30 protein-coding genes are annotated in these 46,314 nt (G+C 57.5%); 19 read left to right on the forward strand and 11 right to left on the reverse strand.

The features are described from left to right. Nucleotides 1–319 precede the first annotated feature (319 nt). From EGD98_RS19155 to EGD98_RS21355, 3 genes are all read left to right on the forward strand, one after another. Nucleotides 320–925 (forward strand): YIP1 family protein, encoded by a 606-nt coding sequence (locus EGD98_RS19155; RefSeq protein WP_220589957.1) that lies wholly within the window; start codon nucleotides 320–322, stop codon nucleotides 923–925. 200 nt (nucleotides 926–1,125) lie between these two features. Beyond that, nucleotides 1,126–1,398, forward strand: coding sequence for a DUF433 domain-containing protein (locus EGD98_RS21350; RefSeq protein WP_220589958.1), 273 nt, complete (start codon nucleotides 1,126–1,128; stop codon nucleotides 1,396–1,398). Then, the gene (locus EGD98_RS21355; RefSeq protein ID WP_220589959.1) at nucleotides 1,399–1,725 is read left to right on the forward strand and encodes a DUF5615 family PIN-like protein; all 327 of its coding nucleotides are present in this window, start codon (nucleotides 1,399–1,401) and stop codon (nucleotides 1,723–1,725) included. Between the two features lie 6 nt (nucleotides 1,726–1,731). Here EGD98_RS21355 and EGD98_RS19170 read toward each other — a convergent pair whose 3' ends face one another. Continuing rightward, nucleotides 1,732–8,556 carry an Ig-like domain-containing protein gene (locus tag EGD98_RS19170; RefSeq protein ID WP_220589960.1) on the reverse strand — a complete coding sequence of 2,275 codons (6,825 nt, stop codon included), beginning with the start codon at nucleotides 8,554–8,556 and terminating at the stop codon, nucleotides 1,732–1,734. Between the two features lie 169 nt (nucleotides 8,557–8,725). Next, a complete protein-coding gene (locus tag EGD98_RS19175) occupies nucleotides 8,726–11,059 on the reverse strand; it encodes a PAS domain S-box protein (protein ID WP_220589961.1) in 2,334 nt (777 codons plus the stop codon). 502 nt (nucleotides 11,060–11,561) lie between these two features. Here EGD98_RS19175 and EGD98_RS19180 point away from each other — a divergent pair. Then, nucleotides 11,562–15,617, forward strand: coding sequence for an ATP-binding protein (locus EGD98_RS19180; protein ID WP_220589962.1), 4,056 nt, complete (start codon nucleotides 11,562–11,564; stop codon nucleotides 15,615–15,617). A gap of 407 nt (nucleotides 15,618–16,024) precedes the next feature. Here the strand turns inward: EGD98_RS19180 and EGD98_RS19185 are convergent, their stop codons facing one another. The 3 genes from EGD98_RS19185 to EGD98_RS19195 all read right to left on the reverse strand — a co-directional run bounded on the left by EGD98_RS19185 (nucleotide 16,025) and on the right by EGD98_RS19195 (nucleotide 20,352). Beyond that, nucleotides 16,025–18,214: a hypothetical protein gene (locus EGD98_RS19185; RefSeq protein WP_220589963.1), complete on the reverse strand. Its 2,190-nt coding sequence runs from the start codon at nucleotides 18,212–18,214 to the stop codon at nucleotides 16,025–16,027. Between the two features lie 732 nt (nucleotides 18,215–18,946). Then, nucleotides 18,947–19,723 (reverse strand): hypothetical protein, encoded by a 777-nt coding sequence (locus EGD98_RS19190; protein ID WP_220589964.1) that lies wholly within the window; start codon nucleotides 19,721–19,723, stop codon nucleotides 18,947–18,949. A 92-nt stretch (nucleotides 19,724–19,815) separates the two neighbouring features. Further along, complete coding sequence (locus EGD98_RS19195) at nucleotides 19,816–20,352, reverse strand: HNH endonuclease (RefSeq protein WP_220589965.1); 537 nt, start codon at nucleotides 20,350–20,352, stop codon at nucleotides 19,816–19,818. A 16-nt stretch (nucleotides 20,353–20,368) separates the two neighbouring features. Here EGD98_RS19195 and EGD98_RS19200 point away from each other — a divergent pair, with 16 nt between their 5' ends. The 6 genes from EGD98_RS19200 (at nucleotide 20,369) to EGD98_RS19225 (ending at nucleotide 33,216) form a co-directional block, all read left to right on the forward strand. After that, a complete protein-coding gene (locus EGD98_RS19200; protein WP_220589966.1) occupies nucleotides 20,369–21,544 on the forward strand; it encodes a PD-(D/E)XK nuclease family protein in 1,176 nt (391 codons plus the stop codon). Between the two features lie 384 nt (nucleotides 21,545–21,928). Continuing rightward, on the forward strand, nucleotides 21,929–25,225 hold the full coding sequence (locus tag EGD98_RS19205; RefSeq protein ID WP_220589967.1) for an ATP-binding protein: 3,297 nt from the start codon (nucleotides 21,929–21,931) through the stop codon (nucleotides 25,223–25,225). Then, the gene (locus EGD98_RS19210; protein ID WP_220589968.1) at nucleotides 25,222–25,839 is read left to right on the forward strand and encodes a DUF7680 family protein; all 618 of its coding nucleotides are present in this window, start codon (nucleotides 25,222–25,224) and stop codon (nucleotides 25,837–25,839) included. The genes EGD98_RS19205 and EGD98_RS19210 overlap by 4 nt, the downstream gene beginning before the upstream one ends. A 7-nt stretch (nucleotides 25,840–25,846) precedes the next feature. After that, on the forward strand, nucleotides 25,847–28,702 hold the full coding sequence (locus tag EGD98_RS19215; protein ID WP_220589969.1) for a DUF1156 domain-containing protein: 2,856 nt from the start codon (nucleotides 25,847–25,849) through the stop codon (nucleotides 28,700–28,702). Then, nucleotides 28,702–32,340 carry a helicase-related protein gene (locus EGD98_RS19220; RefSeq protein ID WP_220589970.1) on the forward strand — a complete coding sequence of 1,213 codons (3,639 nt, stop codon included), beginning with the start codon at nucleotides 28,702–28,704 and terminating at the stop codon, nucleotides 32,338–32,340. Before EGD98_RS19215 ends, EGD98_RS19220 begins: the two co-directional genes overlap by 1 nt. A gap of 69 nt (nucleotides 32,341–32,409) precedes the next feature. After that, on the forward strand, nucleotides 32,410–33,216 hold the full coding sequence (locus tag EGD98_RS19225) for a recombinase family protein (protein WP_220589971.1): 807 nt from the start codon (nucleotides 32,410–32,412) through the stop codon (nucleotides 33,214–33,216). A 140-nt stretch (nucleotides 33,217–33,356) separates the two neighbouring features. On the opposite strand, the gene EGD98_RS19230 is transcribed toward EGD98_RS19225, so the two are convergent. After that, nucleotides 33,357–33,788: a helix-turn-helix domain-containing protein gene (locus tag EGD98_RS19230; protein ID WP_220589972.1), complete on the reverse strand. Its 432-nt coding sequence runs from the start codon at nucleotides 33,786–33,788 to the stop codon at nucleotides 33,357–33,359. 132 nt (nucleotides 33,789–33,920) lie between these two features. On the opposite strand from EGD98_RS19230, the gene EGD98_RS19235 reads away from it, so the two are divergent. Next, complete coding sequence (locus tag EGD98_RS19235) at nucleotides 33,921–34,496, forward strand: DUF8170 family protein (RefSeq protein WP_220589973.1); 576 nt, start codon at nucleotides 33,921–33,923, stop codon at nucleotides 34,494–34,496. 39 nt (nucleotides 34,497–34,535) lie between these two features. Here EGD98_RS19235 and EGD98_RS19240 read toward each other — a convergent pair whose 3' ends face one another. The 4 genes from EGD98_RS19240 to EGD98_RS19255 all read right to left on the reverse strand — a co-directional run bounded on the left by EGD98_RS19240 (nucleotide 34,536) and on the right by EGD98_RS19255 (nucleotide 38,794). Continuing rightward, nucleotides 34,536–35,216: a class I SAM-dependent methyltransferase gene (locus tag EGD98_RS19240; protein ID WP_220589974.1), complete on the reverse strand. Its 681-nt coding sequence runs from the start codon at nucleotides 35,214–35,216 to the stop codon at nucleotides 34,536–34,538. Further along, a complete protein-coding gene (locus EGD98_RS19245) occupies nucleotides 35,213–37,159 on the reverse strand; it encodes a copper-translocating P-type ATPase (protein ID WP_417936059.1) in 1,947 nt (648 codons plus the stop codon). The genes EGD98_RS19240 and EGD98_RS19245 overlap by 4 nt, the downstream gene beginning before the upstream one ends. Before the next feature lie 479 nt (nucleotides 37,160–37,638). Continuing rightward, nucleotides 37,639–37,836 carry a heavy-metal-associated domain-containing protein gene (locus EGD98_RS19250; RefSeq protein ID WP_220589975.1) on the reverse strand — a complete coding sequence of 66 codons (198 nt, stop codon included), beginning with the start codon at nucleotides 37,834–37,836 and terminating at the stop codon, nucleotides 37,639–37,641. 190 nt (nucleotides 37,837–38,026) lie between these two features. Continuing rightward, nucleotides 38,027–38,794: a FixH family protein gene (locus EGD98_RS19255; RefSeq protein WP_220589976.1), complete on the reverse strand. Its 768-nt coding sequence runs from the start codon at nucleotides 38,792–38,794 to the stop codon at nucleotides 38,027–38,029. 202 nt (nucleotides 38,795–38,996) lie between these two features. Here EGD98_RS19255 and EGD98_RS19260 point away from each other — a divergent pair, with 202 nt between their 5' ends. From EGD98_RS19260 to EGD98_RS19270, 3 genes are all read left to right on the forward strand, one after another. Next, nucleotides 38,997–40,397 (forward strand): permease, encoded by a 1,401-nt coding sequence (locus EGD98_RS19260; RefSeq protein ID WP_220589977.1) that lies wholly within the window; start codon nucleotides 38,997–38,999, stop codon nucleotides 40,395–40,397. Between the two features lie 128 nt (nucleotides 40,398–40,525). Beyond that, nucleotides 40,526–41,992: an amidohydrolase family protein gene (locus EGD98_RS19265; protein WP_220589978.1), complete on the forward strand. Its 1,467-nt coding sequence runs from the start codon at nucleotides 40,526–40,528 to the stop codon at nucleotides 41,990–41,992. Nucleotides 41,993–42,065: 73 nt separating this feature from the next. Continuing rightward, nucleotides 42,066–42,659, forward strand: coding sequence for a helix-turn-helix transcriptional regulator (locus tag EGD98_RS19270; RefSeq protein WP_220589979.1), 594 nt, complete (start codon nucleotides 42,066–42,068; stop codon nucleotides 42,657–42,659). An 867-nt stretch (nucleotides 42,660–43,526) separates the two neighbouring features. On the opposite strand, the gene EGD98_RS19275 is transcribed toward EGD98_RS19270, so the two are convergent. Then, nucleotides 43,527–43,748, reverse strand: coding sequence for a hypothetical protein (locus EGD98_RS19275; RefSeq protein ID WP_220589980.1), 222 nt, complete (start codon nucleotides 43,746–43,748; stop codon nucleotides 43,527–43,529). Between the two features lie 316 nt (nucleotides 43,749–44,064). On the opposite strand from EGD98_RS19275, the gene EGD98_RS19280 reads away from it, so the two are divergent. From EGD98_RS19280 to EGD98_RS19300, 5 genes are all read left to right on the forward strand, one after another. Beyond that, complete coding sequence (locus EGD98_RS19280) at nucleotides 44,065–44,427, forward strand: hypothetical protein (RefSeq protein WP_220589981.1); 363 nt, start codon at nucleotides 44,065–44,067, stop codon at nucleotides 44,425–44,427. A 336-nt stretch (nucleotides 44,428–44,763) separates the two neighbouring features. Continuing rightward, nucleotides 44,764–44,919: an SHOCT domain-containing protein gene (locus EGD98_RS20920; RefSeq protein WP_236039668.1), complete on the forward strand. Its 156-nt coding sequence runs from the start codon at nucleotides 44,764–44,766 to the stop codon at nucleotides 44,917–44,919. Between the two features lie 25 nt (nucleotides 44,920–44,944). Further along, nucleotides 44,945–45,346: a DUF302 domain-containing protein gene (locus EGD98_RS19290; RefSeq protein ID WP_220589983.1), complete on the forward strand. Its 402-nt coding sequence runs from the start codon at nucleotides 44,945–44,947 to the stop codon at nucleotides 45,344–45,346. 4 nt (nucleotides 45,347–45,350) lie between these two features. Beyond that, a complete protein-coding gene (locus tag EGD98_RS19295; RefSeq protein ID WP_220589984.1) occupies nucleotides 45,351–45,719 on the forward strand; it encodes an SHOCT domain-containing protein in 369 nt (122 codons plus the stop codon). Nucleotides 45,720–46,085: 366 nt separating this feature from the next. Then, nucleotides 46,086–46,314: hypothetical protein (locus tag EGD98_RS19300; RefSeq protein WP_220589985.1), on the forward strand; the 229-nt coding region annotated here is incomplete at its 3' end.

Genomic DNA, 46,314 nt, shown 5'->3' on the forward strand with positions numbered 1-46,314 from the left:
TTTGACAGACGCTGTTGGTACTACTCCAACGAAAAGGTAGAGCAGTACCGAATTGACCTCTGTATTGAGCGGTTCTTAGCCTTTACTGACCGCTAGACAGCTCGGTTAGGCATGCTGGGAGAAGCACGACCACCTCTTCAAACAAGCCGGTACTGGAAATCCCTCTTCGTTTCAGCGTCTGGTGAGCGAATATGTTGCTCACTGCGGATGCGCACGCCTCAGTCATCCTTTCGAAGGCCGAAGACGTCTAGTTTCGCCCTCTCAGCGATTCTGTCTCTGATCAGTAAACTTATTCTCGAGTCGAAATACGCGATAACCAATGCCCTCCACACCGCTATTCGCTCCCGATGAGTTTTTCTCTTCGGATGAGTTTTCCGCTCAACGGTCTCCGTCACTGGCCGGTGCCGCGATCATCTTAATCTTGACAAATGTCGTCGCCGTTGCGAGTGGGGTGCCGTACGCAGACCAATTTCCGTCCGAGTTCACGCCCGAAGGACTTGTGTTCGTGTTTCTCATTGCCGGTTTAATCGGCGGTGCTGCTCTCTGGACCGTATTGACAGTTGCCGTGTATCTCCTGACCGCGATCGTCGGTGGGACTGGCTCGATCGCCCGGACTGCGGCAAACATCGGATGGGCATCGCTTCCGCTCTTGTTGCGGCACACGATCCTGGCACTCACTATCTGGGTCCTCACGCTTACCGGAGACGCTCCGCCGATAGCGATGACTCAGATGCAGCCTCCGTCTCCGTTGTTCCTATTTAATCTCCTCACCGGCGTCATCGCCTACGTTTGGCTCGGGTATCTTTTCACGTACGCCATCCGGGATGCTCGAAATCTGGATATTCGACGCTCGGCTGGCGTCGCAGGAATTGTCATTATGATCCCGCTGCTTAACACTGCTTTGAGCCTCTTTGGAGTGTTTTAGCAGTAGTTTCGATTCTGATGATCTGCTGAAACCCTCCAGAACTGAGCGGAAATGGTTGTTGGGTACAGAGGATGCACTGATCGTTGAACGGCTTGGTCGAACATTTGGCGATAATCACGACCAGTTCTGCTTCGGAAACTCTTGATGGAGATACACTGGTCCGAACACTCTTGATGCCCCAGGCGGTAGATGACACTAACATGAGTTCAACGGTCCAGATTGTGAAAACGCCAGATACTCTCCACGGAAAGCCCCGTCTCGAGGGAACACGGGTTGGCGTCCTCCAAGTTGGAGAACTAGTCCGACAGCGTCAGTGGAGCATCTCTGAGGTCGCCGACCAGCTGGGGCTTGATGATGCACAAGTCCGTGCTGCGACTGAGTACTACGATGAGCATCCGGAGTTGATGGACACGCTTCGTGCCCAGAAAGAAGCACGGAAGCGTTCGGTCACACAGCAGAGCCAAGCCGAATAAATGCGGATTCTTTGCGATCAGAACGTACCCACGAAATATATTGAAGCGTTCGACAACGCTGACAACATTACTGTCACGACAGTCGATAGCGTTCTTCAACATGACGCCGCGGATAAAGACATCGTCGCCTACGCTGAACGTCACGACTGGGTCATATTTACGAATGATGACGATTTCTTCGTGGTCGGTGGCGACCACGGTCTCCTTCTGTATGACCAACTGGATGACCCGGTGCCAGGCGATGTTGTCACCGCCATCCAGCGTATTGCAGAAGCGTACCACACTCGATCCGAAATCACCGAATCAGTCCCTGGAAACTGGATTTAGTTCCAGTTAGGATCGCTTTCGGGCCGCGAGGAGAGCGGCTCCCAGCAGTGCCACCAGCGCGAGTACGATACCGAAGCCTGCCCCATCGCCACTGGTCGTCGTGGTTGGGTCCGTCGTAGGCGTCTGCGAGGGAGTGTCACCGCCGGTCGGCCCGGCATCGGTTTCGTTCTCGACGACGACTGTCGTCGTTACGGTGGCCGTCTGTCCGGCAGCGTTCGTCACGCTGAGTTCGACGGTGTATTCGCCGGCTTCCTCGAACGCCAGCGTCGTCGTCTCGCCCGACCGTTCTCGACCGTCGATCGACCACTCGTAGCTGGCGATCTCCTCGTCCGATAGTCGTGCCTCACTGACGTTGAGTCTGCGTTCCTCACCGACCGCCAGACGAATCGTCTCGTCGTCGAATGCTGGCGATGTACTCCACTCGACTGTCTCCGACAGCATCATGATGGTCACCGTCGCGGTGTCGTCGCCTCCCTCGCTGTCGCGGACCTCGTAGCTGAACGAATCGGTCCCAGCGAAGCCTGGCTCGGGCGTGTACTCGAACGATCCGTTCTCGGCGAGTGCCAGTGTGCCGTTGGTGGGACCGCTCTCGACAGTCACCGAGAGCGCGTCGCCGTCGGGGTCGGTGTCGTCGTCGAGCACTCCGCCGTCGGCAGCAACGGTCAGCGTCGTGTTCTCGACGGCCGTGTACGCGTCGTCGGTCGCGTTCGGCGGGTCATTCGGCTCTGCGCCACCGCCGCCACCGCCACCGCCGCTGCCCGAGGTCCCGTCGTCGTCATCGGCTTCCTCGACGGAGACCGAGCGCGTCGCGGTGTCGTTAGCCGTTCGAACGGTAATTGTGCCCGAGTCGGCGTCACCCTCGCTAGTTTCCCACGCCAGCGTAACGTTCGTCTCATTGCCAGCTGCGAGGGTCAGCGACCGGGTATCGACTTCGTCTCCGTTGAACGCTTCGAGCGTGACCGGCTGGCTGTCGGCGAGCTCACCGACGTTGGTCACGGACGCCGTCACCGAGAGCTTCTCCCCTTCGGTCACGGGCGCATTCGTTCCGGTAATCGTGACGGTGAGATTTGCCGGTCGGGCCGCTTCGGTCACGGTAATCGTCACCGTGGCGGTGTCGGTCCCACCGCTGCCGTCGCTGACCTGGTAGGTGAACGAGTCCTCACCGGTGAACCCATCGTCGGGTGTATACTCGAAGCTCCCGTCGGCATCCAGTGCGACGCGCCCGTTGGACGGCCCAGCGACCGGTGTCGTCGTCACGGTCAACGCGTCGCCGTCCGGGTCATCGTCGTTCGTCAGGAGGCCACCGGACTCTACGGCGAGTGTCTCGTCGCCGGCTACTGTGTAGCTATCATCGGCGGCTGCCGGTGCCGCGTTAGCCGCTGGCTGCCACGACAGTACCGGGTAGCCCTCCTCTCGGGTCGCCCACGTGGTCCCGAATTCGAATGCGGTCAGGTTACCGGGCGCGTCCGGCCCGGTCATCTCGTCGGCGCGTCCCTGGCCGTCACCGGTCTCGAAGCCCTCGTTGTCCTCGACGACCGTCTCGAACGACGAGAATCCGACTGCGGCGGACTGGTCCGTCGCTCGCTCGTCGAAGTACGATTCGCGGAGGTCGGCGGTGGCCCCGCTGAACGTGCCGGCCATCCCGCCGACGATGCCTCCGACGTTCGTGTTCCCGGTCACGACACCCGCGGCGTACGACCGTTCGACGACGCTGCCACTGGTTTCGACCGTCCGCACGTCGCCCACGAGGCCGCCCACGTAGGCGTCGCCGGTCGCGTTGCCGGTGGCGTAGGACTCGTTGACCGTCCCCGCGCTGGACAGGCCCACGAGTCCACCGACCGAGGACGCGTCCGGGCTGCCGACGTCACCGGTCGCGTACGACTCCGTCACGGTGCCGCCGACGTTGCCGCCGACGAGCCCACCGACGCTCCCGCCCGAACTCCCGACTGTCGCTGAGGCGCTCGAGCGTGCGACAGTGCCGGCGTTCCGGCCGACGAGGCCGCCGACGTCGTTCTCGCCGGTCACGGTCCCGGTGACACCCACCGACCGTACCCGTCCGCCGCTATTGTTCCCGACGGCTATACCGACCTGGTTCTGGCCGGTGACGTCGGCGTCGGTCAGCGTGACGTTCCCCACGGTGGCGCCGTCGCCCACAACCCCGAAGAGGCCGGTGTCGTTCTGTGTGGCTCTCGTAACCGTCAGCCCGGCTATCGCCCGATCTTCGCCGTCGAACGACCCGGTAAACGGCGTGGTGTCGTCACCGACTGGGTCGAACCCGGCCCCGTCATTCCACGTCTCGGTCGCGCTCGCGTCGATATCGTTCCCGAGCGTGTAGCTCGCGTCGAGGTCCACATTCATCGCCTGGAGCTGCGTGGCGTTCGTGACCACGTAGGGGTCCTCGGCCGTCCCGGAGCCGAACATCCCCGCGGGACCGGAGCCACTCGATGGCTGCTCGACGGCAACCGTTGCCTCGTCGCTCGCTGTCGGGCTGGCGACGGTGACGGTCACCGCCGGCGGGTCGTCGGCGGTTGTCGCGTAGGTGAACGTCGTCGTCGTTTCGTCGCCGGCCGGCACTGACACCGACCGGGACGCTACCTCGGTGCCGTTGGTACCGAGTGTCACCGGTTGCGTGGCAGCGACTGCACCACCGTTTGAGACGTTCGCTCGGACGGCGATGGTATCGCCGGCAGTCACCGTCACGTTCACGTCCGTAATGTCCACGGCGAAGGCCGGCTCCTCGGCGACCGACAGCGTCACCGTCGCTGTGTCCGTGTCCGTTCCGTCGCTGACTTCGTAGGTGAACGAGTCGGTGCCGACGAAGCCCTCATCCGGCGTGTACTGGAAGCTCCCGTCGGACTCCAGCGCGAGGCTCCCGTTCGACGGCCCGGCGACCGGCGTCGTCGTCACAGTCAACGCGTCGCCGTCGGGGTCCGTGTCGTTCGCGAGGACCCCCTCGCTCGCGCCGACGGCGAGCGTCCCGTTCTCCACGGTCGTGTAGCTATCGGCCGTCGCCGTCGGAACGCGGTTCACCGACACGTCACGCGTCGCGATGTCGTCGTCGGTCGTGACCCCGACCGTCACAGTGGGAGCGTCCGACGCGGACGCAGTGTACGTGAACGTCCCCGTCGTGGATTCGCCGTCCAACAGCGTCACCGTCTCGGAGCCGACCTGCTCGCCGTCGACGGTGAACCCAATCGTCTGTTCCGCGCCGCTCGCCCCGTCGTTGGTGACCTCGTAGTCCACCTGCACCGTCTCACCGGCGGTCACCGTGTCGTTGGCGTCTGTGATGATCGCATTGAAGTTCGCGCCCGACTGCCCGACGGTCACGGGCGCCGTCTCGTTCGTCCCGGGACTTACCAGGGTCACGTCGCCGGACTGTGCCGTCTCTGGGGTCCAGGTCAACGTGATGTCCGTCTCGCCGCCGCCCAGCAGCGTCACGTCCGTATTGTCGACCTGTGCCGCATCAATGCCGAGCAGTTCCAGGCGGTCGGTGGCGGTGAACTCCCCGAGATTCTCGACGCGGACATCGACGGTCAGCGTCTCGCCGGTCAGGACCGGTGCGTTGGTGTCTGTGATGGTGGTCCTGAATGGTATCGGCAACTCGCCGTCGTACCGCTCGGCAAGCACCGGGTAGCTCTCGGTCAGTGCCCACCCCGTCTCGAAGTCGAATGCGGTCATATTCGACACGGCGGCAACGTCGGTCATCTCCGCGGTCGTCAGCCCCCTGCCGCCGGCCGAGTCGTCCTGCCCGGTGACGACTGTGTCCCAGTAGACCCCGGTCACCGTCCCGCTATTGGTCCCGACTGCGCCGCCGGCGTCGCTGTCCCCGATGACGCTCGCCACCGTGTAGGCCTGTTTGACGGTGCCAGTGTTTTCACCGACGAGGCCGGCCACGGCGCTGTCACCCTCGACGGAGCCGTCGGCGGTCACGTTCGCCACGTAGTCGGTGTTCCGACCGACCGCGCCACCGACGGACTCGTTGCCAGTCACCGTCGCCGTGACGGAAGCAACAGCGAGTTGCTGGATGTTTTCTCCCACGACGCCGCCGACCGCAGTGTCGCCGTCGACTGAAGCGTTGGTCGTCACGTCGATAACCACGCCATCGTTTGCTCCCGCGACGCCGCCGACCGCACTGTCACCATCGACGGTGCCATTGACGTTCACACGGGTCACATATTGTCTGTTACTCCCGACGGCGCCCCCGATCGAGCGCGAGCCCGTAACGATCACGCCGCTAGCGCTAGTGTTCTGCAGCTGTTCCCCGTTGAGGAAGCCCACGACGCCACCGGTCCGGTTCGTGCCGGTGACTGTCGCGTTGTCGACTGAGATATTGGTCAGGGGCTGACCGAAGTATCTGATGGTCGTATCGTAGCTGCCGACGGTGCCGCCGGTCCGGTTCGCCCCGGTGACCGTCGTATCGGTGACCGAGATGTTCCCGACGGTGCCGCCGGTCATGTTGCCGACGACGCCGCCGGTCCGATTGCCACCAGTCACGACCACGCTGTCGAGGGTTACGTTCGTAACGTCGCCACCGATGGCACGGCCGACGAGGCCGCCGGTCCCGTCCGCGCCGGTGACCGTCGCGTCGGCGAGCGTCAGATTATGGACCGCCCCGCCGTCGAGGACACCGAAGAACCCGACTGAGTCGTTCCCCGGCCGGTCGAGGGTCAGGTTCGAGACGGTGTGGTCCGCCCCGTCAAACGAGCCGGTGAACGCGACGGTGTCGTTCCCGAGCGGGTCGAAGCCGTCGCCGGTGTTCAGCGGCCGGCTGCTCGCGTCGATGTCGTCGGTGAGCCGGTAGGCGGCGCTGCGGTTGCGCCCGACGGCGGAGAGGTCGTACGGGTTCGACACCTCGAACGGTGCGCTCGCAGTCCCGTCTTCGTCGGGCACCTGGGCGACGAGACGTGGATACCCCGTCTCGTTTGCCAGCCAGTCGTCGTAAAACTCCAGTCCCGCCATCGTCACCGTCGCGTTCGGCCCCGTCATCTCGCCGGTCGTCAGGTTCGTCGTCCCGTCGACGTTCGCGGCGGCCTGCCCGGCCGTCTCCTCGTTCCAGTAGGTGTCTCGAACCACTCCGTTCCACCCGTCGCTGCCAGAGTAAAAGACGGTTACTCCACCCACGACCGGCCCGACAGGAGTTTGTCCGTCGTCACCTGCTGCCCCGCTGACAGTCCCAGTCACGTACGTGTCGTTTATCCTCGAGGTGCCTTCGAGGTTTGCGACGACGCCCCCTCCTACGGTATCTGTGGAATTGCGATTTATATCGGCTCCCGACGCCACGTCGGTAATTACGCCGTCTCCGCGGTGCTCGCCAACGACCCCACCGACCAGTCCGTCGAACTCTCCAAAGCTGTATCCGAGGTTCGTCACCTCACCGTCGACCGTTGCCTCTCGAATCACACCGTCGTTCCTGGAAGCCAATCCACCGGCTAGGAAGGGGGATGTCACGTCAGCGTCGACCGTTACATTTCGAATTACACCCCTGTTGTCGTCGACCAGACCGCCAGCACCGATAATGGTTAATCGCTCGGGAGTAGACCTGAGGGTTACAGTGGCGTTCGCTGAAACGTTCTGTATGACACCGGACCGGGAATTGAGACCTGCTACGCCGCCGACATCTCTGAAGACCAATTCATAACCGCCCACTTCGAATGTCCCTTCGTTCGGTACGACCCGTCCCTCGACGTTGCTGGCAGCGATAGTGCCATGATTTTCCCGTGCGATGATACCCGCGTTCGTGCGAAGGTCGCCTGGCAGTGTCTGATCCGCAGGTGGTGTGACGTTCGCATCCGTAACGTGAACGTTCCGGACGACACCCGGTTCACCGATAGCGGCGAACAGCCCGTAGTCGGTGGACAGGTTCGATATCGTGTGTCCGTCCCCGTCGAACGTACCGTTGAAGCGCACTGGCTCGGACTCACGGAAGTATTTACCGACCGGAACGAACCCGCGATACAAAATGTCGTTCCGACTCCTCGTGAGGACCGCTCGCCACTGGGCGGTCCGCGAGGCGTCGATGTCCGCGGTGAGCGTGTAGTTCGCGTCCAGGCTGTCGTTCATCGCCTGTAGCTCCCGCACGGTCGAAATCTCGTAGGGGTCGTCGGCCGACCCGTCACCGGGCAGGTCCGCGGGCGTCGGCCGGTCGAATGCGATGTCCCGGGTCGTGTCGCCCGAGACGCTCACCGTCGGCGTCACCGTGGCGTTCGTCCCGCCGACGAACTCGTGATAGACGGTCAGGTCCACCGAGGATTCCGTGACCGTCACCGCGTACGTCCCGTCGGCGTCGGTGGTCGTCGCCGTGTCGGTGCCGTTGACGACGACGGTGGCGTTCTCGACGCCCGCCCCGAAGTCGGTAACCGTCCCCGAGAGCGTCGCCGGGGTGCCCGTCCCCGACAGCGACACGTCCGAGGTGGTGCCGTCGCCGTAGGATACGGTCAGCGTCGCGCTGTCGTCGGCCGTATCGCCCGGCGAGTACTCGACGGTCGCGGTCAGGCTATCGCCCGCCGCGAGCGTGGCGCCGCTGGCACCCGAGGTGACGGTGTAGTCGTCCCCGTCGGCCCCGGCCACCTCGACGCCGGTCACCTCGATTTCGCTCCCGCCGTCGTTCGTGACCGTCACGTCCTGGCTTGCCGTGTTTCCGACGCTCTGTTGCCCGAAATCGACGGCCGACGGCGAGATGCTCGCGTTGCCGGCCGCCTGGGCCGCCGCGGGCGACACTCCGACGGTGGCAATCGAGAAGACCATCAGGACCGACAGCACGACTGCACGGAGTTTCACCGCGACCACCCCACCGTAGCCGTCCGCGTCAGGACGTATTCTGGTGCCACCCACCACCACGAGCGCACCCGAGTCGACAGAGCGTCGGTCGTCCCCGGAGCAATCTGCGTCGCTGTTCCCCCATCCCCTGGCGCTACTGCGCTGCTCATTCGCCAGAAGGTGAGAGGTGGACCACAGAGTAACCGGTCCCTACACGCGTAGGGACGACACGACCTGTCAGGGATTACTCCTCGTCGAACACGGTCTCCAGCAGGTTCCGCTGGGCCGCCCGGAGCACCTCGTCGAACGTGGGCCGGGCGACGTCGAGGTGGTCGGCGACCTCGCCGGCGTTCTGTGTCCGCGGTTTCTCGAAGTAGCCGCCCCGGTAGGCGACCGCCAGCACCTCGCGCTGGCGGTCGGTCAGGCCCGAGAGCGGGTCGTCGCGGTCGGGCGCTGTCGGGGCCGTCGTGAACTCGCCGATGGTCACGTCGTCGAACCGGTCGGTCAGCGCGCCCAGGACCGGGTCGAACGAGGCGGCCTCGGGGAGCCGAACTGTCAGCCGGGTCGTCTCCGGACCGACGTCGGCCCCGTCCAGACGTGCGCCGCGGCCGACGACGACCGCGCTGGGCGTCGAACCGGTCACGACGACCTGTAGCTGCGGGCCGTCACCGACGCGCTCGACCTGTGCGATACCGTCGGTATCACCCGCAGCGTCCACAAACGCCGCCGGGTCGCCTTCGACGGTGAGGTGACAGAGGACCGCGCCGTCCTGTCGGGGTACGGCGCCGTCGACCGTTACCCACGTCCCGGCGGCCGCGACGGCCCGCGACAGCGGCGTCTCGTCCGTCTGGACGGTCGCCGTCAACTCGACCCACTCGTCGGCGGCCAGCGCCCGCCGGCGCTCGTCACTGGCCATCGCGTAGCCCAGCACGTCCGCGGACTCCCCGAGGAGGTCCGATACCCGCCCGTCCGACAGCGTGCGATCGGATGCCAGATGCACGACGAGCACGCCGCGAGTGACACCGTCGTGGACTATCGGGACCACGACGCCGGTCCCCGAGTCGGTGCCGGCGGTGAGCGGGAACCGGGTGGGGTCGGCGTCGCGCTCGGCGATGGCCGTGGTGACGCCGGGCCGGTCACCGTCCGGCACTGCGAGGCTATCGCAGGAGCCGTCGGGGCCGTCCGCCGCGAGCAACTCGATGTCGTCTGTCGCGGTCACCCTGCCGACCTGGGCGACGGTGACCGCATCCATGGCGACCAGCTCCGCACACACCGCGCCCGCGAACGCCTCGACCGACGTGGCGTCTGCCAGTTCCCGCTGGAGCGTGCTGCGTGCGTCCCGCTCGGCCCTGAGCGCCTGCTCGTTCTGTTTGCGCTCGACGATGTCCCGTATCGTGACCATCACACCACCGATGAGTGGGTCGTCGAGGTAGTTGCCGCCGCGGGCCTCGACCCAGCGGTACGAGCCCCCTTTCGTGCGGACGCGGTACTCAACGTTTACGTCCATCTCGGGGTCGGCCAGCATCTCCTCGAAGACGCTCCGGATGTGGTCGCGGTCCTCGGGATGGACGTGTTCGAAGGCGTCCGTCCCCTCTAGTTCGTCTGGTTCGTACCCCAGCGTCGTCTCGATACCCGGTGACGCGTAGTCGATATCGCCGGCTTCGTCGCAGACGAGGACGTAGTCCGACGACCGGTCCAGAATCCGCCGGTACCGCTCTTTCGCCGACGCCAGCTCTTCCTCGCGGCGTTTCTGTTCGGTGATATCTGTCGCGGTGGTAAACACCAGTGAGTAGTCGTCGGCGTGGGCCTCGGGGACGTACACCTCCATCAGCTCGTACCGAATTTCGTCCCCGTCCAGTGGCCGGAACTTACACTCCGTACAGAAATACCGCTGGCCGTCGACGACCGCCTTCCACATCGCCGTCAGCCCCTCGCGGGTATCTTGGACCATCATCTCGTCGAAGTTTGCCACGAGTTCGGCCTTCGAGTCGACGCCGTAGAAATCGAGCGCGGCGTCGTTGACCATGTGGACCTCCATCCGCGCCAGAATTTCCAACAGCTCCTCGGGATGGGCGTCTAAGTAGGTGCCGAGTTCCTCGCCCGTATCGGCCAGTTCCATGGCATAGGCTCGGGCCTCGGCGAAGTCCTGTTCCCAGAGCACGAGGTCGTCGTTGTCGAACAACGTCCGGTATCGATCCCGGCCTCGTTCGAGCGGGGGCTCCGCGGCCGTCCGTTGTGGTTGCTCTCGGAGCGTGAGGACGGCTATTTCCTGCCCTTTACGGGTCGTCGTCGTGAGTCGTGACTCGACCAACAGAGCCGTCCCGTGTCCGGTCTGTGCCCGCCACTGGAGTGTGACTGGGCCGTCTGCACGTGCCTTGTCTACCGCTTCAGCTCCGATGGGTGAACTTCCGTCAGTGGCTACCTCGGACAGGGGCAACCCGACCAGTGTCGACTCCTCGCGATGCAACATCGTACAGCACGTGTCGTTGACCGACTGTATCGTCCCCCTGGTAACATCGACTGCGAGAACTCCGTCGGGAATATCGTCGAGAAGCGACTCTGACTCCCGGAGTGCCATACATACACCTTTGATTCGCCCTGTAATAATCTACTGGCAGAGTCACGTGACCGAACGTACGACTATCCAGAACGAGATCTCTTACAGCATCACGGCTGCTGTGCTGACTCCAAGCTCTTCCTCTCACACGGACGGCAGACAAGCTTCGGACGGTTAAGATCCCCTGCAGATCGGTGATTCTATATGTATCGTCGACCGTCTCGGTCGGGCATGCGGCGATAATCACGACCAGAATGTGACTTACTCTGTTGTACCCGACTACAAGAGAGTGAAAGTCTAGGCCAGAATTTGAACGGGTTCTCGTACCGGTCAAGATAACAGACGTGAAAGCCTAAACCTAGGTGCTGGTTATATGAGTAGAACTGAGTTTGATATTACTCTAGAAGTCGAAGTTGTTCTTCACTTTGTATTGAATCCGTCTATAAGGATGACAGGTTCCATCCCGCGGGTTTTCAGATAGCGAAGATTGAAAATTCCTCGCTAGAAACGCATACACAACCCAATGACCGAGAACACTGCCTCCGCTCCCCAATCAATACCACGACCTGAGTCGGAGGTGGTATCGGACTATATCGAAGAAGGGGAATCCCACATCCATATCTCAGGTGGGCCGGGAATCGGTAAGACGACCACCCTCCAGCAGATTACAGCAGATATCGGCACGGACTACGAGACTGACATCCGTGAGATACGACCAAACCATAGCTGTGAGGACTTTGTACGGGAAGTATGCCACTCTCTGTTCGACCATCTCCCCGGCGATAAAACAGAGGAAGGCAAGCGGGTTACCGGCATCAGTATCAGCGCGGTAGGAGGTCTCTCATGGGATGATGAAGGCCCAGACGCAACCAGAGCTCATTTCGGATACAGGGACGCCCTCATTGAGCTGTCTGAACGATTCACCGAAGATCAACCACTCCTGATATGTGTCGATGATATCCACAAGCTAGGTGACAACGACAAAGCAATCAGGGGCGTAATAGAGGAAACATGCGATACCCTCCCATCGAATGTCACGCTCCTCACCGCGGGCCGTCTCCCGTTCCGTGACTTGGAAACCTTCGTCTCACTCGATACCTTTACTGAGGAACAAACAGCGACACTGCTCCGTCAAGCGTTTCCAGAGATAGAGGACGAACAAATAGAGATCGTTCATGAGGAGGTCGACGGCCATCCACTCTATCTCGGTTTGCTCATCGAATCGAACGATGACGCTGCAGCGCTCAAACTCCCAGACGACGAAGTCTACACGGCCATCGAAGAACGGTATCTCCAGTTCCTCTCCCCCGACGAACGCCGCATCCTCCGAGCGACCGCTCCCCTGCGTGAACTCCACGAAGCAGTCTGTACATACGTTCTGCCCGACTCCTACGACCTAGATCGGGTCGCTGTTGCTGAAATTCTAGAATCACTAAGCACACGTACTGTTGTCCAACTGATCGGACGCACCCATACAGGTCTTGCTACGTTCAAAGTTCACGATGTCTTCCGGGAGTTCCTTGCAGAACGGTGGGGCCGTACTGAGGAAACCCAACAACGAGCGTTCCAGTACTACGCGGAAACCAGCATTGAACTGGCCGACGAAAACACAGAACTTGAAACAGAGGTCCACTACATCACCTACTGCCTTGAATTCCTCTCCGACGCCGTCATCCGGGATCAGACCGAGACCGTGTCCGACCTGATTGCGCACGTAGTGGCGGACGACGGCTTCAGCTTCTATCCGGCCTCCCTGCTCGTCACCGCGTTCAAAACCCGCGATGCGGAACAAATCCCGGATTCCATCATTGAAGCGGTCTTCGCAGCCATCGATGCCCGGAACGAGATTGCGAACGACTTCTACGACGCACGACTCAACCGCACCTGGGCAGAGCGACAGCTCGAACAGGGCGCATTCGAAACCCCATCAAACATCTTGCTCACCTATCTCGCCAGGATAACCGATAACGATCCATCTTTCGTGCAGCGAACCATTGACGCGACACGGCCGACCGATGAACGGACGAAATGGTCTCTGATCTCACTCGGTACCGATCTTCCTGCATCCGGTGCGAGAACGGTAGGCGAGAAAGCAATACCATGGATCCAGGAGACCGATGCATACCATGACCTCGCCTACCGTAGCCTGGAACTACATGAGCATCTCTGTAGTCTCAATGAGTACGATACGGCCCTTGATCTCCTAGATGTGATTCTCACCCCACGACAGGTCGACGGCAACGACCAATTAGACGGAAATCAGGGGATGACGAGATACAGTCTTATCCAAGCACTCGAAGAGACGTTTCCCGACCTCTGTGAGGAACGACCCGACGACCTTCTTGAGGTGCTTTACACGAATCTTGAAGACGCACTCCGCATCGAAGGGGTGGACGGTGTGGAATACGAGGTACTCGTCAAGCAGAACCCGGTTACAGAACTCGACTACGTCGACGAGAACCGCGGGAAGCTGAAACACATCCTCCTAGAGTACTTTATCCGTGCCGTCACGACATGGATCGACCAGGAGCCAACTGCCGCCGACAGACGCGAGTTCATTGAGGAGTTGCTCAGCGGCCCTGTCATGTTCCAGCGCGTCGGCTTCACACTGCTCGCGGCGCACCCCGAACACCAAGTCGACCTCATCGAGACGGCGCTACTGGATGAAGAGAACTACCGGGACCGCCCCGCCACATTCGAGTTTTACCACCTCCTTGCAACAGCATTCGATCATCTAGAGGAAGACGTCCAAGCGCAGGTCTGCGAGAATATCAATAATGGCCCATATATCGATGTAGAGGAGAAGGCTGAACAGCTCGCTCAACGACGAGATGAATCCGCACAGTCTCTCGAACAAAGACTACAGGAAACATGGCGTCGAGACCGGTTCTGTCTCATTCAGGACACGTTGCCCGAACCCTATGTAGCACAGCTGGAAGGACTGCTGGAGAAGCATGGCGAACCAGATCGGGTTCCCTCTGAGCCACACCAGTCCGCTGTAACTGGTGGCTGGGGAGCCGTGAATGAACGAGGACCAGAGGAGACAGAGGAGCTACGGGACAGCCCGGCCGAAGAGGTGCTCACCACCGCAGTCGAATGGGAACCCCCGGAAACAGAACGATGGGAACCCGATGAAGACGGAAAGCTTGAGGAGTGGACCCACGTCGGGTTTTCTCGGCAAATCCGGGATCTAATCGAAGAGCAACCGGAACGGTATGCCCGCGAAATATCGATTCTAAAAGACGCCAATCCCAGGTATGCCGAGGCGGCATTTCGCGCATTCCGGGAACTGCTCGACGAGGGACAAACATTCCCTTGGAGCTCGATCATCGCGCTTGGTACGGTCATCGCCGACGACCCAGTTGCATGGAGTACCGGCAGCCGTACCCGCCTTGCCATGCTCCTCAACAAGGGTATGGCCGTTGATGAAACACCGTTCCCCGAGGCTCACGCGGACGAGGTCCGTGACATCTTGTTGGTGCTAGTTACTGATACCGATCCTGATCAGGAACAAGACCAACCCGCGGAGGGCGTGGCCGGCCACGGAGACCCAGTCCGAGTCGCGATCAACTCCGTGCGCCCGATGGCACTCAACGCGCTCATCACCTACGCGTGGTGGGACACCGACCAAGGCGACAATGATCTGGAGCCCGTGCTTCGTGACGCTATCGAGAAACGTATCACAGAGGATCAGTCGCTTGCCGTCCGCACAGTGATCGGGCGGCGGTTCGGAACACTCTGGGAACTAGACCGAAACTTGGTAGAACAACACTTGGATACAATCTTCCCTCGTGGAGAGTCGATCACAGAACAGCGCCGATTCATCGCCGCATGGAACTCCTTCACCAGCCATAACGTCATGTGGGGATACGACGTCCTTCGCTCCTACTACAGCCACGCCATAGAACTGCTCGACTATGGTGAAGACGATGCGTATGAGATCAATGTTGGATCCACTGCTACCCACGTCGTGTCGTCCTACTTGTTCGGGGAGGACTCGCTTTCCGATGATGAGAGCCTTATCGCACGGTATTACCGGGTTCTATCTCCTGAAGAAGCAACGGAGGTTGCTAGGACGCTTGCAAACGCGATTGGAAAGCCCGAGGTAGAGGAGCAGTGGGACTCTATCAGGACACTCTGGGACTGGCGGTTAGATCAGTTAGTCAACGCCGAGGAGACAGAACAACGGGATCATGCGGACGAGATGCGTCGGTTCTTAGACTGTGTCCGTGAATCCTCGGCAACCGATATTGCGCAAGAACATGATCGTGTACGCCGATCCCTTTCCCATGTTTCCACATGGGATCCGCACTGGCGTCGAATAGAGGAATGGATCGCGGGTCAGTCAAATACATATCCGGAGATTTCTATGGAATTGTATGGTGTCCTGGTTGAAGCGGCAGTACAGGGGGACTGGTCCTCCGCGGCTCGAACTAGTCAAGAATCCCACCGAAAACAGATCTATGAGCATGCGGCCGACGCCAGCGAAGAGGCCTTACAATCCGCTCGCAGTATAGCGAATCATTTTGCGGCCGAACGTTGTGAGATGGATCGTGAATTTCTGAACGAGACCCTGTAGGTCTCACGCCAACCGGTAGTACTGTCGGGCTGGTTATGACAGATTAGGATGATTTGCTAGATATCTGATTGTATGAAGCGCTCAGCAATAGATAACAATTCTTGGACCTCTACCTTTTCTAACTGTGCTTCTTGCGAGTGGACAGATCGGTTCTGGATCTCTCGAAGACGTTCTAATATCTCAATTTCTTCCTCCGAGAGTATGTCCTCATCCTGCAATGAGATAAGCAAACTTCCGATGGGTCATTCAGTATCTCGGTCGGGAATGCTGAGATAATCACGAACAGTCTCAAGACAACCTGTCTCTCTCGGCCTGTATCTTTCTCCGTCACGACTTGGTGTTCGTCCCATGGCCTCTCCGGTATCGACTGGTCGACTATTGAGAGAACCGTGCTTTTACAGCTATGATTAGAAATATCGGTATCTATCTTCAGGCATATAATCAGAATCGTCGATTGTACGTCTTATTTTAGCAATATATTTCTCCTCGTTTTCAGTTAAATCTTCACAATCTTCGGAGAATTGGCTTTCATCGATCATCGACTGAATGTGCGAAAGGATTTCCCCGTTTGCCTTAGAGTTGCTCGAGATGATATTGGTGTTTTCAGAGAAAATGTCGTATAAATTGGAGATGGCCTCTACGCTGATAAAGTGGAATGAGAAATCCGTATCTCTCTCAATCCGCTCACGAGCATCCTTATTTAGGCTTCCGGACTCTGTATTTGAAAAGAGGAGTTCTTTTGAGACGACGAAGACCATCTGGTCGCTTTCTGTAAATACACTACTGCCAGAATCTTCCAAATCTTGTTTTGATTTTGTCAGTTGCGTCTGAGGGATGCTCTTGCTCTGCTTAGAGTCAACAAGATAATGACTGCCATTTAATTTTAATCTTCCATCTGCCTCGTTTTTCCCACCTCCAGGAAGGTAATCCCGAAATAGGTATCTCAGTACCACATTTACGTGATCCTCTATATCATATCCAGCCTGCTGTTTGCTGTCATGGGATTCGCGGAATTGCTCAGGTTCCGAATAATAATCCTGTAGTATCTTTACCGATCTGCGTGCTTCCTTCTCAACAAGCATTTCTTGTTGGAATCTGAGTTTTCTCCGGGTAGCTCTGACAATATATCGAACTACATCAGTATGCGATTCAGAAATTAGAATCCGGTGATAATTAACTTGAGTGAGGATAATATTGTATATTTTCTCAAATTTATCTGGGCGCGCTCTGAACGGAATAATAACCCTATAAAATCTTCTATGACTATCCTCAGCGTCATCAGAATATGACTTCACGGTGAGTTGTATCCGGCTCTCTTCTGGCTCCTCAATATCTGCTATCCGATGCTGTCTCCCACCAATTTCAATGTCCTCCCCAGTTGCGTCACTCAAAACGCTATGTATCTCCTTCATCAGCGATTCTTTGTTCAACGGAATATCCTCCTCTTTAGAATCCGGATTTATAATGCCTTTATCGACTAACTTGTTCATTCCTGTATCCGAATCTATATTTTCCAAAGAATTATAGTACTTATCCCTGTAATTCTTGTGGGTTGTCAGTAGCTTATTAAAATAGTACGATGGTGGTTTGTGGTATGGTTCATAAACATCAATGCCATACCTCTCAAGTATATCTTCGATAGTGTCTCTTAGTTCTTGTTCAGTTTCAGATATTTCAAGTGAAATCTTGATAAACTCTCGATTATCGCTCGTTCGCGAGAAAGTCTGGAAATTCAGCTCGAATTCAACGTCTTCTTCTTCAGTCACATATACAAATTTACACTTGTCTACCGCCAGTAAATCCTGTTTATCTTGTATTAGAAGATCGTAATCAACGAATTCTTGTACCTCAATAACCCCTTCTCCGGAGGAGACAGAAAGGGAAATATTCGAGTTTCCTCCTGAGATACGAATATCTCGCAGAAAAACATCGTGAGACTTCAGTTTTTGTACGAAGAGTGGATCAATGTCCAAGTCATCATATGAGTCGGGCTCCTCGTCTTGAAGAACAATATTGTCGTAGTCGTGCGTCGCATAAACAAATCCGTTTCTCTGTGTCTTATTTCCTGAAAGCCTTATTTCGTCTTCCGCCTCGTTTATTTCCAGTAGTAATGGTGGATAGTACTCTTCTTCAGTCGGTCGGAGGGGTTCAACATACTCTCTTGAACTCTTTTCCCCGACATAGATTATCCGCGGGTCAGAATCATTACTGTTTAGTACAATATTATCTTCTTTGTCGACCTCGGATAGAAAATCATCAATAGCTGTACCTTCGTCCAGCTTCCTTATGTCATTCACTCGGAATTCTTTATCAAATCTTGCATCAAGTAATTCTCTCACAAATTCCTCAAATTCAACTTCAGAAAACTCCGAGAATGAAACGTCGTATGCGTCCGAGATTACGTCAGCAACACTTTCCCAAAAAACATCGTCTGTTTTATCTGTTGAGTCATATTGCTGTTGCAGTTCCCTTACTGTCGTACCATGGCTTTTCAACGCATTCCTGGCTGATCGGAAGATAGTAGCACTTTTTCTATTAAAAAGCAGAGGTAGAATCCTTTCTTTTAAAAACGTCTTCTCAAGGTGATCTCCTCTCATGTATCCCTCTGTATCTTACTGTGACATAGATTAGAAAGAAAGCGATTAGCCATTTTGCCGTTCAACATATATGACCACTATACTAATAGAGTATTAAAGGTTATTCAATAGTTAATTACCAATTACAAAAATATCGTCTTTTGACCCCCCCAAAGATGGCGGTAAGGGTTTAATCGTCATCCCAAAGTCACTGCGTCAGAAACACTCTTCGAGCGACACATAGCACAGACAGTCAGATTGTTACCCGTACATGAAAAATACTAGATTATTATCGTACTTCGGGCTACCATTACCAAAGGAACAATTTCTCCAAACGCTGTTTGGCAAGACACGACGTAACAGCTGTTCAGTCTCGTGTTTCAACGCGATACAGCCGCCCCTGGTTCGGTAGACTCCCATTCAGGGCCGCAATCGCCTGCTGCCACGCCTCAACGCTAGCGAACCCGCTTAGTTGTTGATATGGCGCCAGCGCACTCGCCTCAGTCGGGTCAACCACCCCGATCTCCTCGACGGTGACGTCACCCTCTTTCGTGCCCAGTCGGGATTTGCGCCACCACGTCTCCCCGGTGGTCCGGGCTGATTTCCGGAAGGTCACCACTTCACCATGTTCACGTAGTTGGCTGCGTGCAGTGTCATTAGCGAAGATAATCGGGCCGACTGTCCCACCAGGTGATGATTGAGGCATCGGTCTCTGTATGGCGTTTTGACACCCCTCTCTCTAGAATCTTCTGTTTAATCCCAACGAGAGAGGGCGCCCTGTCCCTGAGGTGTCACACCCGCATCGAGCATATCCTCGTCTGAGAAGCGAAGGACACTGATGATGATATACGCCTCTCGTTCGTGATTGAGATTCCCGACGAAAAAGTAGTGATTCATATTGTCGTCGTTGAATCCCAGCGCGTCAATAACACCATTGACATCGTCATGCTTGTCCCAATAGCGATAAACACCCCACTCAATTGTATGCTGGTCGTGATACGTTTTTGCAGCGCAGCCTTCACAGCGGTATTTGATATAGAGATCTTGTGGGTAGTCCGATTTCCCCTTTCGCTCGTTCATTTCGAGGTCCATTTGAACAGTGCTGTCCGGGTTCTCGTCGATATAGACATCCATAATCTCGGCCGGTTCAACCAGTCCGAGACTTACTCGTTGCTCGTTCAGTCGAATCGTGCAGTCGCCAGCTAACTGGTCAACCAGCTGAATCTGCTCTGATTTTGAAACCGTGTCGACGTGTCTGATTTTCTTGTGTAGGTCTCCCCAGTCTTCTTTCGAGCCAGCGATTTTGTAACTCTCGTCTCTATTGTCTTGTGCTGGCTCCTCTACTGGCACCGAAACGACGTTCCACCGCTTGCAATTGTCCATCCACAGTTGCGTGGGATACAAGCGAATGTAGCCATGGGTGTCGGAGTAGCCGCCCAGACACACTGTGTGCCGACCGTCACGAATTGGTTCTGGCGCTGCCCGGCCGAGAATAATCAAATCACGAATCCTGTCAACCTCTTGTGACACGGGTGTTCCGATATAGAACTCATCACTGTATATAAAACTCATGGTGGTTGACAGAGGGGGTCGGCGCCAGCGATTCCGAAAGCGACAGACGGTTATTGAAACTCAGTCAAATCGACCTGCGCTCCACCAAGGTCAAAATCATGGTCCAAGAACTCTTTCGACTCATGGGCTGAGACTGTCTTTGTGTTCAGAATTTCGGGGCCGATATCGTCTAACCGTTCGTTGAGCCGTTCTCGTTCTTGTTCGGTAAGCAGCAGGTCCGCTTGCGTCTCAATCTGAAGTTTTCTGAGTTGCCCCTCGATTGTCTTTGCTTCCATCTCAGCATGACACGACCGACAGAGTGTGACAAGATTTACCGGCAGATGTGCATCAAGCCCTTCGGGAACTTTTGTGTCTGGCACAAGGTGGTGCACACTCAACCGTTCATCTCCTTCTGGTTGCTCGCATCGCTGGCAGCGGCCAGCATCCCGATTCCGGACTGCTAAGGCGATTTGCTCAAAACGATCTCCTCTATCTTGGCCGTTGTGATTTGGCATTGTAATAAACAGTGTCTGGTTACGGACTTGAAGTTGTTCCACGAGGGAGGTTTCTACGGTATGGGATGTAGCACCACTATTTTCACCACTCATCGCACAATACCGGTCCGTGAACAAATCTAGCATCGAGCACCAATTAGCGGACATTCGGCGACAACTAAGCGAAACCGAATCGCTGCCTCTCCCAACGTTGGAGATTATCGGGCAGTCACAGCAGGAGCGTTACTGGCAGTCATTGCTCGTGTACTTTCTTGACCCCGACAGCCCCCATGGGTTCGGGTCGGATGTCCTAACAGCATTCTTGGAGGCGATTTCGTCTCATCCAAACATAGCATTCGATACGCCTGTGCACGACGCGACACGGGTCACCATCCAATCGGAAGTACCCACAGGGAGCGGTCCTGTTGATTTGTTACTAGCACTCGATGACGAGTGGTTCCTCTGTATCGAACTCAAAGTCGCCTCGCCGGAGACAGGCGACCAGACGGTTCGCTACGCATCGGCGCCAACCATTGGTGACATCGTGGTGAGTGAGCATGCTGGTACGGCCGAGTATGTGTATCTCGCACCTGAAACCGCTCAAGCACCTTCCTCCGAGGAGTTCGTCGATGTCTCTTGGCGACACGTCGTCGATCAGCTTGAGGACGTACTCCACGACGGACAGGGGCAGTATCCAGCGAAGAGTAGCGCACAACTCGCCGATTACCTCGATACGATCAAACGAACACTGAACATGACTAACTTAGACGGCATCTCCACGGAGACGGCATTGTACACCGAACACTTTGAACTGATTGACCAGCTCACAGAGGCCTATGAAGCTGACAAACAACGACTCTTCCAGGCACTTGAGGAGGCGTTTTTCGCTGCGACGGATGTTGACCCAGCAGACTGGACGGTCAACAACCGCGGGACAAACTATATCAATTTTTACAAAAACGCTTGGCAGAACTTGGATACAGGTACGTCTATCGAGTACGAACCACACGTACACCTGAAGCGCGACCAGCCACGGATTTGGCTCCGACTCGACATTGAGCACGGTAATAAACAGACTATCCGTGAGGAGTTTCGTGCGTTGCTGAGCGACGAGGAGCTGGCAACACTGGAAGCGAATGGGTGGGACATCGTCGATGGTACCTATGCTTATTTCGCCAAGTCAGTGCCTATCGATTTCGAGTCTCCAAACGAGTCGGTTCAACGGGCCACGCAGGAACTGCACCAACTCGGTACTGTCGTTGAGCCACACATTGACGAGGTCGCGGCGGCTCACCGGCACGAGTGAGCTTCCACTTCGGGTTACTCAACAAGGCTACTGAGGCCCGGCCTATTGAGGTATCACCCAAATCATAGAATAATAATTGCAGAGAATAACCGGAATTATAAAAACATCAAAGCGCAGTGTGGCGTTCCAATAAGCACATATAATGCAAAATTACTTACCAAAAAGTTAAGTTTACTATTTGTTTACACTCAGATAACGCCCTGATTATGAATGCCATCAGCAAAGAACCTCTCACGTTCACGAGACCATGCCCATGATTCGAGTTAAAGACTGGACAAAAGAACAGCTCGAAGACATCAAAGATGAAGAAGACCACACTTCCCTCGATTCAGTGGTCAAATCACTTCTCAAAGAACGCCAACCTGGGTCTAATTCTGCCGACGAATGAGTGACACTACCCCCACCACGACAGAGGATCATAGCCTTCCCAGTATTTTCGACAGCTGTGACCCGCGGCAGGACGTCCTCACTGGCGAACTCGCTGAGGACCAATTCGCAGCTAGCCTTGCCGACGTCGCCCATAGCACCGACGCTCCTGACGTCTACGCTGACCCACGCCTCTTCTTCGAGAAAACCTATCCCACCAGCGGTCTGCAGGAACTACTCACGCGTCTCGCGACTCGTTTCGTTGGGGCACACAATGATGACTACACAGGTACCAACGGTATCCTTCGTCTGGACACCAGCTTCGGTGGCGGAAAAACACACAATCAGATAGCTGCATACCATCTCGCAGAATCGCCCACTGCTGTCCCAGATCTGTCCAACTTCATCACTGACCAGGATATCGCAGATGAATACACTGACGCTGCCGCACTCGGTCTCGATGTCAATTCTGCTGTCTTCGTTGGGACCCATGTTGATGCTGAAGACGCTCGCTCGAACTACGATGATCCCGACGCCCCCGCAACGAACACGATGTGGGGCGAGATGGCGTACCAACTCTTCGGGCGTGAGGGCTACGAGTTCCTGCGTGAGAACGACGAAAATCGCACTCCACCAGGAACCACCAAGCTTGAACGGCTCTTCGAGCGCAACGACAATCCCTCGCTCATTCTCCTCGACGAGATCGCAGCCTATCTCGAACAGGCTGCTGCCGTGGAGATTGGCGACTCCACGCTCGCAAAACAAACGAATACCTTCCTGATGTCGCTGCTGTCCGCGACACAGAACAATGACAACGTCACTGTTGTCCTCAGTATTGCGGATACGGCCTTTGCCGACCAAGCTGAGGACGTTCGCGGTCTCGTCTCCGAGACGATTTCGGAGTTCAACAGCATCAGCGACCGCGTCGAAGGGTCCATCACTCCGACCGAAGACAACGAAATCGCTGCAGTCCTTCGACACCGCTTGTTCGAGAGCGTCGACGGAACCGGTCGCGATGCGACTGTAGACACCTACGCTTCCTTCTATACTGGGGATCGCGACTCCTTCCCCGACAGCACAACGAGTCCAGAGCATCGAGAACGGCTCGAAGATAGCTATCCGATTCATCCAACGGTAATCGATACGCTCACAGAGGAACTCGACTCACTTCCGTCGTTTCAGCGAACTCGGGGTGCGCTTAAGCTCCTCTCTCGCGCGGTATACCGACTCTGGCAGCACCAGAACGACAACCAGGAACGCCACTTCGTTCGCTTGTTCGATCTGCACCCCTCCGATGGTGACGTCCGCTCAACGCTCCTTCGACTGTTCGGCTCGGTTGATATGGACTTCGAGGCCGCAATCAAAGCGGACATCTTCTCCGAAGACGGGACTGCGAACGGGGAGGAAGAAGACCGGAACTGGGTCACAAATGGACATCCACCACTTGGCACACAGCTCACGACGACGATTCTCTGGAAGAGCATCGTCAAGGGTGCCGATGGTAGGGGTACCACACGCCGCCCACTTCGACATGCTATCGCTAATCCCGAAGTTGAGTTGGCCCACTACGATGATGCACTGAATAACCTCCTCGGCGAAGGTCGGCTGTCTGCGTGTTTCTACCTGCATGGAGACAACGGGGAGAAAATCCAGTTCAAATCGGAACCGAACCTGACGAAACTCGTCGACTCCGTCGTTGAACATCTGCAAGATGGGCTTGCCCGCCGGCACCTCGAAGAGGCCCTTGATGAGGCGCTCGGTCAGGGCAGTCTCAATGTGATCGTCGGACCTGAAGAGCCACACGAGATTCCGGATACAGCTGATGAGGCTCATCTGTGCGTGATGGACTTCGATACGGTCACGATTACTGACTATGAGACTGTTCCGGAGACCATCACCACCCTGTTCAAGAACACGGCATCGTCGAGTGGTGGACAGAAGACCCCGCGAGTGTACAAGAACAACGTCGTCTTCCTCGCGGCCAGTGCGAACGACGTCACCGATGCAAAGCGGACCGCAGAACGTGTCGCCGCTATCAAACACATCCAGAACAATCTCGGCGACCAGTACGAACTCAACACCGAACAGCAGGACAAACTCGGTGAACGTCTCGATAGTGCGAAGGGCACGCTTGATCAGGACATCAAGAAGGCGTACACACATCTCTACTTCCCGACTGGGAACGGGCTTGCCCATCGGAACGTCACGACCGATAGCACCATCCATCAGAGTGTTATCGAGAAACTCGACGAGGCCGGCGCAATCATCCCCGAAGGTGAGGACGCCTACGGTGTCGATTGGTTCGAGGCGACGATCTGGAACGTCGGTGCGAACTCGATGACGACACGGGCCCTGGAAGAACAGTTCGGGAAGCGCCAGGATGCGGAGATTCTCTTGTCGCCGATTCCCCTGCGGAAGACGATTGCTCGTCTTGTCCGTGACGACGGGTACGCGTACTGGGATGGGGACCAGCAGACTGGACACTACAAATCCGGCACAGAACTCTCCACAGACGACCACGAGCTTGAGGACGCGATAAATCTCCATACCGATCTCCGCTACCAGGACGTCAAGCTCTCACAATCACACACGCTGTACACCTCTCTTGACGAGTTGATCGACGACGTTGGGAGTGAAATCGAGTGGGAGGAACCCGATGATGAAGAAACGGAGGACGAGACAACCGATGGCGATGATGACGAGACCATCGGCGGTGGCGATGGTGGTTCGAGTGGTGGCGGTGGTGACGAACCTGAACCGTTCAGTAAACTCATCGAGGTTCGCACCTCCGAACCGGCACACGTCTCCCGTGCACTGCAGGAGATGCGGGCCGATATCGCCGATGAGCTCACCAGCGCTCGCGAGGAATACGATGGGCATCCTGACGAACTGACACCGATTGTGGAAGGCGTGTGGATCCGCATCGACGGCGCTGATGCGTGGAAAGGTGCCTGGTTCACTGCGAATAAACTCAGCAATGATGAGGATTTTGCGGAGGACACCATCATGAACTTCGACTACGAGGCCAACGACGGGGCTGCCTCGAAATCGGAGTTCGAAGTTGACTTCGATGGCCGCCCGGACGTCTTCGCGAGTCATCTCCGGTTCAGTATGGAGCCGGAGGATCTCGCAGCCCCTGACGGCGGTCGTACCGCAGAGGCCGAGTTCGCCATCGAGTTCAACGATGCCAATGACCGTCTCTACGGTGATACGTTCGATGCGCTTGACGAACTCCTCGCGGTCGACAATGCGTTCACCGTTACAATGCACGCACAGATTCGCGTTGTCGAGTCCAGTGAGGTGGCGCAATCATGAGCCACGGGATAGCAGAGGGCAATTCGTTCGCCTTCACCACCGGTGCATACGGGAATCGGCCCACGTTCGTCTTGACGCGGAACCGGGTTGACGACCAGCACGAAATATCGCTGTATGAGCTGGCTCCCCATGATATCGCGACCGCTCGCCGGGACCGGTTCGAGAGGACCGGCAAATCTGTGACCATCTCAGTGTGCGAGCTAGACGAGGCTATCGTCGGTGATAGCTCTCCGTCTGAACTCCCTGGAAGCGACGATACGGCATACGACTGGGATGACTGGTGTGCGATTCGTATTGCCACGCTGCGTAGTGGAGCGTTCAGTGAGGTGAGTTACCTCATTGAAGCCACTTTCCGCGATCTGGATCTCGATCCCGAGACAGTCTGTACAGGAGACCCAGCAAGCGTGAGTCTTCCCGAAGCGGCCGGGGTTCGGCTTTCGATTGCGTTCCGTGCCATGAAGCCGATGCGCCGCCGGGACCGTCTCCGAGAAGTGGCGAAAGGCATCGACCAGATGAGCCTGGGTGAGTGCTACTACTGGCACGCCAAAGCTCGCTCACCCTCCTCTCCCAGTGGTACGAAAGCGCTCCGCGTCCTGCTCGCCGATCATATCTAATAAACCAATGTCTGAGCAATCATTCACCGACGAAGAGGGTGTACCAGATAACGTCGCCATCGAGTCGAAGCTACCCTTGAATGCAATCGACATCGAGAGCCAGAAAGACATGGAGTCGGGGCGCTACCACTCCCTCCGGAGCCTCCACAAGTGGTTTGCCGCCCGGCCGACGCCGGCAGTCCGGCTCGCCGTTCTCGCATCGGTGTATCCGGGTGAGATCGACTCCGACGAACTCCTCCGGCTGATGAAGATCGGGCCGAAGGAACTCGACAGCGGTCTCGCAGAGTTCGTCGAGAACAAGTTCACCGAGGAGAAGGGGAGCGGCACCCTCGACGACCACTACGGCTATCCGAACCCCAACACGCAGTCGCCGACAAAGGCGGAGATCGAGAAGCTGCAGGGAACGCTCCGGGAGGCGTGGGGCGGGGACCTGCCGACGATCCTCGATCCGACTGCTGGCCGAGGCATCATCCCCTTCGAGGCGATCCGCTATGGCCTCCCGGCGAAGGCCAACGAACTGAACCCCGTCCCGTCGCTCATCCTGAAAGCGGGGCTGGAGTATGCGCCGAAGGTCGGGTCACTCGACCCAGATATTCGGGAGTGGCGAGACAAGATCCACGAGACAGCCAAGGAGAACATCGAGCCATACTACCCGACGGAGGAGCCGGACCGGCAGATCCTGAACTCCGCCCTCACATACATCATCCAGTGTGATTCCTGTGGAGGGGAGATTCCACTCGTCTCGAAGTGGTGGCTGAACAAGGACTCCGACGGTGGAGATGTTACAGTACCAGTATACGAAGATGGAGCAGTTCGCTATACGTATTCTCGGGTAGAGAGTTCTCCAGACGGATTTGATCCTGATGAAGGTCCTCTTCGAGGAGAAAGTGCCGAGTGTCCTCACTGTGGGGTCATCAACCAACAGGAAAGCGTACAGCAGAAGATCAAAAGTGAAGACTTCGAATTCAGCATATACGGAGTAAACTACGAAACAGCCACAGGAGAGCGCAAATATAGAGCAGGGAACGAACTTGATGAACAGGGGATGGCAAAGGCAGCCGAGAGAGTCGAATCTGACTTTGACCTTCTAACCTTCCTGAGTGAGCCGGTTGACGTGAGTAGCCGGATCAGTGATCCCAGTAGTTATGGAATGGAAGAATGGCGAGACATATTCACCCCTCGGCAACTCGTAGTCCAGTACGAATTTTATAAATCATTCGAGCAGTTCAAACCAGAGATTCGTAGTGAGTACGATGATGAGACGGCAAATGCCCTCCTAACAGTACTCACTCTGTCTGCGAGCAGGTCTATGAACTACAACACTCGACTGAACCAGTGGCGAGACCTATTCGGCTACGGTAGCCACCTCTTCACCGATAATAACCTCATTCTGAAGAAAATGTCTGTGGACAACAACTTGTCTGCGCCACGGCGAGGATATCGGAAGCACTCCGACCATGTTATCGATTCTTATGAGACCCTCGTTTCTTACGTGACTGACATGGAGCCGGCTGATGTGCTCTCTTCGGATGCTGCCGATCTGACCTCTCACTGGGAGCCGGGAAGCGTAGATGCAGCAATCGTGGATCCGCCGTACTACAGCAGTATCATGTACGCGGAACTCTCGGACGTGTTCTATGTTATCCAGAAGGAGTATCTGGAAGACGTCCACCCCGAGATTTACGGGTCGAATCTCACCGACAAAGACAACGAGGCGGTGGCGAACCCGTATCGGTTTGAGGAGATCGCCGACGACGAGCAGTCGAAGGATGATCTCGCAGACGAACACTACGAGAGCAAGATGGAGGAGATCTTCGCAGAGGTGCAGGAACTCCTCAGCCCCGGCGGCGTGATGACCGTCATGTTCACCCACCGGGAGATGGACGCGTGGGACACCCTCACCTCCGCGCTCATCAGTGCGGGGTTCACCATCACGGCCACTCACCCCATCAAGACGGAGATGTCCGACCGGATCGGCGTCCAGGGGAAAGCCAGCGCCGACAGTTCCATCTTCCTCGTCGCTCGGAAAGAGGAGGCCCAATCCCCTTCACGGACGCTCTGGGAGGAGGTTCAGGACGACATCCGACAGGCGGCCCGGGACCAAGCCGAGGAAATCCTCGATTCAGGGTACAACATCTCGAAGACGGACACGGCCATCGCCGCCTACGGCCCGACGCTCCAGAAGTACGCCGAGGAGTATCCCGTTGTGAACAAGAAGGGCGAGGAGATCCGGCCCCGGGAGGCGCTGAGTCAGGCCCGAGAGGCGGTCACTGGCGTCCTCGCAGAGCGGTTCCTCAAGACGGACGGTATTGAACAGATTGACTCGCTTTCGCGCTGGTACATCCTCTCCTGGCTTATATACGAGAACGACACAATCCCCTACGATGAGGCGCGACAGTTGGGCGTGGCTGCCAACGTCGATATTGACAACATCAAGCGTTCAACAAAAATCTGGGGTAAGAGCGGCAAAGACATCCAGCTAAAGGACCACACTGATCGTGTCCAAGATATCGTCATGCTGAAGAGCGACAGCGCAGATAACCCGTCCTCTCGGAAGTACCCGGTAAACCCGACTGACACACGGTTTACTTACAACATTGATGCTGTCCACTCAGCCATCCACGTCTACGAGCGGGAGGGAGCGCGCGCAGCTTGGCAGTGGCTCTCGGATCGAAACCTCAAGTCCAATCGGGAGTTTGAGGTGACAGTTACCGCGCTACTGGAAGTACTCCCCGCTGAATCTGATATGCGTGAAACTCTTGTTAATCTCGTCTCTGGTGAGACCGGCGATTACCTTGACATCAACCTCAGTCATATCGATATGACGAAAGAGGGGCAGACCGAGCTCAGCGATCACCAATAATGACCCTCAGGGACGTCTCGTGGGAGCCGGTGTACGAGAGCGAGTTCCGGACCAACCGGACGCTCATGGAGACGTTCTACCGGCCATTCCTCAACGAGGTCATCCGCTACGACCGGCTCGCCGGCTATCTGAGTCTGCGTAGTCTGGCGCACGCTCTCGAAGGGGTTGACTCCCTCCTCGAGACTGATGGAACAGTACGTGTCATCGCTGGAGCCGACCTCCAGAAGCGCGAGAAGGGAGCGATGTTCCCTGACGCAGATGAACCCCTCGAACCGTGGGTTGAGTCCCAACTCACCATCATCGCGACCCTCCTCGACCGCGGCGACCTCCAAATCAAGGTCGGCGACCCCAAAGGCGGTGACGGGCTCTTTCACCCGAAGCTCGGCATCGGTGTGGACCGCGAGGGCAATAAGATCAGCTTCGAGGGGAGCATCAACGAGACGCTCAGTGCGTGGCAGTACAACTACGAGCGCTTCAAAGTGCATCGCTCCTGGAGTCGCGGCGAAGCGAAGTACGTTGAGGAAGATGTCTCGACGTTCAACGCGCTCTGGAACGGCTTCCATCCCTCCGTCGATGTCTTCGAGCTCGACGAAGCTGCACGCCAGGACCTCATCGACTGGAAGGACACCGATGGAACGCTCGACGAACACGTCGAACGCGTCAAGAATCACGACCCCCAGAAGACCGTTCCGGAAGACGATACCGCCGGCGTTGTCTCAATCGCTGGGCGCACGCCGGGAGGAATCCATCTCGCAGAGGAGATTTCTACTGTTACGCCCTGGCCACATCAGCGGACGATTTCCGATACAGCAGTCAGTATCTATCCGAATAACCTCTTGTTCTGTGACGAGGTGGGGCTCGGCAAAACCATCGAGGCAGGCCTGACCCTCTCACGGCTGATGCAGGTGGGTGAGGTAGAGACCGCTCTATTTCTAGTGCCCGCAGGCTTGGTCCAGCAGTGGCAGAACGAACTTCTGGACCGGTTCAACATTCACGCCTACTACCACGAGCGGTCCTACGACGGTGACCATATGATTGGGCCTCTCGGGGACGCAGAGAATCACCGCATTACGACGTCCGGAACCACCGACGCCGACACGTGGGAAAACACACCGATTGGATCGTTTGTTACTGAGAGAGATGGGCCGACCGTTGTGATTGAGTCGTGGCATACCGCCCGCCGCGAAAACAATCAGACGCATGTCGCACCACGGACCGACGATGACGTGTGGGATCTGACGGTCGTAGACGAGGCACACAGCGCCCGCGAAGAGACGAAGCTCTACGACCTTCTTGGCCAGGTCGAAGACGCTTCGCGGTGTCTCTATGCGCTTACAGCGACGCCCATGCAGCTGAACGTCGGCGAGCTCTACGACCTCCTCCGGCTGTGTGATCTACCCCAAGGCTGGGATGACAAGGAGCGATTCGTCGAGTTCTTCGAGACCCGACAGGCACTGGGGGATAGCCTCGACACTGTCGGCTCTCGCTATCAGAGTATCACGGATGGCCAGCAGCAAGTCCTCCAGCAGTTCCAAAAGGAACTAGACCTCGAAGAGGGTGAGGGACGACCCAAGATCGAGCGCATCGGGCAGCTCATCCACGAACACCTCACGTCAAATCCGGGCTATGACAAGCAAGCCAACGCGCTGGTCGATTCGACAACGACAGAATCGATCCAACAGCGCAAAGCCCTTGAGAAACTCGTCGGTGTCCGAGAGACTTCGTCTCGGTTCGACGATCCGCGCTCGCTCATATTCGACTGTGGCCCGACAGAGTGGAGTGCGTTAGTTGAGGCATCCCAGTGGGCGACACCAGTGCAGTCCCGTATTTTCCGGAACACACGTGCGGTTCTGGAGCAGTGTCAGGAGATTGGGTTGCTCGACGATACGGTCCCGACACGGGATGTCGAGACGAAGCGGATTGAATTGGGAGATGCAGCGCCGCTCTACGATCAAGTAGAGCAGTATATTGATGAAACGTACAAGCAGTCACAGAAGGTGCTGACCGGGAAGGAGAAACTGGCGCTGGGCTTCGTGATGACCACGTACCGTCAGCGCCTGACGAGCAGTTTGCACGCGATCACGCAGAGCCTCCAGCGTCGGATGGAAAAGCTCGACGAGAAGGTCGAGGACATGACCGAGGAAGTCTCCGACCTCAGTCAAGATGCCGGTGTGACGGAGGCGACAATCGACGAGGCGATCGGGCAAGCATCCCTTGACGCATACCAACCGAGTAGCCGTGGCGCAGCGGATGTAATTCAGGCGGAGCGGGCTGCTCTCCAAGAGTTCGTGGATGATCTCAACCAAGCACATACAGATCCGAAGATTGCCCAACTACGCCGCGATATCCGTTCGCTTCGACAGAGCGCTCGGGATAACATCATTATTTTCACCCAGTATCACGACACACTCGAACACATCCGTGAGACGCTGACTGATACGCATCCAAACGTCGGGACATACAGTGGTGGGGGTGGGATGCAGTTCGATGAGCCGACCGGCAAGTGGGTCAACGTCGGCAAAGAAGCCATCAAGCGTGACTTCACTGATGGGGATACGAATATCCTGATCTGTACAGACAGCGCGAGTGAGGGGTTGAATCTCCAGACTGCTGACGCGTTAATCAATTTTGATCTGCCGTGGAATCCGATGCGTGTCGAACAGCGCATCGGTCGTATCGACCGTATTGGGCAGAAGAACGAGGTCGTGAAAATCATCAATTACGCATACAAGGACAGCATCGACGGCGATATCTACGAAGAACTGGAGGGACGGTTGCAGCTGTTTGAGAACGTGGTCGGGCCGATGCGTCCCGTCTTGAACAGTATTGAACAGGATATCAAAGACGCCGTCATGGGAGGGTCCGGGTCCGAGGACACCCAAGCGGCTAGTGAGCAAGTCGTTGCCGAAGCAGATTCCCGGGCGAAACAGGCTCAACAAAAGGCTGAGGAGACCGGTCTAGCGAGTCAGTCAGGTGAGGCGGCGACACGAGAGGCGATTATCGAAAGCTCTGGGCTTGATGGATGGGAGCCGTATTGCTATCCGGCCTTCGAAGAGGTAGGGACTGGCAATCGTTCGTATGAACCGCTCGTAAGCTTAGAGACCATTGAGACCCAACTCACGCAGAGCGACCGGCTTGAGGCAGCGGAGTGGGGGTTCACTGCATTGCGGAATCACACTCGTGCCGATGGCTTTGACGACGTCGTCAACGACGCCTATGTGCTGGCATTACCAGACGAGGGCGAGGTCGCGATACCGGACTCATTGGGTGAGACAGCACAGGCAGAACTCGGCGGTGGCAGCGGCATTGTCGTGACGTTCAAACCAGAAATCGCTGAAAAGTATCCGTCGATTCGATTGCTGCTACCTGGCGATCCGCTGTTTGCAGCACTCGTCAGAGAAGCAACCCCTGAGACAATGGACTGTCTGGAATTCGTCTGCGGGCGGCGTGGAACGAGCGGGTCTGCTGTTACTCGCAGTAACGATCTCTCTGATGCAACACAAGCGACTGTTGTGGAGCCAGCGACGACGAGTGAGGGGGTTGATGAGCTTCTTGGTGGAACCAGTACATTCAGGGAACCCGATGAAGCTGAGCAGGTTGTTTTGGACTGGCTATCGAAGCTCTCGATAGATCGCTAAAAGGAAGTGCTTCCTACGGACCCCTCAAAAGGTGGATAACTTATACACTCGGTCGAGGCCGCAGAAAGTATGCCCGAAATCGGCATCTACGCCCGTGTCTCGACGACAGACCAAGACCCACAACGACAACTCGACGAACTTCGGGAGTTTGCCAGAGACACGTACGATGAGCCAGAGATTAACGCCTATGCAGACATCATCGGTGGTACTGAAACTGCCCGTGGTGAAGAGTACCAGCGGCTCCGTTCAGATATCGAAGACGGTTCTTTGGATGTAGTCGTCGTTCACGAGCTGTCCCGACTCTCCCGACTCGGTGCTGGCGAAATCCACGACTTCCTCGAGTTCTGTCTTAGCCATGAAACCAGCATTCAAGATTTAGAAGTCGGACTCGAAATCAGCCTTGAGGATGACCTCGTCGATAGAGCTGTGAGTCAGCTGATTGCTGGTGTGATGGGCGACCTCGCTCGTGTCGAGCACAAACAGAAGCTCCGCCGGATTCAATCCGGCATCGACGCTGCAAAAGAGGCCGGCCGATGGACTGGACGGCCCCCGGCGGGGTTTGACGTCGAAGATGGCTATCTTCAGGTCAACGCTGACGAGTTCCTAACTATTCGACGCGCACTCGAACGCATTGAGCAAGGCTATACATACGCTGAAGCGGCTGATGGAACGCCCGTTGCCGAGTCAACGTTGCGAGTACTCCACGATGACCGCCGTGACCTCTATTTCTACGCTGCAGCTGCGGATGAGCGGCTTCAAGCCGCCGCGCAAGAACTCGAACCACTAGAGAAACCAGATATTCCCGATGACACTAGACTCCCCGAGCAGGACATCCGAACTATCGTTCGCGATGAGATCCATCGCCACCAGCAGTAACTCTCTCAATGCCACCAGCTGTAATAGCAGACCTGCACTGTGGCTGCGCTCACTCAGAGGGTTGACCATTATCCTCTGAATAGTTTGAGCACACTCACTAGCACGTGTTAGAGGTCCCCTCTCTCCAATTCCGACGGCCTTCAGTCTTGATCGCCCGGACGGTCGACGGCTTCAGCGGCCTCAATTTCGTCTGTTTTCTCGACTTCGGCGAACATGGCGCGATACGCATCGGGCTCAAAGAGGTTGTTTCGGTCGAAGAGGTCACGGGCAGCGTCGGTGAGCTGGAAGAACCGATACGGCTGGCCGCGTTGGAGCCCTTCCCGGTCCCGTTCGACAACCTTGACTAGCCCCACCTTCTTCAGCCGGGAGAGATGATCGGTGAGTGTCGATGCTGCGACGCTCGGATTGTAATATTCGAGCTCCTTCTTCGAGGGTGCTCCTTTCGGATGGCCGACGATGGTGCCGATGATGTTCGCGCGGGTTGTGTCGTCCAGCGAACCCAACGCTGTAATCGGATTCAGGCCGGACATCTCCTCGCTGGGCCTGAATCGGGTGGAATCGGGGCGAGACATCGTGTATGGATTTTCATCGTCCAGTCAAATAACCATTTCGGTGAAAATCGAAGTGGTATCTGAAGTTTCCCCGCGTTTCACTTTCAGCCCGTTTTCCGTACCGTTAGGTAGCGGTGGTTTGTGATGGCCAATATGACTACCGACGATGGAATGCGGGCAGTTATCGACAAATTGGGTTCGACACCTGGTGAGACACTCACACCTGAACGCGTCGAGGCAATTCAGACGGCGATGCATGAGGAGCTCGGTCGGTTCATCAACACGACATCGTACTTCGTACTCGGTTCGTATGCTGAGGAGGAGCGGCCACGACTGGAAGCAGTACGGGACCACCTTGCGTCCGAGGTCCAGCATTCAAGCACGGACGAAGAGGTTGAAGCGTTCCTAATGGACGAGATTCTAGATATTTCGGAGTTCTTTACGTCGAAATTCAAGCTCTTAGCGAGCTACGCTGACAATATCGTTGGCGTGTACGAACACTCCAAGGGAGGCCATGCCTGGGAAGCAGGCTACATCGACCAGCCGACGTATCGGGACCGAACCAGAGCGTTCTACCGGTCCTACGATACTGAGGAAGAAGAGTATGCAGCCTATGACGCGATGTTCGCACACTACCTGTTGTCGATGGAGCGGGTCGACCGTGCAAACACCTGGACGGACCCAGATGACCTTCTCGAGGAAGTACGGGCAGCATATGTAGACCAGTGAGGTGAGTATCACCCACACGGACGCAACTGTGGAATTGGTTCAGTCTCGTTTCTTCCCAGTAACTACATAGACAGTCCCTCCGTGAAACGCCTTCATAGAGACCTCCGTGAACATATCTTCGACAGACCGTGCTATTGGAGCGTCGGGATACCAGTTGGTAATGTACGCGGAGACGCCTTCGACGAGCGGGTTGAGCCAGCGAAGCGGTGCAGTCTGGAACGACCGAGCGTCGAGAACTGCAATGCGTCCTCCGGGCCGCAAAACGTCGGATATTCCCGCTACGACTGCCTCGACATCGCCCATCGCGCTCAAGGAGAGTGTCGCGCACACCCTATCGAAGCGGTCATTCGCCAGTGGCAGTCTCCTAGCGTCGGCTCGAAGTACTTCGACTTCACAGTCCAACTGTTCGCCGCGTTCCTTCGCCCGCTTGACCATGCCGGGGCTGGCGTCGACGCCCACGATAGTCCCAGTCGGACCAATGGCGTCGGCAAGACGCTCAAAGTTTGGACCGGGCCCACATCCAACATCGAGGATGGTATCACCGGGGTCCAGCGAGAGGGCGGCGACCGTCCGGTCGCGAAATTCGCCCGTGCGGCCAAGAAGAAAGGCCGTGACAAAGGCGGCGTACACCCGGTCGTGTCGGCTCCACCAGTCGTAGACGCACTGGCTGTGCGTGTGGTTGCGACGGTCGAAGGCCCACTGGCGGAATGGGTCAATCACGAGAGATCGACCCCGCGGAGCCGACGGGCGTTGATCGCGACGATGACGGTCGACAGCGACATGAACACCGCACCGATAGCGGGCGACAGGAGAATACCGATAGGTGCGAGAACGCCGGCCGCTAGGGGAAGGGCAAACACGTTGTACCCGGTCGCCCAGACGAGATTCTCCTGCATCTTACGGTAGCTCGCCTTCGAGAGTTTGATGAGTCGAACGACGTCGCGGGGGTTGTTCTCGACGAGAATGATATCTCCCGACTCGATTGCCACGTCTGTCCCCGAGCCGATGGCGATACCGACATCCGCTCTAGTTAGTGCCGGGGCGTCATTGACGCCGTCGCCGACCATCGCGACCAGCTTCCCCTCGGACTGGAGCTGTTCGACTTTCGTGTCTTTCTCCTCGGGGAGCACTTCAGCAAAGTACTGGTCGATACCGAGTTCTTCGGAGACGGCCTTCGCGACGTCTTCGGAGTCGCCGGTTAGCATCGCCACCTCAATATCCATCGCGTGTAGTGCGTCGATGGCCTGCCGACTTTCCTCCCGGATGACGTCTGCCAGCGCAAACGCAGCGACGACCTCGGATTCGTCTTGGATGAGGTAGATGACAGTCTGGGCGTTTGAGCCGGCCTCATCGGCGAATGAAGCGATAGACGATGGTCTGTCGATGCCGAGCTTCTCGATTAGGTTGGGACCGCCAAGATGGACTAGCTCGCCGCCCACGGTTGCTTTGACCCCGAGCCCACGGAGGTTCTCGAAGTTCGAGACACTCGCTCGCTGGACGCCACGTTCGTCGGCGGCGGTCCGAATCGCGCGAGCGATCATGTGCTCAGAGTCGCCTTCCACGCCAGCAGCGACCTCGAACGCTTCTTCTTCGGACCAACCAGCTGCCGTCTCGACACCGACGACACCTTGCTCGCCCTTGGTGAGCGTCCCGGTCTTATCGAACATCACCGTGTCCAGGTTCCGAGCTTCCTCCATGGCGATACGGTCGCGGATGAGCATCCCGTTTCGGGCGGCCGTCGACGTGTTGATTGCGACGACGAGCGGGACAGCCAGACCGAGTGCATGTGGACAGGCGATGACGAGCACCGTGACGACGCGTTCCAGTACGGCGATGTTCAACCCCACCGCAATGACCCACGCCACAGCCGTGATGGCCGCCACACCCAACGCGGCGTAGAACAGCCACCCGGACGCCCGGTCGGCGAGCAGCTGTGTCTTTGACTTCGACTGCTGGGCGTCCTCGACGAGTCGCATGATGCCGGCTAGTGCCGTTTCGTCGCCCGTCTTCGTCACGCGGACCCGGAGACTGCCATCTTGATTGACCGTCCCAGCGACGACGTCTGCGCCCGGCTCTTTGTCCACTGGTCGTGATTCGCCCGTGATCATCGACTCGTCGACTGAAGAGGCCCCCTCGACGACTTCGCCGTCGGCGGGGACACTCGCTCCTGGTCGGACGAGCAGTACGTCTCCGTTCTGGAGCTCTGACACGGGCACTTCCTCGGTATCCCCACTCTCGGTGACTCGCTCGGCCGTGTCGGGCATGAGCCTGGCGAGTTCGTCGAGTGCACCGGAGGCCGCCCTGACCGACCGCATCTCTATCCAGTGACCGAGCAACATGATATCGATCAGCGTGACGAGTTCCCAGAAGAAGGGCGTCGTCCCGGGAATAAACAGGCTGGCGACAGAGTAGAGAAATGCGACTGAGATTGCCATCGAAATGAGCGTCATCATCCCCGGTGACCGGTCTTTCAGCTCGGGAATCGCCATCTTGAGGAACGGAATGCCACCGTAGGCGAACACGACCACCGCGAAGACTGGCGTTATCCAGGTGCTCCCGGGAAACGCCGGCGAGGAGAATCCGAGTGCCCCTTGGATGAACGGGCTGTAGAGGAGGACGGGTATCGACAGCGCCGTCGAGATGAAGAACCGCCGGCGGAACATCTGTTCGTGACCGGCGTGCATTCCACCGTGACCGTCGTGACCCGCGTGGTCGCCGTCTTCGCCATGACTATCGTGCGTATGCTCGTCGTGTTCCGTCCGCTCGTGTATCTCCCGTTCGGCTTCGTCGGCCCGCTCGGCCTCCTCTTCGAGCAGTTCCTGTTCGACGCTGGAATCGGGATGGGTCCGTGAATCGTCTTGCTGTGGACGGTCGTGCTGGTGCTCGCTGTCGGGCGTAGCCGCTCCATCGCCGGCAGATTCGAGTTCACAGATGCGGCAACAGGAAACAGCGTCGTCTGACTGCATAGCAGCGCGGTGGTCCCGTGGCTGTTCGTTCGGCGGGTCGTGGTCTGGGGGGTTCTTCATGTGTTGTCTATTGGTACCGTCACCCATTGTACTATCTACACGCCAACACTATCGCGTACGGCCGGCGGGAGGACTCGAATAAGAACCACAGTAGCAGCCGTCAGCACGCCGTGAGTTCAAGCGTGTGCAGTATATCCCGCGTCTTCGACAGCCTCCACGAGGCTCGATACCTCTGTGTCACCCTCGACAGTGGCCTGTTCAGCATCTCGATCGGCGGTGGCACCGGTGACGCCGGAGACATCCGCTAACGCGTCTTCGACTGTCTGTTCACAGTGTCCGCAGGTCATCCCTTCGACGGTGATAGTGGTGGACATACAGTACTAACTACGCCTCGCTCTTTTATTCGGATTGTCCTTTTTTACCGAAAGTAGTTGAGACAAATGGCTTTGGAATCGAAGCGGAGTGTGTCCTCTGAAGCTTGGAGATTACATCGGGCGGCGCCGAGCAAACGGCTCCGATGACCCACCGCGGGAGACGCCGGTAATCAGGTCGGGCATGGTCGCATCACTGTTCGACCCGGATGTCGTGTTGGGTCGTGATGAGCGTGCCATCCGGTTTCGACTGGAGGAACAGCCGATATCTCCCGGCCGTCGGAAACCGCGCACCGAATTCGACCTGTCCACTGTCGGGACTCGTCTCCTCGGGATGGACGTGCAGGTATGCGAGGTCGCCTTCGCGGAGTGCAACAAGATGGCCGAGTGCGCCCAGATACGGGTCCAGTCGAGACACGGGTTCGCCGTCATCTCTGATTTCGAATACCAACTCAGACGCCTCTCCAGCGAGAATCCCACCTGTCTGGAGTTCAATATCGTATCCCGCTGCTGTCGCATGTCGTGCTGTATTGGGCCTTGGTGCGACCGCCATCTCACCTGAAGCAAAGAGGTCGACTCCAAGTGTCATCGGATGACCGTCCACCACTATGTCGATGAACGCTCGATAGACGCCCGGGTCAGGAAGGGTGAGCGCCTCGACACGCCACGTCCCATCGTTTCCGAGGGTTGGATGGAGATGCTGGAAGCGAGTGAGGTCTCGACGGACGACAATGAGGTGCCCGCGCTGTCCGTGAGCTTCCTCGAAGTCTGTCACGACATCGCCGTTTTGCGAGACAATCTGGAAGCTCCAGTCCAGTGAGTCACTTGGTGTAAAGCGTGTCTCCGCCGGGACGAAGCGAAGGCCGTTTGCGTCCACCGATAGCCCGCCCAGCGTCGCGTGTCCGCCGGGACCGTATCCCTCTGGAGAGCCGTGGCGCCCGTGTTCGGAGTGATTCTCCATAGCAGAGAGAGGGCCTGTCATAGGTTAACAGATTGCCCTGATTGAGGTGTGGCCACGCAGCGAACGATGAGCTAGAACGCCTGTCTCACACAGACAGTCATTGTAGCCGGCGTATCTTGCTTCCGAACACAAACTTTCGTCGGGTTCAGAGCTAACAATCTTAAGAACAATTGACAAAACAGATGGCTGTGTTGGTCTACATATGCAAGCTGCCATCGTCGACGGGATTTTCGAATCCTTACGGATCGGATTCGGATTCCTTTGGACAGCAGCATGGGCAATCATCATGGGCCTCGTCATCACGAGTCTCGTGCAGGTCTACGTCTCGAAGGAACGCATGGCAAGAGTACTGGGCGAGGAGACTGTGGGTGGCGTCACGAAAGCGACGTTGTTTGGCGCTGCAAGTAGCGGGTGTAGCTTCGGTGCGATTGCTATCGGGAAAGGGCTGTTCAAGAAGGGGGCACACGCGGTGAACGTCCTCGCCTTCATGTTCGCCTCGACGAACCTAATCGTCGAGCTGGGGCTCATGATTCTCATACTCCTGGGCTGGGAGTTCCTCGTCGCGGAACTGCTCGGTGGTGTCATTCTCATCGCGGTGATGGCGGTCCTCGTCCATTTGACCCTCCCGGAGAATCTCTTCGACGAGGTCAGACAGGCGCTCAACGACCGCGACCACGAGCACGGGATTACAGAGGACCCGACCTGCGGGATGGAAGGCAAAGACGAGTACTCGCTGGTGACCGATGGCGGCGAGATGCTGAAGTTCTGCTCGGAAGGCTGTATGGAGACCTACGAGCAGGAAGCCGCCAGTAGTGGTGGGTGGCGTGAGGAACTCCTGTCGTGGGGCGGCTGGTACAAGGTCGGCAATCAGTACCGAAAGGAGTGGTCAATGATCTGGAAGGACGTCGTGGCCGGCTTTCTCATCTCGGGGTTCGTCATCGTGTTCGTCCCACAATCAGTGTGGAACACGCTGTTCCTCCAGGGCGAGGGTGTGCTTGTCAGCGCCGAGAATGCAATCATGGGGGTCGCCATCGCCGTCGTCAGCTTCGTCGGAAGCATGGGCAACGTCCCATTCGCCGTTGCCCTCTGGGGCGGGGGTATTAGCTTCGCTGGCGTCATCGCGTTCGTCTACGCCGACCTCATCACGATTCCCGTCCTGAACGTCTACCGGAAGTACTACGGTTGGAAGGTGATGCTGTACATCCTCGGTGTGTTCTTCGTGACGATGGCCTTCACGGGCTTTCTCATGGAAGAACTGTTCAACGCGCTCGGTATCGTCCCAGACCTCGCGGGCGGAGAGACAGCGACCGAACAGACGTACTTCGAACTCAACTACACGTTCTACCTCAACGTCATCGCTTTCGCGCTTTCTGGGTTCCTCCTGTATGTCTACCGTCGAGGTCTCGGCGCGCCCGGTCAGTATCGTGACCCCGTTTGTGGGATGCGAACCGACGACAGCGGGCCGAGTCTCTCCCACGACGGGGAGACGTACTACTTTTGTTCGGAGCGCTGCAAGCAGTCCTTCGACGAGCACCCGACAGAGTTCTCAGACCAACACCCACACGTTTCTGAAGGAGGTGGGGCCGACAGCCATGACCATTGACCGAATCCCGTCACACCGCGTCGACGAGAGGCGGCAGCCCGTATCGGTACACCTGTCAGACTACTGCATCTCGGCAGTAGCGACAGCCACACTATGTCCCAGCAAATCCACTTCGGAGGTGACTAACAGTGTCCGTTGACCTGGTCATCCACGATGCACTCGTCTTGACTGTCGACGAACGCAACCGGCTCTACGAGCGTGGGACGGTCGTCGTCGACGACGGACGTATCACAGAGGTTCGGAAGTCCATCGACGGCGACGCAAGCATTGCGGCCGAGGAGGTAATCGACGGCGATGGGAAGCTCGTGATGCCGGGGCTCATCAACGCACACACACATCTCGAATTCACTCCGCTGATAGGTGCGTTCAGCGACCTCGGGTTGCTGGAGATGATGGGCAGCATGACTGCTATCTTCGGTCGTCTCGCCGATGACGAGTTCGACTATCTGGTGGAGGCCGGATACGAACTGGCCGCACTGAACTTTGCGCTTGGCGGCGTTACGACGGTCAACTCGATGGACGTCCAGCCCGGCGCAGGTGCCGAGGCGTTCGGCGAAGCAGGGCTGCGTGGCTTGTTCGGTCCGGTGATTACGGACCTCTTCTGGGATGAACCGGTCGATGAACAGTTCGACCGCGCTCGCCAGTTCATCGAGGCGTATCACGATACCTACGGCGGGCGTATTCAAGCGACGATTTGCCCACACGACGACTGGTCGTGTACACGCGAGCTATGGGAGCGCACAGCGGCCCTCGCTACAGAATACCCCGATTTGCTCGTGCATACGCATCTGCTCGAACTCGAAGAGAGTAACACGATGGCACGAGCCAACGGCGCCGCCGACTCGCTCGACCTGCTCGACGATGTCGGCCTCCTAGACGACCGCCTCCTTGCTGCGCATTTCCGTCTCGCCGACGAGGACGATATCGAGCGAACTGCAGCCTCGGAAGCGTCCGTCGCGCACTGTCCCTCTGTCTTCGCCTACTGGAACCCCGACGCTGAGATGCAGTGGACGCCGGTACCCGAGTTACGGTCGGCAGGCGTCGATGTCGGGCTGGGAATCGACGACCACTACTGGCACGATTCGTACAGCCTGTTCGGCGAAGCCCGACAGGCCCGCCTCGCTGCCAATCTCAAGCGGACGGCCGGACAGTACACCTCGATGGAGCTCGTCCGAATGCTCACCGTCGAGGGAGCACGGGCCCTGGGGATAGGCGACGAAATCGGGAGTGTCGAACCGGGCAAACGTGCCGACTTGATTCTCTTGAATATAGAGAAGCCGAAGTTCACGCCCCTGACCAACATCCCCGCTCACATCGTGAACAACGCTGGTCCAGCCGACGTAGAGACGGTCATCGTCGACGGCTACGTGGTCGTGCGAGACAGAAACCCGGTAACGATGAACGTCGACGAGGTGCGACGGCAGGCGGAGCAGGCTGTCGACCGCTTCGCAGACGAGACTGGATGGGAGCTGGACGTTGGCGGTGCTGAACCGCCGGGGACGATTGATACTGTTCGAGACCTCCCGAAGCGAGGACCGACACGGCTGTTGTCGCGGCTTGCGCTTCAGTCAGTACGCGACACGTTTGAATGGTAATCAAAACTGGTACACCGCCGTCTCACTGACGATTACATATGATCACGGGACACACCAGAGTGAGGTGTGAGGGATGAATCGCCGGCGTGCAGATACGGCTGCCGGCCTCCTCGTCGCGGCTATCTTTCTCTTTGGCGGAGTGCTCAGCTGGCAAGCATACCAGCGACAGCAAGCGTTCGAACAGATGGGGTCGATGATGGGGATGGGGTCGTCGATGGGCGCTGCGCACGGAACGAGTCCACTCTGGTACGTCTTCGGGACGCTCTTCGTCTCCGCTGTCGTGGGTGGCGGGTATCTCTTGGTTCGAGACGAGTTCACTAGCCCAGATGTAGAGACCCGTTCGCAGGCCCCAGCAGCGAATGCGGATGGTCCTGAGAGTACTGCGTCACCGGCGGAACAACCAGCTGGAGAGACTACTCCGGAATCGCAACCACAGGCCCGTGTGTTAGATCTCCTGCCAGAAGACGAGCGCCGACTCCTCGAACCGGTGCTGTCCTCACCCGGCCTCACGCAAATCGAATTACGAGACCGCTCGGACTTTTCGAAGAGCAAGGTGAGCCAGACGGTCAGCGCCCTCGAGAAGCGTGGTCTGTTGTACCGCGAGCGGCAGGGACGAACGTATCGTGTCTATCCGAGCGATGATTTAGAGCAGAACCAGACGAGTTGACGACTGGCCCCAGGCCATTTATATTTAGAGTGGTTTTGGCGCATAACATTCGGAGCTCGTCACGTTGCGCTTCGAAAATACCCGACTGAATTGATGAGTTAATCGCTCGAAATCTTCCGAAGGGGCCTCTCTAAACCCATTATAGGATGAAGCCGAAATCGAGGAAAAATATGGTATCGTATAGACTCATACATGCACGTTGGCAACCGTTCGCTCGACGCGCATCGACTCCCGGAACCGCTGAATCGAATTGCCACCGTCGGCGAGAGACTGACGATTGTCGCCGTCGGACTGGTGGTAGTGGCCTTCTTGACGAACCCATCGCCAACCCAGGACCTGCTAGGGTGGGGGCTGCCGGTAACACTGCCCGTGTCCCAGCCGCGATGGGGCCATTCGGTTGCGAGCTACATGATTGGCATGTGGCTTCTCGAGTTTACGTTCCCACTGGCACTTTTGGGGGCGTACGACCGGTGGGCTGACTCGATGACAGCGAGTCGCCGGTGGCTCTTGGCTATACCAGCAGTGTACATGCTCGTGCTGTCGCTGTACTGCCGAGTTGTTTACGTCCCGAACGTCACGCCGACGCCGCTGGGTCCCGCCGCAACCGCTTTGTGTTGGGCCTACTGTGCGACCGGTATTGGTCTCTGGAGTAACCTCGCTCTCGGTACGGCTGGTCTGGGACTGATTGCATGGGCTGCGTCCCGCCGAGAGTGGCAGTCGGATTGGCTGTTCGCGGTCCTATTCGGCGTCTTTTCGCTACCACTGGGCGTGCCAGCCATCTGGTATGGCTTCCGCTCCCGTCGTCGAAACGACAGCCTCTCGAACACAGATGCCTCGGGTAGGTCTTATCTCTCTTGATGGTCGGAGTTAGGTGCAGTTGCTTTCGTCGGGGTTCCACTCACACGCATCGCCCGCCACGAGATTGTTGTCGTCGATATATGCTGATAGGCAGGCGTGGTTACAGAAGTAGTTGGGTGACCCACAGTCATCGGTGCAGTCTCGGACACAGATTGGCTCGTGGTCGAAGATACGCGACCCACAGTACGCACATGCTTCGTCCGCGTCAGGTGTCTCGACGGTTGTTGACATACGTTTGCGAAGTGGCGCGTTACTGAAAATGGTTCTTCTGAGTATGACGGCTACTTCACCAGTACTTAGCTAATCGACTCTCTTGGCCACCGGACGCGAACCGTGATTGATCGAGGACTTCCATTTAGATGGACGCTTCTGGATACTTCTGAGACAACGGAGTTCTCCACACTGTCGAATTCGGGTGGTATGAACGGTCCTGTTTCTGAGAAACGATTAGAACGCTCTATACACGTTCTCGACCCCTCTCCTGTGTCAGTTCACACCCATCGTGATAACTCCAAAGCGGGCCTACGACTACCTGGGGAGAAAGACAATGACCAATTTCACCATCGGCCGCTGGCTGCTCGTAGCGCTCGCACTCGTCGGCCTCGCGCTGGCCCCGGGGCTGGGGAGCGCACACGGCAACGACACGACGGCAGATGACGCGCATCCGTATGACGAAACCGATGACGACTGGCCGACGTGGATGGAAGACCACATGACCGATCACATGGGTCCCGGCGCCGTTGAGTGGATGGAAAACCACATGGGTGTGACCGTCAGCGAGATGGCCCGAGACCATGACGACGACCATAGCGGGACGTACGGACAGGACCACGCTGGCGACCACCACGGGCCCTTTGGACAGGGCCAGACTGACGACCACCGCGGAACGCACGGACAGGGCCACTGCTGAAGACCCTGCCCAATTCGAATGCATCGACCGACCACCGCGACCCGCCAATACAGAATCATGACCCAACACACTACGCAGATTGGACGCACCGCTTATCGACTCATGGTATCCGTCGCCTTCGGGCTAGTCGTGACGACTGGCACCGCTGCTGCCCACGGGGGTGGGGGCTATGGAGGTGGCATGATGGGGGGATCAACGATGGGGGGCGGCTGGGGACTTCTCGGCGGAGCGATGGGACTTTCGGGGCTCCTCTGGATGGGACTGTTAGTCGTGCTCCCGCTGTACCTTGTTTGGAGGGTCTGGGGTCGTCGAGACGACGAAGGCGGCGAGCGCTCGATGGCGGTCCTCCGCGAACGTTACGCGCGTGGTGATCTCTCAGATGACGAGTTTGAACGGAGGCGGGAACAATTAGAGCGGTCCCTCTCAAACCGGTCTCGTAGCGATAGTGGAGGGACAGTTCCCGCGCGTAATTCATCTGGACACTACTGTTAAATATACAACAATTGTACCATGGCGTATGAGCTACACGATGGAAACGTCAGCGACTGGTGACTTCGACCAGGTGGTCGAACGGACCGTCGACGCGCTCGAAGACGAGGGGTTCGGTGTCCTCTGTGACATCGACGTCCAGAGCACGTTCGAGGAGAAACTCGGGGAAGAGTTTCGACAGTATCGTATCCTCGGCGCCTGTACTCCAGCGCTCGCACACGAGGGGCTGACCGCGGAGCAGGACCTGGGCGCACTCCTCCCGTGTAACGTCATCGTCTACGAGACTGACGATGACGATATCACCGTGAGCGCTGTCGACCCGCAACAGCTTGTCGGCATTGCGGATAACGATGCACTCGACTCGATTGCCACTGACGTTACCGACCGATTCAAACGGGTTTTATCGGCAGTCGGCAACGGAACTCGGTAATCGCATGTCCGTCGACCACACTTCCGACGGCCTCCTCCGCGCCGTCTTGCTCGTCCTCGCAGTTATCGTCCTGCTGCCGGTGTTGATGATGGTATTCGCGATGCCGATGATGGGGATGATGGGCTGGTGGTGGAACGGGGGGATGGCAGGGGGCCTTTCACCACTGTGGGGCGTCGGGATGATGCTTGTCTGGGTGCTTGTTCTCGGTGGCATTGGGTACCTCTTGTATCGTGGCTTCGCCGGTCGCGCTGGTTCGTCCGGGACCACTGACCCTGCGCTCAGGGAACTCCGGATGGCATATGCTCGCGGTGACCTCTCCGAAGAGGAATTCGAAGAGCGCCGTGCGAAACTTAGTCACCAGGAGTCAAACTAGTCCAATAACAGAAGTCCCAGCGTATTCCCTCAGTCTTCTATCGATTTTTGTTCTGTTAGGCTGAGTTGCTGTGATAGCTACTGTCCTTTCAGAGGTGCCATATCGCTATCCACGAAATAACTTGGATAGCACAAGACACTTGTCAGTTAGTAATCACCGTAGTCTATGTCCAGTGTCCGTGGATCATTCCCCTGTTGTGCACTGGTGGTTTGTCTCACTGTCCTGCTTGCAGGCTGTGGAGGAACTCCCGCCTCACCGCCCGCATCGTCGCCGGCAAATTCTGGTTCGCAACCTACAGCACTAGCCGATTCAACCCCTACATCGTCCACAGAATCTCCCATATCGTCCACAGAAACCCCCACAGAGGTGCAGAACATCCACAGTGATCCGTATTCTGTGACACTCTTCGTGAGTGCAAACCCAATTAACGAGGAACCGGAGGTGAGTGCAGAGATTCCTTCACTGTCTACGGCCAACCTCACAAATTACCAACGGGAGCAAGTTAGTATGGTAATCGAAGCTGGTCAAACTGAACCCTGGAGCGGGCTGAGCAACGAAACACCTCCCAGAAACCTTCGACTGCTCGTCGCGGCTA

Source organism: Haloarcula salinisoli (genome assembly GCF_019599405.1).
Classification (GTDB): domain Archaea; phylum Halobacteriota; class Halobacteria; order Halobacteriales; family Haloarculaceae; genus Haloarcula; species Haloarcula salinisoli.

Excerpts from the sequence above, each read along its gene's own strand:
- EGD98_RS19155 (WP_220589957.1), top strand. The coding sequence starts at position 320 with ATGCCCTCCACACCGCTATTCGCTCCCGATGAGTTTTTCTCTTCGGAT.
- EGD98_RS21350 (WP_220589958.1), top strand. The coding sequence starts at position 1,126 with ATGAGTTCAACGGTCCAGATTGTGAAAACGCCAGATACTCTCCACGGA.
- EGD98_RS21355 (WP_220589959.1), top strand. The coding sequence starts at position 1,399 with ATGCGGATTCTTTGCGATCAGAACGTACCCACGAAATATATTGAAGCG.
- EGD98_RS19175 (WP_220589961.1), bottom strand. The coding sequence starts at position 11,059 with ATGGCACTCCGGGAGTCAGAGTCGCTTCTCGACGATATTCCCGACGGA.
- EGD98_RS19180 (WP_220589962.1), top strand. The coding sequence starts at position 11,562 with ATGACCGAGAACACTGCCTCCGCTCCCCAATCAATACCACGACCTGAG.
- EGD98_RS19185 (WP_220589963.1), bottom strand. The coding sequence starts at position 18,214 with ATGAGAGGAGATCACCTTGAGAAGACGTTTTTAAAAGAAAGGATTCTA.
- EGD98_RS19195 (WP_220589965.1), bottom strand. The coding sequence starts at position 20,352 with ATGAGTGGTGAAAATAGTGGTGCTACATCCCATACCGTAGAAACCTCC.
- EGD98_RS19205 (WP_220589967.1), top strand. The coding sequence starts at position 21,929 with ATGAGTGACACTACCCCCACCACGACAGAGGATCATAGCCTTCCCAGT.
- EGD98_RS19210 (WP_220589968.1), top strand. The coding sequence starts at position 25,222 with ATGAGCCACGGGATAGCAGAGGGCAATTCGTTCGCCTTCACCACCGGT.
- EGD98_RS19215 (WP_220589969.1), top strand. The coding sequence starts at position 25,847 with ATGTCTGAGCAATCATTCACCGACGAAGAGGGTGTACCAGATAACGTC.
- EGD98_RS19220 (WP_220589970.1), top strand. The coding sequence starts at position 28,702 with ATGACCCTCAGGGACGTCTCGTGGGAGCCGGTGTACGAGAGCGAGTTC.
- EGD98_RS19225 (WP_220589971.1), top strand. The coding sequence starts at position 32,410 with ATGCCCGAAATCGGCATCTACGCCCGTGTCTCGACGACAGACCAAGAC.
- EGD98_RS19230 (WP_220589972.1), bottom strand. The coding sequence starts at position 33,788 with ATGTCTCGCCCCGATTCCACCCGATTCAGGCCCAGCGAGGAGATGTCC.
- EGD98_RS19235 (WP_220589973.1), top strand. The coding sequence starts at position 33,921 with ATGACTACCGACGATGGAATGCGGGCAGTTATCGACAAATTGGGTTCG.
- EGD98_RS19245 (WP_417936059.1), bottom strand. The coding sequence starts at position 37,159 with ATGTTCCGCCGGCGGTTCTTCATCTCGACGGCGCTGTCGATACCCGTC.
- EGD98_RS19250 (WP_220589975.1), bottom strand. The coding sequence starts at position 37,836 with ATGTCCACCACTATCACCGTCGAAGGGATGACCTGCGGACACTGTGAA.
- EGD98_RS19255 (WP_220589976.1), bottom strand. The coding sequence starts at position 38,794 with ATGGAGAATCACTCCGAACACGGGCGCCACGGCTCTCCAGAGGGATAC.
- EGD98_RS19260 (WP_220589977.1), top strand. The coding sequence starts at position 38,997 with ATGCAAGCTGCCATCGTCGACGGGATTTTCGAATCCTTACGGATCGGA.
- EGD98_RS19270 (WP_220589979.1), top strand. The coding sequence starts at position 42,066 with ATGAATCGCCGGCGTGCAGATACGGCTGCCGGCCTCCTCGTCGCGGCT.
- EGD98_RS19275 (WP_220589980.1), bottom strand. The coding sequence starts at position 43,748 with ATGTCAACAACCGTCGAGACACCTGACGCGGACGAAGCATGTGCGTAC.
- EGD98_RS19280 (WP_220589981.1), top strand. The coding sequence starts at position 44,065 with ATGACCAATTTCACCATCGGCCGCTGGCTGCTCGTAGCGCTCGCACTC.
- EGD98_RS20920 (WP_236039668.1), top strand. The coding sequence starts at position 44,764 with ATGGCGGTCCTCCGCGAACGTTACGCGCGTGGTGATCTCTCAGATGAC.
- EGD98_RS19290 (WP_220589983.1), top strand. The coding sequence starts at position 44,945 with ATGAGCTACACGATGGAAACGTCAGCGACTGGTGACTTCGACCAGGTG.
- EGD98_RS19295 (WP_220589984.1), top strand. The coding sequence starts at position 45,351 with ATGTCCGTCGACCACACTTCCGACGGCCTCCTCCGCGCCGTCTTGCTC.